Raw genomic sequence first — 57,671 nt, 5'->3', positions numbered from 1 at the left:
TGTGGAAGGCGATCTTCTCGGACGACGCGGTCGTCGACCGTACGCAGCAGTTCTTCGGGATCGACGTCGGCGGCTGGACCGGCGACCCGGACCTGATCATCTACAGCCTGGTGGCGCTGACCGTCTGGCAGTTCGGTGCTCCGATGGTCATCTTCCTGGCCGGCCTCAAGCAGGTGCCGCGCGAACTGTACGAGGCGGCCGACGTGGACGGCGCGAGCAAGCTGCGGCAGTTCTGGAACATCACGCTGCCGATGATCTCCCCGGTCCTCTTCTTCAACGTCCTGCTGGAGACCATCCACTCCTTCCAGATCTTCAGCTCCGCCTACATCGTCGGCGGTGGCGCCGGAGGCAACTCCTGCGGCCCGGCCGACGGAACCATGGTCTACACCTGTTATCTGTACGTCCAGGGCTTCGAGAACAGCCGCATGGGCCTGGCCTCCGCCATGGCGTGGATGCTGCTGGTCGCGGTCGCCATGGTCACCGCGGTGCTGTTCTGGTCGCAGAAGCGCTGGGTGCACTACGAGGAGGGCGGCCGATGAGCGCACAGGCCACCGACATCACGCCGGCCCCGCCCGCGAAGGGGGCCCTGAGGCGCAGGCTGCCGGGCTCGCTCGCCTGGCACATCGGGTCGCTGGCGATCCTGGCGGTCATCCTCTACCCGGTGATCTGGGTCATCGGCGGCTCGTTCAAGGAGAGCGGGGACATCGTCGGCAGCCTGGACCTGTTCCCGGCCGACCCGATCGTCTCGAACTACACCGGCCTCGCCGACGGCATCGCCGACATCTCGATCTCCACCTTCTTCGTCAACTCGCTCTTCCTCGCGGTGGGTTCGGTGATCGGGATCGTGGTGTCCTGCTCGCTGACCGCGTACGCCTTCGCGAAGATCCGGTTCGCCGGCCGCAACCTGCTCTTCACGCTGATGATCGGCACCCTCCTGCTGCCGTACCACGTGCTGCTGATCCCGCAGTACGTGCTCTTCCGCAACATGGACATGATCAACACGTACACCCCGCTGCTGCTGGGGAAGTACCTGGCGACGGAGGCGTTCTTCGTCTTCCTGATGGTGCAGTTCATGCGGAACCTGCCCAAGGAGCTGGACGAGGCGGCGCGCCTCGACGGCTGCGGACACTTCCGCATCTACTGGTCGATCGTGCTGCCGCTGTGCCGCCCGGCCCTGATCACCAGCGCGATCTTCACCTTCATCAACTCCTGGAACGACTTCATGGGCCCGCTGATCTACCTCAACGAGCCGAGCAAGTACACCGTCTCCCTCGGCCTGAAGATGTTCGTGGACCAGGAAGGGCTGGCCAACTACGGCGGCATGATCGCCATGTCGCTCGTCGCCCTGCTGCCCGTCCTCGCCTTCTTCCTGGCCTTCCAGCGCTATCTGATCGACGGCATGGCGACGTCGGGCCTGAAGGGCTGAGGTGAACCGATCATGACCGAGGTGCGTGCGAAGGCCCGTGCGGAGCGGGCGGGGGAGCGGGGCGAGTCGCGGTTCGCCGAGGGGTTCGCGCTGTTCGCCGAGTGCCTGCTCACCGGCGTGTGGATCGCGGTGGCCTCGCTGCCGCTGGTCACCTACCCGGCGGCGTTCGCGGCCGGGTCGCGGCACCTCGGGCGCCGGCTGGCCCATGAGCGCGGCGGCTGGCGGGAGTTCACCGCCGACTTCCGGTCGGCGGTGCGCCGCGGGTGGCTCGTCGGGGTCGCCGGGTGGGCCGCCCTGGCCGCGGTGTGGGTGGACGTGCAGGCCGTACGGAACGGGCTGCCGGGCGGCCCGTTCGTCGGGGCCGTCGGGGTGCTGGCCCTGATCGGTGCCGCCGTGGCCGGGCTGCGCGCGGCCGCGACCTGGCGGCCGGGCGACTCCTGGCGGTCGCTGCTCGCGCGGGCCGGGCGCCGCACCGTGCTGGACCCGGCCGGTTCCTTCCTGATCGTCGGCGGGCTGGCCGTGGTGGTCTGCTCCGCCTGGTTCAGCGCTCCGCTGGCGGTCGCCGTCCTGGGCGCCGTCGCGGCGGCGGCCGTCGCCGTGGAGGAGCGCTACCGGCGCCGCTGACGGCGGCGCCCCCCCGCACTCGGGCCGGGGGCCAAGCGCCCGGCCCGACGGCCGGGCGTCCCAGGAACCCCGCCCGCCATCAGGGCCGGCGCCCCGGCGCCACGCCTCGGTCTGTCATGCCCTTGACACTCCCCACCCCCCTGCATCCGCACGGAACGGAAAGGAAAGGCCATGTCCCCCATCCCCCGCAGGTCCCTCCTCAAGGCGGCCGCGGTCGCCGGAGCCGCCGCCCAGTTCAGCTGGGCCCTCGGCGCGAAGCCCGCCCAGGCCGCCCCCACCGCCGAGGCGGCCGACGACAGTCCCGTGACCCTGACCTGGCTGGAGGACGGCGGCCTCGGTGCCGCGCCCGGCTCCACCGTCGGCGTCCCCTGGCCCAAGGGCACCTACCAGGAGGACCAGTCCTTCGCCGTCACGGACGCGGACGGCAAGTCCGTACCCACCCAGTCCTGGCCCCTCGCCTATTGGCCGGACGGCTCCCTGAAGTGGACGGCCCACGCCGTCGGCTCCGGCAACGGGGAACTCACCCTCACCGCCGGCACCCCCGCCGCCCCCGCCGAGAAGGTCACCGTCCACCGGCGGGGCGGCACCATCGACGTATCGACCGGCGTCATCACCGCCAGAATCGGCACGTCCGGATCGACGCTGATCAAGTCGGTCACCAGAGGCGCCACCGAGATCGCCAAGAACGGCCGTCTCGTCCTGCTGCGCCAGCCCGAGATCGAGGACGGCGACCAGGGCGCGGTGAAGTACGAGCGCTTCGACGGCGCCGTCGACGAGGTGAAGGTCGAACAGGAGGGCCCGGTCCGCGCCGTCGTCCGCATCGACGGCAAGCACCGCAAGGGCAACCGCGGCTGGCTCCCCTTCTCCATCCGCCTCTACTTCTACGCGGGTGCCGACTCCTTCCGCATGGTGCACACCATCACCTTCGACGGGAAGCAGGAGCCCGGAAAGGCGAGCGGCGACTTCATCCGGGGCCTCGGCGTCCGCTTCACCGTCCCGATGCGCGACGAGTCCTACGACCGCCACGTCCGCATCGGCGGTGAGGGCACCGGCCTGCTCCGCGAGGCCGTCAAGGGCATCACCGGACTGCGCCGCGACCCCGGCGCGGCCGTACAGGCGGCGCAGTTCGCGGGGGAGAAACTGCCCGACCCGTCCACGTGGGACCAGCGCGTCACCACCCGCCTGCAGTACATCCCGGAGTGGGGCGACTACACCCTCTCCCAGCTCTCCGCCGACGGCTTCACCCTGCGCAAGCGCACCGAGAAGGGCCACGGCTGGATCGGCGCCGGCGGCGGACGCCGCGCCTCCGGCTTCGGCTACGTCGGCGGCGTGAGCGGCGGCCTCTCCTTCGGCCTGCGCGACTTCTGGGAGAAGTACCCCGCCCAGCTCGACATCCGCGACGCCCAGACCGACGAGGCCGAGGTCACCCTCTGGCTCTGGTCGCCCGAGGCCCAGCCCATGGACCTGCGCTTCTACCACGACGGCATGGGCCAGGACACCTTCCCCGAGCAGATCGAGGGCCTCAACATCACCTACGAGGACTACGAGCCCGGCTTCGGCACCCCCTACGGCATCGCGCGCACCTCCGAGCTGCTCTTCTGGGCCAACGCCGCGACCCCGAGCGCCGAAAGGCTCGCCGAACAGGTCGAGGCCGTACGCGTCCTGCCCCAGCTGGCCGCCCCGCCGAAGCAGCTCATCAAGGCCAAGGTCTTCGGCCCCGGCCTCTACTCCGAACCCGACCGCTCCACACCCGCCAAGGCGAGGATCGAGGACCACCTCGACTTCCTCTTCACCTACTACAAGGACCAGGTGGAGCAGCGCCGCTGGTACGGCTTCTGGGACTACGGCGACATCATGCACACCTACGACGCCGCCCGGCACCAGTGGCGCTACGACATCGGCGGCTACGCCTGGGACAACTCCGAACTCTCCCCGGACCTCTGGCTCTGGTACGCCTACCTGCGCTCCGGCCGCGCCGACATCTTCCGCTTCGCCGAGGCCATGACCCGGCACACCGGCGAGGTCGACGTCTACCACCTCGGCGAATGGGCCGGCCTCGGCACCCGCCACGGCGTCCAGCACTACGCCGACAGCGCCAAGCAGCAGCGCATCGCCAACACCACCTACCGGCGCTTCTACTACTTCCTCACCGCCGACGAACGCGTCGGCGACCTCATGCACGCCAACGTCGACTCCGACGAGACCTTCCTCGCCCTCGACCCGCTCCGCAAGATCCGCACCGAGCCGTACACCCCCGACCGCAACGCCCTGTCGGTCGGCTTCGGCACCGACTGGAGCGGCCTGGTCTCGGCGTGGCTGACCGAGTGGGAACGCAAGGGCCCCAAGTGGGAGAAGGCCAAGGCGCGCGTCCTGTCCACGATGGAGACCATCGCCGCCCAGCCCAACGGCTTCGTCCAGGGCAGCGGCCTGTACGACCTGGACACCGGCCGGTTCGCGATCGCCGGGACCCCGAAGGTCGAGGTCTCCCACCTGTCGGCCGTCTTCGGCCTGAACGAACTGTGCGCCGAACTCATCGACCTCGTCGACATGCCGCAGTTCAACGAGGCCTACTACGACTACTGCCGCTACTTCAACGCCACCAAGGCCGAACAAGCGGCGCGGTACGGCAGCAACTTCGGCAGCCTCATCCTCTTCCAGGGCCACTCGCGCCTCGACGCCTACGCCGCCGTACAGACCGGGGACGACAAGCTCGCCGCGCGTGCCTGGCAGAAGTTCTACGGATCCGACGGCTACAAGGAGTCGGCGCCGTGGAAGACGGAGAAGCTGAGCGGGCCCGTGGCCCTCGTGCCCGGCAGTGAGGCGACCTGGGTGTCCACCAACGACACCGCCCTCTACGGCCTCGCCGCCATCGAGAACCTGGCACTTCTGGGCGACCGGATGCCGTAGTCGGCCCCCGCGGGGAGCGGGTGCGGGCACACTCCACAGGGTGGACTGGAACCATTACCGATTCCTCAGCCTGTGGACCCTGCCCGCGCCCGTCCCGGCGGTCTACCGGGAACTGGAGCGGATCGAGGACTACCCCCGCTGGTGGCCCCAGGTGCGCGAGGCCACCCGGCTCGACGACACCAGCGTCGTGCTCCGCTTCCGCTCACTCCTCCCGTACGACCTGACCGCGACGCTGCGCGAGGGCCGGCGTGACCCGGCGGCGGGAGTACTGGAGGTCGCGATGAGCGGCGACCTGGAGGGCTGGGCGCGCTGGACGGTCACCGCACACGGCTCCGGCACCCTCGCCCGCTACGACCAGGAGGTCGTCGTACGCAAGCCGCTGCTGCGGCGGCTGGCCGTGCCGGGGCGCCCTCTCTTCCGGGCCAACCACCGGCTGATGATGCGGGCGGGGCGGCGCGGACTGGCCGCCCGCCTGGACGGCGGTCGGCAAGCGGTTTGAAGGAAGCGTGCCGGGACCTGTATTGTTCAGTGCGTTCCCGGGCGATTAGCTCAGTGGGAGAGCGCTTCGTTCACACCGAAGAGGTCACTGGTTCGAACCCAGTATCGCCCACCGGGAAGAGCCGGTCCGCCGCAAGCGGGCCGGCTTTCTCACGTGCTCACGCCGCCGCCGGCAGGTCCGGTCGCAGTGGCCAGGCCGGGTCCACCGCCTCCTCCGTCCCGTTGAGCGCGAACCACGCCTGCAATCCCCGCGCCTGCCCCGCGTGCCACACCGCCTGCAGCGTGTGCAGCTCCGCGGCGGACAGACGCTCGAGCCGAGACGGGAAGCGGCGCCCCACCGCCCGTACGACCTCCAGCGCGGCCAGCGCGTCCGCCGCCGCCTCGTGCGCCCCGGTCAACTCCACGCCGTAGTGCGCGCACAGGTCGGTGAGGGTACGGCGCCCCTTGCGGTAGCGGTCGAGGTGCTTGTCGAGCACGCGCGGGTCCAGCACGTGCAGCGACGTCCGCTCCAGCCAGCGGCCCAGCGACGAGGCGCGGTGCCGGCGCAACTCCCGGTCCAGCAGCGTCAGATCGAACGGCGCGTTCATCACCACCAGCGGTCGTCCGGCGCGCGCCTGTTCGCCCAGCGCCTCGGCTATCTCCCACATCACCGGCGCCGGCCACCGGCCGTGCCGCTGCAGATGCTCCTCGGTCAGCCCGTGCACCGCCGTCGCCGCCTCCGGCACCGGCACACCCGGGTTCACCAGCCACCGGGTGACCCGCGGGCGCAGGCCCGGGGCGTCCTGGACGACGAGCGCCGCCGACACGATCCGGTCGGTCTCGACGTCCACACCCGTCGTCTCCGTGTCGAAGGCGGCCAGCGGCCCCTCGAACCAGCACGTCATAGGGCACTCAACTCCTCGTCCAGGAACGGCAGCTGACGCGCCGTCTTCTGTCCCGGTTCGGTGATACCCGGGCTGTTTGCGCCGTACGCCGGAAGGACACAACAGGAGTGAGGGTCTTTGCAGTTCACGGGCCCGCAGCGGGGATACACCAGTTCTGGAAGGCTGTTGGTCATGGCCATAGCGCAGCCCGAACGGGGCGGGCTGCTGCCCGAGCGCACCGCGCCCACTCGCGGCTCCCTCGCCACCACCGCCTGCATGGAGACCTTGCAGGTCGGCTACCTCCACGCGGTCGCGGCGGCGGCGGGCTGCTCGCTCTCGCAGCCGTTCCCGGACAACGGCATCGACTGGCACGTCAGCCACAGCGCCCCCGGGCACACCGTCGACGACGAGGTCACCATCAAGGTGCAGCTCAAGGCGACGTACCAGATACCGCCGAGCCCGCCGGGCCGCTTCTTCTCCTTCACCCTCGACAACGACCACCTGGCGAAACTCGCCCGCACCCCGGTCTCGGTGCACAAGATCCTCGTCGTGATGATCGTCCCCCGGTCCCGGGACCAGTGGCTGCGCGCCGGCCACGACCGGCTCGACCTCAGGCACTGCTGCTACTGGACCAACCTCGCCGGCCACCCGGTCACCGGCCGGCGACGCACCACCGTGCGGATACCGACCGCGCGGATCTTCGACGACCGGGCGCTGTGCGAGATCATGACCCGGGTCGGGACGGGAGGGAAACCATGACGCACCGCCCGGCCGGAGAACCCCTGCGCGCCGTGCGGCCCCATCCCGTCGACGAAGCGGCCTGGGGTGACGGCCACCCGCCCGAGTCCGGCACCGTCGACCCGGCCGTGCTGACCGCCCTGCTCCACCGGCACGGCTGGCGTCGGCGCGGCGGCGCGCCGGGCCGCTACAGCCGCTGGACCCCGCCCGGACCGGGCGCGGGCGGCACCAGCCTGCTGGTGCCGGTCAGCCGCGCCTTCCCCGACAGCGACGACCTACTCGCCGAAGCCCTGCTCGCCCTGTCCCGCAGCGGCATCCCCGCCGCCCGCGAGATCCTGGTCTCCCTCGCCGTACCCAGCGACGAGATCCGTTGGGGGCGCGACGTCCCCGCCGGACCCGGCGACGCCGCGTCCTGGACCGCCGAGGAGCAGCTGCGCTCCGCCGCCCGCCGGATGCTGCTCGCCGGAGCGCTCGCCACGCGCGCGCGTGCGGGCTACTACGGTGCCCGGCACCGGCGTTCCGCCGCCGAGGCCCTGGAGAACGTCCTGGTCGGCGCGGCGCCCGGCGGCCGCCGGCTCACGGCGTTCGTGCCCGTCACCACCGGCCGCCCCCTCGCCGTACGCCTCCACCACGCGCTGTACGCCGCTCGCGAGGCCGTCGACTACCGGCGGGCCACCGGCGGCATGGAGGCCTTCGACACGGCCGTGGCGGCAGGCGTCAGCCAGGAACTCACCGACGCGCTCGTCGCCCTGGTCCGCGGCACCCAGGGCGCCCGCGTCGGCATCGACTGGGCGCCGGCCGCCGGCGTCCCCGAGGGCTGCGCCGATCTCGCCGAACCCGTCGAGTTCTCGCCCGGCGACCTGCCCGCCCTGCGTGAGGCCGCCGCCCGCTACCTGCGCGCCGAGCCCTCCGTGCCGGTGCGGCTCACCGGCACCGTCGTCCGCATGCGCCGGCCCGGGCCGCGCGGCGCGGGCACCGTACGGCTGCGGGTGCTGGCCGGAGCCGACGTGCCGCACGTGCGGATCACGCTGGACGAGGAGGCCTACCGGATCGCCGGGCACGCCCACCTCCTCGGGCTGCCCGTGCGGGTACTGGGCCGGCTGGAGAGCCGGGGCGGCTTCCGCCGGCTCACCGGGGCCTGCGAGCTGGCCCCCGTGCCGGTCGACGACGCGGAACGGGACCGGCTGCTGAAGGCGGTCCAGGAGCACGTGGAGGTGGCGGCCTTCTTCGAGGAGACCTGCGGAGGAGACGGCGAGGACGACGGCGACCGCGGGGACTGATTTCGCGGTGGGCGGTCCCCGGTCGGTACGATCGCCCTCATGCGTGCGCTCCGGTATGGCGCCGCAGCCCCACTTCAGTCAGGAGAGACCGGTGTCAGACGTCCGTGTGATCATCCAACGCGATTCGGAGCAGGAAGAACGCGTGGTGACGACGGGCACTACGGCCGCCGAGCTCTTCGCCGGCCAGCGCTCGATCATCGCGGCGCGCGTGGCCGGTGAGCTCAAGGACCTCGCCTACGAGGTCAAGGACGGCGAGACCGTCGAGGGCGTCGAGATCTCCTCCGAGGACGGCCTGGCCATCCTGCGCCACTCCACCGCGCACGTCATGGCCCAGGCCGTGCAGGAGCTGTTCCCCGAGGCCAAGCTGGGCATCGGCCCGCCCGTCAAGGACGGCTTCTACTACGACTTCGACGTCGAGAAGCCCTTCCACCCCGATGACCTCAAGGCCATCGAGAAGAAGATGCAGGAGATCCAGAAGCGCGGCCAGCGTTTCTCCCGCCGCGTCGTCACCGACGACGAGGCCCGCGAGGAGCTCGCCGACGAGCCGTACAAGCTGGAGCTGATCGGCCTCAAGGGCTCCGCGTCGCACGACGACGGCGCGGACGTCGAGGTCGGCGCCGGCGAGCTGACGATCTACGACAACCTGGACGCCAAGACCGGCGAGCTGTGCTGGAAGGACCTCTGCCGCGGTCCCCACCTGCCCACCACCCGCAACATCCCGGCGTTCAAGCTGATGCGCAACGCCGCCGCCTACTGGCGCGGCAGCGAGAAGAACCCGATGCTCCAGCGCATCTACGGCACCGCCTGGCCCACCAAGGACGAGCTGAAGGCGCACCTGGAGTTCCTCGCCGAGGCCGAGAAGCGCGACCACCGCAAGCTCGGCAGCGAGCTGGACCTGTTCTCCATCCCGGAGCAGATCGGCTCGGGCCTCGCCGTCTTCCACCCCAAGGGCGGCATCGTCCGCCGGGTCATGGAGGACTACTCGCGCCGCCGCCACGAGGAGGAGGGCTACGAGTTCGTCTACACCCCGCACGCGACGAAGGGGAAGCTCTTCGAGACCTCGGGCCACCTGGACTGGTACGCCGACGGCATGTACCCGCCCATGCAGCTCGACGAGGGCGTGGACTACTACCTCAAGCCCATGAACTGCCCGATGCACAACCTGATCTTCGACGCGCGCGGGCGGTCCTACCGTGAACTGCCGCTGCGCCTGTTCGAGTTCGGCACCGTGTACCGGTACGAGAAGTCGGGCGTCGTGCACGGCCTGACCCGGGCCCGCGGCTTCACCCAGGACGACGCGCACATCTACTGCACCCGCGAGCAGATGTCGGAGGAGCTCGACAAGACGCTCACCTTCGTCCTGAACCTGCTGCGCGACTACGGCCTGACCGACTTCTACCTGGAGCTGTCCACCAAGGACCCGGAGAAGTTCGTCGGCTCGGACGAGGCCTGGGAAGAGGCCACCGAGACGCTGCGCCAGGTCGCCGAGAAGCAGAACCTGGAGCTCGTGGCGGACCCGGGCGGCGCCGCGTTCTACGGCCCGAAGATCTCCGTCCAGGCCAAGGACGCCATCGGCCGCACCTGGCAGATGTCGACCATCCAGCTCGACTTCAACCTGCCCGAGCGGTTCGACCTGGAGTACACCGGCGCCGACGGCTCCAAGACCCGCCCGGTCATGATCCACCGCGCGCTGTTCGGCTCCATCGAGCGGTTCTTCGCGGTGCTCCTGGAGCACTACGCGGGCGCCTTCCCGGCGTGGCTGGCGCCGGTGCAGGCGGTGGGCATCCCGATCGGCGACGCGCACGTCGAGTACCTGGAGAAGTTCACGTCGGCGGCTCGCAAGCAGGGCCTGCGCGTCGAGGTGGACTCCTCCTCCGACCGCATGCAGAAGAAGATCCGCAACGCCCAGAAGCAGAAGGTGCCCTTCATGGTCATCGCGGGCGACGAGGACATGGCGAACGGCGCGGTCTCCTTCCGCTACCGCGACGGTTCCCAGGAGAACGGCATCCCCGTCGACGAGGCCATCGCGAAGATCGCGAAGGTCGTCGAGGAGCGGGCGCAGGTCTGACCGGCCACCGCGGAGGGCCCTCGGGAGTTCCCGGGGGCCTTTCCCTGTCAGCGCACGCGACGCCATATGCTGCACGCATGACGAGTGAGCCGGAGCAGCAGATCGGAGTCGGGACGCAGGACGCGTTCCAGCGCTTGTGGACGCCCCACCGGATGGCCTACATCCAGGGCGAGAACAAGCCGAGTGGCCCCGGAGCCGACGACGGCTGCCCCTTCTGCTCGATCCCGGCCAAGTCCGACGAGGACGGGCTGGTCGTCCGGCGCGGCGAGCACGTGTACGCGGTGCTCAACCTGTACCCGTACAACGGCGGCCACCTGATGACCGTGCCGTACCGCCACGTCGCCGACTACACCGAGCTGACCGAGGTGGAGACGGCGGAGCTCGCCGAGCTGACCAAGCAGGCGATGACGGCGCTGCGCACGGCCTCCGGCGCCCACGGCTTCAACATCGGCATGAACCAGGGCGCGGTGGCCGGCGCGGGCATCGCCGCCCACCTCCACCAGCACATCGTGCCCCGCTGGGGCGGCGACACGAACTTCATGCCGGTCGTCGGCCACACGAAGGTGCTGCCGCAGCTGCTGGGGGACACCCGCAAGATGCTGGCGGAGGCGTGGCCCTCCGCCTAGGGCCTGCCTGACGATTCCCGCCGTCGCCCGGAGGCGGGCGGGAATCGTCGGACTGGCCCTGGCCCCCGGGGCCCGGCGACGGGCCCTACGCGTTGTACAGGTCGGCCTTGCCAGGCGTCGGATCCTGCACAGCCGTGCTCAGGAACGCCGACCGCGTGCCGAACTTCTCGGTGTCCACGCCGTTCTCCTCCAGCACCCGGATCGCCGCCGAGTGCACCACCCGCAGCACCGGCGCCGCCGCCCGCAGCGCGTCGTCGGCCATGAAGCGGTGCCGCCACGGCTGGTCCGCCCACGCGTGCCGCAGCCCGAACGGCTCCGGCAGCGCGATCGTGCCGCCCAGCCAGTTCAGCAGCGGGGGATACCAGGTGAGCGGCGCGCGGACGGCGAGCCGTACCACCTCGTTGGCGGTGACCAGCGGGAGCATCACCTTGCGGGTCTCCCACGGCTTGAACGACTTGGCGACCTCCTTGGAGGGTGCCTCCGGCTTGGTGGTGAACAGCGGGTTCACCGGGCCGAGAGCGTGTCCGGTGACCTCAATGCGCAGCGTCTCGTGCAGCACGGTCACGGTGATCAGCATGGTGATCACCAACTGGCCGTCCCACAGCGTCCACTGGACGCCCAGGTAGTGCCGGTCACCGGCGCCGAACTGCTGCTTGTTGCAGATGTCCTGTATCGCGTGCGACTTGACCTGGTACGCCTCTACGTCGGTGCCCTCCGGACGGGACACCGCCTTGGCGTTCTCCCCGATCGGGGTGACGATCCAGTGCCGTATGGAGGGCTTGGTGAAACCGCCCGTGTTCAGCGGGCCGCGCTCCAGCATGCGCAGCTGGTCGTGGATGGACTTCACCACGTCCCAGCTGCGGAAGGGGTGGATCTCCCGGGTGGGGTCGGCGGGCACCAGGTTCTCGGCGAGCTGCCAGCTGCCCCAGCGGGTGCCCATCCCGAGTATGCCCTTGGGGCCGGCGTAGAAGACGGAGTTGGACTGCTGCTCGGCGCCGAGCTTGGCCAGGGACTGGCGCAGCTGCTCGGCCGCGGTCTCGCCCGGGTTGGTGGGCACGGCCTCCGGGACCTTGGCGCCCACGCCGCTGCCCGACAGCAGGCCGTCCCAGCGCTCCCGGAGGTCCTTCGCCGTGCTCTCGCAGATCCGCTTGGCCCAGAACCAGCCGACGACCGGCATCAAGACCGCCGCACGCGCGTACCAGGCCCAGAAGCCGGAGAAGGGCATCTTGACGAGGAACAGCACGGCCAGCGCGGCGATCGCCACCAGCACCGCGGTGCCCAGCGCGCCGGCCTGCTTGTTCTCCGTCCTGGCGACGGTGGTGCGGATCTGGAAGCCGAGCAGCCAGATCAGCATGCCCGGCAGGAACAGCAGTCCGCAGACCACGCTGATCATGGTCAGCCGGTTGTCGCGGGCCTTGCGGATGCCGTTGGCCGCGAGGCAGTGCTCGACGACGACCTGCGGCTCGGCGCCGAAGGACTGGATGAGGGGCTTGCGGCCGCTGCCCAGCATGCGGTCGGCCACCGCACGGGAGAACGCCTCGCCGAGGTTGGGCCGGAAGATCGTGGCCCAGGACCGGCCGGCGTTGACGGTCGTCTGGTGCCACTCGTTGTCGGCCTTCTTGATCTCCTCCACCGGATTGTCCCGGTAGGCGGCCGAGGCCAGCGCGAACGTGGCCGTCTGCCCGCCGTCGTCCGTACGCGGCACCTGCGGTCCGAAGAAGTCCGCGTAACCGCCGTCAACGGTCATTCCCGCCCCCGATCGCCACCACTGTCGCTCCTGCGGCCTTCCCGACTTCCCTGCCCCGCACACCTGTTGATCAGGTCATCAGCGTATCCGCAGCCACCGACATGCGTCACCGGACGGCCAAAGGCGCCCCCGCACGCGCGGGTCGGCCCCGGGACGCGCCCTCGTGCGCCGGGGGGAGCGCGTCCGCTGCGGGAGCCGGCGCCGGACTCCCGCGCCGACTCCCGCCGTTCCTCCCGGGGCGTCACGAAGCGGCCCGCAGCTCCTCCCTCAGGCGCTCCGCGACCTGCTGCGGCATCGGTTCGTGCCGGGCGTAGCGGCGGTCGAAGCGCGCGGTGCCGTGGGAGAGGGAGCGCAGGTCCACCGCGTACCGGCCGATCTCCATCTCGGGCACCTCGGCCCGGATCAGGGTCCGCCCGCCGCTGGTCTGCTCGGTGCCGAGCACCTTGCCGCGCCGGCCGGACAGGTCGCTCATCACCGCGCCCACGTAGTCGTCGCCGACCAGGACGCTCACCTCGGCGACCGGCTCCAGCAGGTGGATCCTCGCCTCGGCGGCGGCCTCCCGCAGCGCCAGCGCGCCGGCCGTCTGGAAGGCGGCGTCGGAGGAGTCCACGGAGTGCGCCTTGCCGTCCAGCAGCGTCACGCGCACGTCGATCAGCGGATGGCCCGCGGCGACGCCCTTGGCGGCCTGTGCGCGCACCCCCTTCTCGACGGACGGGATGAACTGCCGGGGCACCGCGCCGCCGACCACCTTGTCCACGAACTCGATGCCCGAGCCGCCCGGCAGCGGCTCCACCTCGATCTCGCAGATGGCGTACTGCCCGTGCCCGCCGGACTGCTTGACGTGCCGTCCGCGCCCGGCGGCCCTGGTCCCGAACGTCTCCCGCAGCGAGACCCGGTGGGGCACGACGTCGACCTGGACGCCGTAGCGGCTGCGCAGCCGTTCGAGGGCCACGTCGGCGTGGGCCTCGCCCAGGCACCACAGGACCACCTGGTGCGTGTCCTGGTTCTGCTCCAGGCGCATCGTCGGGTCCTCGGCGACCAGCCGCGCCAGGCCCTGGGAGAGCTTGTCCTCGTCCGGTTTGCTGTGCGCCTGGATGGCGAGCGGCAGCAGCGGGTCGGGCATCTCCCAGGGGGCCATCAAGAGCGGGTCGTCCTTGGACGACAGCGTGTCCCCGGTCTCCGCGCGGCTCAGCTTGGCCACGCACGCCAGGTCGCCCGCGATCACGTGCGACACCGGCCGCTGCTGCTTGCCGAACGGGGTCGACAGGGCACCGATGCGCTCGTCGACGTCGTGGTCCTCGTGGCCGCGGTCGGCCAGTCCGTGCCCGGAGACGTGCACCGTCTGGTCGGCGCGCAGGGTGCCGGAGAACACGCGGACCAGCGAGATCCGGCCGACGTAGGGGTCGGAGGACGTCTTGACGACCTCCGCGACCAGCGACTCGTCGGGGTCGCACATCCGCAGCTCGCGCGGCACACCGTCGGGAGTGGTGACCCGCGGCGCCTCGCGCTCCAGGGGCGTCGGGAAGCCCCGCGTGATCAACTCCAGCAGTTCCACCGTGCCGAGACCCTGCCGGGCGCCCTCGGCCGCGGGGGCGGCGGCCAGGACGGGGAAGAACACCCCGCGCGCCACGGCCCGCTCCAGGTCCTCGATGAGTGTCTTGACGTCGACCTGCTCGCCGCCGAGATAGCGCTCCATGAGGGTCTCGTCCTCGCTCTCCGAGATGATCCCCTCGATCAGCATGGAGCGCGCCTCGTCGAGCCGCGGCAGCTGGTCCCCGTCCGGTTCGGACTCCACGCGCTCGCCCGAGGCGTAGTCGAACAGCTTCCGCGACAGCAGCCCCACGAGCCCCGTCACGGGCGCGTGCCCGTCGGGCGCCGGCGGGCCGTGCAACGGCAGGTACAGCGGCAGCACGGCGTCGGGATCGTCCCCGCCGAAGGCCTCCGCGCAGATCCGCGTCATCTCCTCGAAGTCCGCGCGGGCGGCCTCCAGGTGCGTGATCACGATGGCGCGGGGCATGCCGACGGCGGCGCACTCCTCCCACAGCATCCGGGTCGATCCGTCCACCCCGTCGGCGGCCGAGACGACGAAGAGGGCCGCGTCCGCCGCGCGCAGACCGGCCCTCAGCTCGCCGACGAAGTCGGCGTACCCGGGGGTGTCCAGGAGGTTGACCTTGATGCCGTCCCATTCGACCGGCACCAGGGAGAGCTGCACGGAGCGCTGCTGCCGGTGCTCCATCTCGTCGTAGTCCGAGACGCAGCCGCCGTCCTCCACGCGGCCCGCCCGGTTCAGTGCCCCCGCCGTCAGCGCGAGAGCCTCCACCAGAGTCGTCTTGCCCGATCCGGAGTGGCCGACCAGCACCACATTCCGTACGGACGTGGGTCGGTCGGCCGCCGACGCCCTTCCGGCGGCTCCGGGGTGGGTGTGTGTCTTGTCGCCCATGTCCTTGCCTCCCGTGCACGGTGAGGTCACTGTGGGCGCGGACACGCGGGACCGCGTGCACTGGCGGCTCCGGCGACGCCCGCGGTTCTTCGAGCTTTCCACTCCCGCCACGCCGCGTCCATACGAACGACGGGACCCCGCCGCCCACCCGTCGCTCACGAGCGGGTACGGGTGCCCGTCCGCCGCCCACGCGCGCGCGTGACTACGATGGGCCAGCCGGTGGCCAGCAGGGGCCGCGCGGCCACACCGACCGTCGGGAAGGCCATGCTGAACAAGTACGCGCGTGCATTTTTTACGCGTGTCCTCACACCGTTCGCCGCGTTTCTCATCCGCCGGGGCGTCAGCCCGGACACGGTCACGCTGATCGGCACCGCGGGTGTGGTCGCGGGAGCGCTGGTCTTCTACCCCATGGGCGAGTTCTTCTGGGGCACGGTCGTGATCACGCTCTTCGTCTTCTCCGACCTGGTCGACGGCAACATGGCCCGCCAGCTGGGCCGCTCCAGCCGCTGGGGCGCGTTCCTGGACTCCACGCTGGACCGGGTCGCCGACGGCGCGATCTTCGGCGGCTTCGCCCTCTGGTACGCGGGCGCCGGCGACGACAACATCCTGTGCGCCGTGTCGATCTTCTGCCTGGCCAGCGGTCAGGTGGTGTCGTACACCAAGGCGCGCGGCGAGTCGATCGGACTGCCCGTCGCGGTCAACGGCCTGGTCGAGCGCGCCGAGCGCCTGGTCGTCTCGCTGGTCGCCGCCGGTCTGGCGGGCCTGCACACGTTCGGCGTGCCCGGCATCCAGTACCTGCTGCCGGTCGCCCTGTGGATCGTCGCCGTCGGCAGCCTGGTCACGCTGGTGCAGCGCGTCGTCACGGTCCGCCGCGAGGCCGCCGAGGCGGACGCCGCCGCGCAGGAGAACCACGGCACCGAGGCGGCCAAGTGAGCGCTCAGGAGCGACTGACCGACGCCCTGTACGGGGCCGGCTGGGGCACGGTGAAGAAGCTCCCCGAGCCGGTCGCGGCGCGCCTCGGCCGCACCGTCGCGGACGTCGCCTGGAAGCGGCGCGGTACGGGCGTGCGGCGGCTGGAGAGCAACTACGCGCGCGTGGTGCCCGGCGCGAGCCCCGAGCGGCTCGCCGCGCTCTCCCGCGCGGGCATGCGGTCCTACCTGCGCTACTGGATGGAGTCCTTCCGCCTCCCCGCGTGGAGCGCGGAGCGCGTGCGGGAGGGCTTCACCCCCAAGGACCTGCACCACCTCACCGACGGCATGGACGCGGGCAAGGGCGTCGTCCTCGCCCTCCCGCACCTGGCCAACTGGGACCTGGCCGGCGCCTGGGTCACCACCCAGCTCGGCATCCCCTTCACGACGGTCGCCGAGCGCCTCAAGCCGGAGACCCTCTACGACCGGTTCGTCGCCTACCGCGAAGGACTCGGCATGGAGGTCCTGCCGCACAGCGGCGGCTCGGCGTTCGGGACGCTGGCCCGGCGGCTGCGCGACGGCGGTCTCGTGTGCCTGGTGGCCGACCGCGACCTGTCCGCCTCCGGCGTGGAGGTCGACTTCTTCGGCGAGACGGCCCGCATGCCCGCCGGCCCCGCCCTCCTCGCCCAGCAGACCGGTGCCCGGCTGCTGCCGGTGACGCTCTGGTACGACGACTCGCCCGTGATGCGGGGCCGGGTGCATCCGCCGGTCGAGGTCCCCGAGTCAGGCACCCGGGCCGAGAAGACGTCTGCCATGACACAGGCGCTGGCCGACGCCTTCGCCACGGGAATCGCCGACCACCCGGAGGACTGGCACATGCTGCAGCGCTTGTGGCTCAAGGACCTCGACCCGGCCAAGGCCCCCGGGAACCGCGAGCGGGGCGCCTCGTGAGGATCGGCATCGTCTGCCCGTACTCCTGGGACGTACCCGGCGGCGTCCAGTTCCACATCCGGGACCTGGCCGAGTACTTCACCCGGCTCGGCCACGAGGTGTCCGTCCTCGCCCCCGCCGACGACGACACCCCCCTGCCCCCCTACGTCGTCTCGGCAGGCCGCGCGGTGCCGGTGCCGTACAACGGCTCGGTGGCCCGCCTGAACTTCGGTTTCCTGTCGGCGGCCCGGGTGCGCCGCTGGCTGCACGACGGCGCCTTCGACGTCATCCACATCCACGAACCGACCTCGCCCTCGCTCGGCCTGCTCACCTGCTGGGCGGCGCAGGGCCCGATCGTGGCCACCTTCCACACGTCCAATCCGCGCTCCCGCGCGATGATCGCCGCGTACTCGATCCTCCAGGCCGCCCTGGAGAAGATCAGCGCCCGGATCGCGGTGAGCGAGTACGCCCGCCGCACGCTCGTCGAGCACCTCGGCGGGGACGCGGTCGTCATCCCCAACGGCGTCGACGTCGGCTTCTTCGCCGACGCGGAGCCGAAGCCCGAGTGGCAGGGGGACACGATCGGCTTCATAGGGCGCATCGACGAGCCCCGCAAGGGTCTGCCGGTCCTGATGCGGGCCCTGCCGAAGATCCTCGCCGTCCGCCCGGAGGCCCGGCTGCTGGTCGCCGGACGCGGCGACGAGAAGGAGGCGGTGGCGTCCCTGCCCGCCGAGCTGCGCTCCCGGGTGGAGTTCCTCGGCATGGTCAGCGACGAGGACAAGGCCCGCTTCCTGCGCAGCGTCGACCTGTACGTGGCCCCCAACACCGGCGGCGAGAGCTTCGGGATCATCCTGGTCGAGGCCATGTCGGCAGGCGCTCCCGTGCTCGCCTCCGACCTCGACGCCTTCGCCCAGGTCCTCGACCAGGGGGCGGCCGGCGAGCTGTTCCCCAACGAGGACGCCGACGCGCTGGCCGACGCGGCCGTACGGCTGCTGGCGGACCCGGAACGCCGGGCGGCGCTGCGGGAGCGGGGCAGCGCACACGTACGGCGCTTCGACTGGTCCACCGTCGGCGCGGACATCCTCTCCGTCTACGAGACGGTGACGGCCGGCGCGGCGGCGGTGGCCACGGACGACCGGGCGACGGGCCTGCGGGCCCGCTTCGGGCTGGCGAGGGACTGAGCGCCGAGCCTCCCGACGGGCATCGGGGGACCGAGCGCCGATCCCCATGAGGGGCATCGGGGGACCGAGCGCCGAGCCCTCTGAGGGGCATCGGAATACTCGGCCCGCCCGGGGTTGACTAGGGTTGCGGCCCGTGACCGCAACTCTCATCTGGATCCTGGCCGTCCTCGTGGCCGTCGGCCTCTACCTCAGCTGGACGGCCGGCCGCCTGGACCGCCTGCACGCCCGGATCGACGCCGCCCGCGCGGCACTCGACGCGCAACTGCTGCGCAGGGCGTCCGTGGCCCAGGAACTGGCCACCTCGGGCGTACTCGACCCGGCCGCCTCCATCGTGCTGTACGAGGCCGCGCACGCCGCCCGGCAGGCGGAGGACGAACAGCGCGAGGTCGCCGAGAGCGAGCTGAGCCAGGCGCTGCGGGCGGTGTTCGCCGAGCCGCAGCAGGTGGACGCCCTACGCGAGGCCCCCGGGGGAGACGAAGCGGCCCACGAGCTGGCCGAGGCCGTGCGCCGGGTGCCGATGGCCCGGCGGTTCCACAACGACGCGGTGGGGGCCGCGCGCAGGCTGCGTGAGCACCGCAAGGTCCGCTGGTTCCGCCTCGCCGGGCACGCGCCCTTCCCGCTCGCCTTCGAGATGGACGACGAGTCGCCGGCCGCGCTGGTCGAGCGGGCCGCCTAGCGCACGGCGGGCCGCGGCAGCGGTCCCGGGCCGGAAAACGATCCACCGGCTTCCCATTGGCCCTTGCTGTGGCCTGGTCCCCTCACGTTTCCTCGTTGCTGCACAAACCCCTTCCCCTCAGCGAGGTACCCGTGTCCAGCACGCTCTCCGAAAACCAGGCCCCCGAGACCGGCACCGCGCGCGTGAAGCGCGGCATGGCCGAGCAGCTCAAGGGCGGCGTGATCATGGACGTCGTCACGCCCGAGCAGGCGAAGATCGCCGAGGACGCGGGCGCCGTCGCCGTCATGGCCCTGGAGCGCGTCCCCGCCGACATCCGCAAGGACGGCGGCGTGGCCCGGATGTCCGACCCGGACATGATCGAGGGCATCATCGGCGCCGTCTCCATCCCCGTGATGGCCAAGTCCCGCATCGGCCACTTCGTCGAGGCCCAGGTGCTGCAGTCCCTCGGCGTCGACTACATCGACGAGTCCGAGGTCCTCACCCCGGCCGACGAGGTCAACCACTCCGACAAGTGGGCCTTCACCACCCCCTTCGTCTGCGGTGCCACCAACCTCGGCGAGGCCCTGCGCCGCATCGCCGAGGGCGCCGCGATGATCCGCTCCAAGGGCGAGGCCGGCACCGGCAACGTCGTCGAGGCCGTCCGCCACCTGCGCCAGATCAAGAACGAGATCGCCCGCCTGCGCGGCTACGACAACAACGAGCTGTACGCCGCCGCCAAGGAGCTGCGCGCCCCGTACGAGCTGGTCAAGGAGGTCTCCGAGCTGGGCAAGCTGCCGGTGGTCCTCTTCTCCGCCGGCGGTGTCGCCACCCCGGCCGACGCCGCGCTGATGCGCCAGCTCGGCGCCGAGGGCGTCTTCGTGGGCTCCGGCATCTTCAAGTCCGGCGACCCGGCCAAGCGCGCCGCCGCCATCGTGAAGGCGACCACCTTCTACGACGACCCGAAGATCGTCGCGGACGCGTCCCGCAACCTCGGCGAGGCCATGGTCGGCATCAACTGCGACACCCTGCCCGAGACCGAGCGCTACGCCAACCGCGGCTGGTAAGGCACCGATCCCATGAGTGACACCCCCGTCATCGGCGTCCTGGCCCTCCAGGGCGACGTACGGGAGCACCTCGTCGCCCTGGCCGCGGCCGACGCCGTGGCCAGGCCGGTGAGGCGCCCCGAAGAACTCGCCGAGGTCGACGGCCTGGTCATCCCCGGCGGCGAGTCCACCACCATCTCGAAACTGGCCGTCCTCTTCGGAGTGATGGAGCCCCTCCGCGCGCGCGTGCGCGACGGCATGCCCGTGTACGGCACCTGCGCCGGCATGATCATGCTGGCCGACAAGATCCTCGACCCGCGCTCCGGGCAGGAGACGGTCGGCGGCATCGACATGATCGTGCGCCGCAACGCCTTCGGACGGCAGAACGAGTCCTTCGAGGCGGCCGTCGACGTCAAGGGCGTGGAGGGTGTCCCCGTGGAGGGCGTCTTCATCCGCGCCCCCTGGGTCGAGTCCGTGGGCGCCGCCGCCGAGGTGCTCGCCGAACACGACGGCCACATCGTCGCGGTCCGCCAGGGCAACGCGCTGGCCACGTCGTTCCACCCGGAGCTGACCGGCGACCACCGGGTGCACCGCCTCTTCGCCGACATGGTGCGCGCGAACGGGGCCGCGGAGTCCTTGTAGGATTCCTCCGTTCGTACAAAGACGGGTTACGCGAAGGAGACAGGCAGATGTCCGGCCACTCTAAATGGGCCACGACGAAGCACAAGAAGGCCGTCATCGATGCCAAGCGCGGCAAGCTCTTCGCGAAGCTGATCAAGAACATCGAGGTCGCGGCCCGCATGGGCGGTGCCGACATCGACGGCAACCCGACGCTGTACGACGCCATCCAGAAGGCGAAGAAGCAGTCGGTCCCGAACAAGAACATCGACTCCGCGGTCAAGCGCGGCGCCGGCCTGGAGGCCGGTGGCGCCGACTACGAGACGATCATGTACGAGGGCTACGGCCCGAACGGCGTCGCGGTGCTCATCGAGTGCCTCACCGACAACCGCAACCGCGCCGCCTCCGACGTCCGCGTCGCCATGACCCGCAACGGCGGCTCCATGGCCGACCCGGGCTCGGTGTCGTACCTGTTCAACCGCAAGGGCGTCGTGATCGTGCCCAAGGGCGAGCTGGGCGAGGACGACGTTCTCGGCGCCGTCCTCGACGCGGGCGCCGAGGAGGTCAACGACCTCGGCGAGTCCTTCGAGGTGCTCAGCGAGGCCACCGACCTGGTCGCCGTCCGCACGGCCCTGCAGGACGCCGGCATCGACTACGAGTCCGCCGACGCCAACTTCGTCCCGACCATGCAGGTCGAGCTGGACGAGGAGGGCGCCCGGAAGATCTTCAAGCTGATCGACGCCCTGGAGGACAGCGACGACGTGCAGAACGTCTTCGCCAACTTCGACGTGAGCGACGAGATCATGGAGAAGGTCGACGCGTAACGCGTCCACTGGCTCAGCGGGCCGACGGGACACAACCCGTCGGCCCGCCGCTTTGTCAGTGCCACCCGATAGCCTGCACAAACAGGTGATCGACGAGAGGGGGCCGGGTGCGCGTACTGGGGGTGGACCCCGGACTGACCCGCTGCGGCGTCGGGGTCGTCGAGGGAGTCGCGGGCAGACCGCTGACCATGGTCGGCGTGGGCGTCGTCCGCACGCCGGCGGACGCCGACCTCGGCCACCGCCTCGTCGCCGTCGAGCAGGGCATCGAACAGTGGCTCGACGAGCACCGACCGCAGTACGTCGCCGTGGAGCGCGTCTTCAGCCAGCACAACGTCCGCACGGTCATGGGCACCGCCCAGGCCAGCGCCGTGGCCATCCTGTGCGCCTCCCGCCGCGGCATCCCCGTAGCCCTGCACACCCCGAGCGAGGTCAAGGCCGCCGTCACCGGCAGCGGCCGCGCGGACAAAGCGCAGGTCGGCGCCATGGTCACCCGCCTGCTGCGGCTCGCCTCGCCCCCCAAGCCCGCCGACGCGGCGGACGCCCTCGCCCTCGCGATCTGCCACATCTGGCGCGCCCCCGCGCAGAACCGGCTCCAGCAGGCCGTGGCCCTGCACGCGTCCCGCGCCCCCCGCACCCCGCACGCCTCGAAAGGCCGTACGACATGATCGCCTTCGTCAGCGGCACCGTCGCCGCCCTCGCCCCCGACACCGCGGTGGTCGAGGTCGGCGGCGTCGGCATGGCCGTTCAGTGCACGCCGAACACGCTCTCCACACTCCGCCTCGGCAAGCCCGCCAAGCTCGCCACCTCCCTCGTCGTGCGCGAGGACTCGCTCACCCTGTACGGCTTCGCCGACGACGACGAGCGCCAGGTCTTCGAGCTCCTTCAGACCGCGAGCGGCGTGGGGCCCCGCCTGGCGCAGGCGATGCTGGCCGTGCACAGCCCGGACGCCCTGCGCAGGGCGGTGTCGACCGGTGACGAGAAGGCGCTGACCGCCGTCCCCGGCATCGGCAAGAAGGGCGCCCAGAAGCTGCTGCTGGAACTGAAGGACCGCCTCGGCGAACCGGTCGGCGCCCCCGCCGTGGGCGCCCCGGTCAGCACCGGCTGGCGCGACCAGCTGCACGCCGCCCTGATCGGCCTCGGGTACGCGACCCGCGAGGCCGACGAGGCCGTCACCGCCGTGACGCCCCAGGCGGAGGCCGCCGGGGGCACGCCCCAGGTGGGACAGCTGCTGAAGGCGGCCCTCCAGACGCTCAACCGCGCCCGATAGCCGGCTAGGAGACTCACACCGTGAACTGGGACGACGACACGACCGGCACCGAAGCCGCCGACCGGCTGGTGGGCCCGGCCGCCGACGGTGAGGACCAGGCCGTCGAGGCCGCCCTGCGCCCCAAGGACCTGGGCGAGTTCATCGGCCAGGAGAAGGTCCGCGAGCAGCTCGACCTCGTCCTGCGCGCCGCCCGCGCGCGCGGGGCGACCGCCGACCACGTCCTGCTCTCGGGAGCCCCGGGCCTCGGCAAGACCACCCTCTCGATGATCATCGCGGCCGAGATGGGCGCCCCCATCCGCATCACCTCCGGCCCCGCCATCCAGCACGCCGGCGACCTCGCGGCGATCCTCTCCTCCCTCCAGGAGGGCGAGGTGCTCTTCCTCGACGAGATCCACCGCATGTCGCGGCCCGCCGAGGAGATGCTCTACATGGCGATGGAGGACTTCCGCGTCGACGTCATCGTCGGCAAGGGACCCGGCGCCACCGCCATCCCCCTGGAACTGCCCCCCTTCACCCTCGTCGGCGCCACCACGCGCGCCGGGCTGCTGCCGCCCCCGCTGCGCGACCGCTTCGGCTTCACCGCGCACATGGAGTTCTACGGCCCGGCGGAACTGGAGCGCGTCGTCCACCGCTCCGCCGGCCTGCTCGACGTCGAGATCGACCCGGCCGGCGCCGCCGAGATCGCCGGCCGATCCCGCGGCACCCCCCGCATCGCCAACCGCCTGCTGCGCCGGGTCCGCGACTACGCCCAGGTCAAGGCCGACGGCCTGATCACCAAGGAGATCGCCGCCGCCGCCCTCGCGGTCTACGAGGTGGACGCCCGGGGCCTGGACCGGCTGGACCGGGGCGTGCTGGAGGCGCTGCTCAAGCTGTTCGGCGGCGGCCCGGTCGGCCTGTCCACGCTCGCCGTCGCCGTGGGGGAGGAGCGTGAGACAGTGGAAGAGGTCGCCGAACCGTTCCTCGTACGGGAGGGCCTGCTGGCCCGCACCCCGCGCGGACGGGTGGCGACCCCGGCAGCATGGGCGCATCTCGGCCTCACCCCGCCGCGTGCGCAGAGTTCCGGAAACGGACAACAGGACTTGTTCGGGACGTGACGGCACCGTCACGAAGAGGACATTCGCCGGAGCAGGAACCCCGGTGCCATGCTGAGCGTTGTTCCATGCGCGCGGACTCGCTTAGACTCCGCCGATGCCGCCCTTGTCGGCGGCGCACACACCCCCAACCATCAGGCCGCTCACCATCTGCGGTCGTGTGAAGGAAGTACCGACCCGTGAGTCTCGTGACCCTCCTCCCGTTCATCGTGCTCATCGGGGCCATGTTCCTGATGACCCGGTCGGCGAAGAAGAAGCAGCAGCAGGCCGTCGACATGCGGAACCAGATGCAGCCCGGTTCCGGTGTCCGCACCATCGGGGGCATGTACGCCACGGTCAAGGAGGTCAACGACGACACGGTCCTCCTTGACGCCGGCCCGGGTGTGGAACTGCTCTTCGCCAAGAACTCCATCGGTGCCGTCCTGACGGACGACGAGTACAACCGCATCGTCCACGGCATCGAGCACGACCTGAAGTCCGACTCCGACATCGTCCCGGACGATGCCTCCTCCCTCACCGGGACCGACGCCTCCGCCGACGACGCTGCCGCCTCCGGCGACAAGTCCGTCGACCTCGGCAAGAAGGACGCCGACGACACGCCGGCCGACGAGCCGACGGCCGACGCCGCGTCCGCCGAGGCCAAGACGGACGAGCAGGCGAAGAAGTCCGACGGCGGTTCCGAGGCGAAGTAAGCCGTGCTCCGGGGTGCGCGGACCGTTCCCGCGCACCCCGTGCGACGCGCGGCTCGCACGGATTCCGACACCATGTGATGGCCGCCGGTGACGCCTACCCGGCGCGACGCGGCCCGAGAGGGAGTACGCAAAGGTGGTAGCACCTAAAAAGGGAAAGAATGCGAGCGCTCAGAGTAAGCCCGGGCGCTCGCTGGCCCTGATTCTGATCGCCATCGTGGCGCTCACCGGAGGCATGTTCGCCACCGGACACACGACTCCGCGTCTCGGTATCGACCTGGCCGGCGGCACGAGCATCACGCTCCGCGCGGTTCCGGAGGCGGGCCAGGAGTCCGCGATCAACAAGACCAACATGGACACGGCCGTCGAGATCATGGAGCGCCGCGTCAACGGTCTGGGTGTTTCCGAAGCCGAGGTCCAGACCCAGGGCGACCGGAACATCATCGTCAACATCCCCAAGGGGACGAACTCGAAGGAAGCCCGGGAGCAGGTCGGCACCACCGCGAAGCTCTACTTCCGCCCGGTCGTGGCCACGGAGCTGTCCGGCGCCGGCGCGACCGGCAGCCCCTCGCCGAGCGCCACCGGCAACGCCTCCGGCGAGCCGACGGACAAGGCGACGGACGGCGCGGCCGACAAGGACAAGGCCACCGACGGCGACAAGGCGAGCGGCTCCCCGTCCGACTCCGCCTCGGCGAGCGCGACCACCCAGGGCCGTGCCGCGAGCGACGCCCTCAAGGCCGACCCCAGCCCCTCCGCCACGGCGTCCGACGGCGCCTCCCCGTCCCCGAGCGCCAGCGCCTCCGGTGACGAGGCGACCGCCAAGCTGCAGGAGCAGTACGCCGCCCTGGACTGTACCGACGAAGCGGCCCGCACCAAGGCCGGCGCCGGTTCCAAGCCCGGCGACTCGATGATCGCCTGCGGTCAGAACGCGCAGGGCCAGTGGCAGAAGTACATCCTCGGCCCCGCCGCGGTCGACGGCACGGACGTCGACCAGTCCGAGGCCGTCTTCAACACCCAGACCGCCGCCGGCTGGACCGTGACGATGAAGTTCACGGACGACGGCGCCAAGAAGTTCGCCGACATCACCGGCAAGCTGGCCCAGAACCAGTCCCCGCAGAACCAGTTCGCCATCGTCCTGGACAACGAGGTCGTCTCCGACCCCTACGTCAGCCAGGCACTCACCGGCGGCAGCGCGGAGATCTCCGGAAACTTCAACCAGGAAGAGGCCCAGGGCCTCGCCAACATGCTGTCCTACGGTGCCCTGCCGCTGACCTTCAAGGAGGACAGCGTCACCACCGTCACCGCCGCGCTCGGCGGTGAGCAGCTCAAGGCCGGTCTGATCGCCGGCGCGATCGGCCTCGCCCTGGTCGTCATCTACCTGCTGGTCTACTACCGCGGGCTGTCGTTCATCGCCGTCGCCTCGCTGCTGGTCTCCGCGGGTCTCACGTACGTGATCATGTCGCTGCTCGGCCCGACGATCGGCTTCGCGCTGAACCTGCCGGCCGTGTGCGGTGCCATCGTCGCGATCGGCATCACGGCGGACTCGTTCATCGTGTACTTCGAACGCGTCCGCGACGAGATCCGGGAGGGCCGCACGCTGCGCCCCGCCGTCGAGCGGGCCTGGCCGCGCGCCCGGCGCACCATCCTGGTCTCCGACTTCGTGTCCTTCCTCGCCGCCGCGGTGCTCTTCGTGGTCACCGTCGGCAAGGTGCAGGGCTTCGCGTTCACGCTCGGCCTGACCACCCTGCTCGACGTGGTGGTGGTGTTCCTCTTCACCAAGCCGCTGCTGACGCTGATGGCCCGCCGCAAGTTCTTCGCGAGCGGTCACAAGTGGTCCGGCCTCGACCCGAAGAGCCTGGGCGCCAAGCCGCCGCTGCGCCGCACCCGCCGTCCCGCGCGCCCCGTCGCCGGCCCCGTCGACCCGAAGGAGGCGTGAGATGGGAAAGCTCGGCAACCTCGGCGCCCGACTGCACCACGGCGAGATCGGCTACGACTTCGTCAAGAACCGCAAGCTCTGGTACGGCATCTCGATCCTGATCACCATCACGGCCATCGTCGGCCTGGCGGTGCGCGGCCTGCACATGGGCATCGAGTTCCAGGGCGGCGCGGTCTTCACCACTCCGAAGAACATGAGCGCCTCGGTCTCCCAGGCCGAGACGTACGCGGAGGAGGCGTCGGGCCACGACGCGATCGTCCAGAAGCTCGGTGACGGCAGCCTCCGCATCCAGATCTCGGGCACCGACACCGCGGCCTCGGACCAGATCAAGGAAGAACTCTCCAAGGACCTCGACGTCCCGGCGGAGAAGATCAACGCCGATCTGGTCGGCCCCAGTTGGGGCGACCAGATCGCGAACAAGGCGTGGCAGGGCCTCGGGATCTTCATGGTCCTCGTGGTCATCTACCTGGCCATCGCCTTCGAGTGGCGCATGGCGCTGGCCGCGTTCGTCGCGCTGGTCCACGACATCACCATCACCGTCGGCATCTACGCCCTCGTCGGCTTCGAGGTCACGCCCGGCACGGTGATCGGTCTGCTCACGATCCTCGGTTACTCGCTCTACGACACGGTCGTGGTCTTCGACAGTCTCAAGGAACAGACGAGAGACATCACCAAACAGACCCGCTGGACGTACGGCGAGATCGCCAACCGCTCGATCAACAGCACCCTGGTCCGCTCCGTCAACACCACGGTGGTCGCGCTGCTGCCGGTGGGCGGCCTGCTGTTCATCGGTGGCGGCGTCCTCGGCGCCGGCATGCTCAACGACATCTCCCTGTCGCTGTTCGTGGGCCTCGCGGCCGGAGCGTACTCGTCGATCTTCATCGCCACTCCGCTCGTCGCCGACCTCAAGGAGGCCGAGCCGCAGATGAAGTCCCTCAAGAAGCGCGTCCTCGCCAGGCGCGCCCAGGCCGCCGCCAAGGGAGAGCCGGTGGAGTCCGACGCCGACGAGCGGTACGCCGACGACGAGCCCGACGAGCCCGACGACGCGGCCCCCGCGGTCGTCGGTCCGCGCAACCAGCCCGCGTCCCGCACCCGCGGTCGCGGCCGACCCTCGGGGAAGCGCCGATGACCGAGACGACCGACATCACGGAGCTGCTGCTCAGCCGCATCCGGGATGTGGCCGACTACCCGGAGCCGGGTGTGATGTTCAAGGACATCACCCCGCTCCTGGCGGACCCGGCGGCCTTCGCCGCGCTCACCGACGCCCTCGCCGAGGTGGCGCGGGACACCGGTGCGACCAAGGTCGTGGGCCTGGAAGCCCGCGGGTTCATCCTGGGCGCCCCGGTGGCCCTGCGGGCCGGCCTCGGCTTCATCCCCGTACGCAAGGCCGGCAAGCTCCCCGGAGCCACCCTCAGCCAGTCGTACGACCTGGAGTACGGCTCCGCCGAGATCGAGGTGCACGCCGAGGACCTGAGCGCGGGCGACCGCGTCCTGGTCGTCGACGACGTCCTCGCCACCGGCGGCACCGCCGAGGCCTCGCTGGAGCTCATCCGCCGGGCCGGCGCCGAGGTCGCGGGCCTCGCCGTCCTGATGGAGCTGGGCTTCCTCGGCGGCCGGGCCCGACTGGAGCCCGCCCTGGCCGGGGCGCCGCTGAAGGCGCTGCTCACGGTCTGAGCGTCATGAACCGCACCCCTGGGGCGGGCCCGGAGGAATCCGGCGCCCGCCCCAGGCGTTTCACGGGCTGACGGCCCTCACATTGGCCTGAAGGCGGTCCTCGGGTGCAGGATCGCTACCATGGGGACTCCGGAGCCTGACCGGGGGACCCGGATCGCGCACGAGGAGTCCTCTTGCCAGACGAGGCCCAGCCACTGACCGCCGCAAAGCCCGAGTCCGCCTCGGCGCCCGCGGCGAAGCCCGCGCCGAGCGCGCCCCAGGCGAAGAACGACACCCGCGGGCCGATCCAGCACGCCCCGTCCGCGCCCGTCGACAAGCCGGCCGAGCAGCAGCCGCGTCCCAAGCCGATGCCGCCCGAGCGCGAGCGCAACGCGCCCGTGGTCCGCACCCCCGCCGGGCAGCCCGCCCGCTCCGGCTCCTCCAACCGTGTACGCGCCCGCCTCGCCCGCCTCGGCGTGCAGCGCGCCAACCCGTACAACCCGGTCCTGGAGCCCCTGCTGCGGATAGTGCGCAGCAACGACCCCAAGATCGAGACGGCGACGCTGCGCCAGATCGAGCGCGCCTATCAGGTCGCCGAACGCTGGCACCGCGGCCAGAAGCGCAAGAGCGGCGACCCGTACATCACGCACCCGCTCGCCGTCACCACCATCCTCGCCGAGCTGGGCATGGACCCGGCCACCCTCATGGCGGGCCTGCTGCACGACACCGTCGAGGACACCGAGTACGGCCTGGAGGACCTGCGCCGCGACTTCGGTGACGTGGTCACCCTCCTCGTCGACGGCGTCACCAAGCTCGACAAGGTCAAGTTCGGCGAGGCCGCGCAGGCCGAGACCGTGCGCAAGATGGTCGTCGCCATGGCGAAGGACCCGCGCGTCCTGGTCATCAAGCTCGCCGACCGCCTGCACAACATGCGGACCATGCGCTACCTCAAGCGCGAGAAGCAGGAGAAGAAGGCGCGCGAGACCCTCGAGATCTACGCGCCGCTGGCCCACCGCCTGGGCATGAACACCATCAAGTGGGAGCTGGAGGACCTCGCCTTCGCGATCCTCTACCCCAAGATGTACGACGAGATCGTCCGCCTGGTCGCCGAGCGCGCCCCCAAGCGCGACGAGTACCTCGCGATCGTCACCGACGAGGTCCAGCAGGACCTGCGCGCGGCCCGCATCAAGGCGACCGTCACCGGCCGCCCCAAGCACTACTACAGCGTCTACCAGAAGATGATCGTCCGCGGCCGTGACTTCGCGGAGATTTACGATCTGGTGGGCATCCGCGTCCTGGTGGACACCGTTCGCGACTGCTACGCGGCGCTCGGTACGGTCCACGCCCGCTGGAACCCGGTTCCCGGGCGGTTCAAGGACTACATCGCGATGCCCAAGTTCAACATGTACCAGTCGTTGCACACGACGGTCATCGGACCCAACGGCAAGCCGGTCGAGCTGCAGATCCGCACCTTCGACATGCACCGCCGCGCGGAGTACGGCATCGCCGCGCACTGGAAGTACAAGCAGGAGGCCGTCGCCGGCGCCTCCAAGGTCCGCTCCGACGCGCCCAAGTCGTCCGGCAAGGGCAAGGACGACCACCTCAACGACATGGCGTGGCTGCGCCAGCTCCTCGACTGGCAGAAGGAGACCGAGGACCCCGGCGAGTTCCTGGAGTCCCTGCGCTTCGACCTCTCCCGCAACGAGGTCTTCGTCTTCACGCCCAAGGGCGACGTCATAGCGCTCCCGGCCGGGGCCACGCCCGTGGACTTCGCCTACGCGGTCCACACCGAGGTCGGCCACCGGACCATAGGGGCACGGGTCAACGGGCGCCTGGTCCCGCTGGAGTCCACCCTGGACAACGGCGACCTGGTGGAGGTCTTCACCTCCAAGGCGGCCGGCGCGGGCCCGTCCCGCGACTGGCTGGGCTTCGTCAAGTCGCCGCGCGCCCGCAACAAGATCCGCGCCTGGTTCTCCAAGGAGCGCCGTGACGAGGCGATCGAGCAGGGCAAGGACTCCATCGTCCGCGCCATGCGCAAGCAGAACCTGCCGATCCAGCGGATCCTGACCGGCGACTCCCTGGTCACCCTCGCGCACGAGATGCGCTACTCGGACATCTCCGCGCTGTACGCGGCGATCGGCGAGGGCCACGTCTCCGCGCAGAACATCGTGCAGAAACTGGTCCAGGCGCTCGGTGGCGAGGAGGCGGCCACCGAGGAGATCGACGAATCGGTCCCGCCCGCCCGTGGTCGCGGCCGCAAACGCCGCACCAGTGCCGACCCGGGCGTCGTCGTCAAGGGCGTCGAGGACGTGTGGGTCAAGCTGGCCCGCTGCTGCACGCCTGTCCCCGGCGACCCGATCATCGGCTTCGTCACCCGGGGCAGCGGCGTCTCCGTCCACCGCAGCGACTGCGTGAACGTGGACTCGCTCTCCCGCGAACCGGAGCGCATCCTCGAGGTCGAGTGGGCGCCCACCCAGTCCTCCGTCTTCCTGGTCGCCATCCAGGTGGAGGCACTGGACCGCTCCCGGCTCCTCTCGGACGTCACCCGGGTACTGTCCGACCAGCACGTCAACATCCTCTCCGCGGCCGTCCAGACCTCCCGGGACCGCGTCGCCACCTCCCGCTTCACCTTCGAGATGGGCGACCCCAAGCACCTGGGCCACGTCCTGAAGGCCGTACGAGGTGTCGAGGGCGTGTACGACGTGTACCGCGTGACGTCCGCGCGCAGACCGTCGTAGCGCGGTCCGGGGAGCGGGGGAGCAGATGGAGGAGCACGTCGAACAGCCCGGCTTAGCCGACCCCTCGGCCGAGCCTCCCGCGCTCGTCGCGGGACGCTACCGCCCGGTGCGGCTGCTGGGGCGCGGCGGCATGGGAGTGGTCTACGAGGCGGAGGACACCCGGCTCGGCCGCCGCGTCGCGGTGAAGATGCTGACCGCCGTCGAGGGGCTGACGGCGCAGGACGCGGCCTGGGAGAGGTTCCAGCGGGAGGCCCGCGCGCTCGCGCGGATCGAGCATCCCGGTGTCGTCACGCTGTACGACAACGGCGTGCACGACGGCACTCCCTACCTCGTGATGCAGGTGCTCGACGGCACCAGTCTGGCCGAGCTGGTGCTGCACTCGGGACCGCTGCCGGTACCGGCCGCCTGCACCGTGGCCCTGGGGATCGCGGAAGCCCTGGAGGCCGGCCACCACAAGGGCGTGGTCCACCGCGACGTCAAGCCGTCCAACGTGGGCACCACCCGCGGCGGCCGGGTCGTGCTGCAGGACTTCGGACTGGCCCGGCTGGCGGGCGAGGCGGCGATCACTCGCACCGGCGCACTGATCGGCACCCCGCAGTTCATGGCGCCGGAGGCGATGCGGGGCGTCCTGCCCGGACCGGCGGCGGACTGGTACGGCCTCGGGGCCTGCGTGTTCCTCATGCTGACCGGTGAGCTGCCCTTCGGGCAGACCGCCGACGTCGGGGCCATCATGGAGCGGGCACTCGGCGACGGCATCCGGCCGCTGACCGGCACCGGCGACCTCCCCCAGCCGCTGGCCGGGCTCGTCGACGAACTGTGCCGGCAGGACCCCGAGCGGCGTCTCGGCGACCCCCGCGTGGTGCGCGACACCCTCGTCCCCCTGACGTACGGCGGTACCCAGATGCTCGCCGACCTGGTGAAGCGGCACGTCCGGGACGAAGCCGTGGACGCCGTCCACGAGGCGGCCGGGCCGCCCGCCGACTCGCCCGACGACGCCGACGATGAGGCGCCCGAGTACGTCTGGGCGGAGGCCCACCTGCCCGAGCAGCGCCACCACGACGCCCTGGACCCCGCCACGCTCAGCGACGCCACCCGGCGCATCGTCCTCGGCAGCATGACCCCCCGGGCCGCCCTGTCCCGGCAGCGCGAGGCGGTCGGCCTGGTACTGCGCGGACAGCTGCGGGAGGCGGCACAGACGCTGTCGGTGGTCGTACCGGTCTGTCTGTCCAAGCTCGGCCCCGACCACCCCACCACCCTCACCAGCCAGTACTGGCAGGCGGTCTGCCTGGCCCGGCTGGGCGCCGGGGGAGAGGCACTGGACCTGCTCTCCCGCGTGAACCGACGTGTCAGCCCACGACTGGACGGGACGAACGGAGACGATGACCGACTTCCGCGTTGAGATCTCGGGACCACAGGACGGCACGGACGCCGAGGACCACCTCCGCTCCCTGCTGAGCTGGCTGCGCGAGGACGGGACACCCACCCTCCGGGCCCGGGCCGCCGGCAGCGCGCCGGCCGCCCCCGGCAGCATGGGCACCGGCCTCGACATCCTCCAACTGGCCATCGGCAGCGGGCTGTCCGCGGCCTCCCTCGTCTTCTCCGTCCTCCAGTGGCAGACATCCCGGCGCCGGGCCCCGGACGTCATCCTGCGCCGCGGCGACGTGGAGGTCGTGCTCACGGCGCAGGCGGCGGGGGACGAGGAGACCGTCCGCGGCATCATCGACCTGCTCGACCGGCGGGTGCCGCCCGCGCCCGCACACAGCGAGGAGAGCGGAGGAGATGACAGGACTGCCTGACCCCACGCGCTCCCGGGCCGTCCTCGTGGGCACCGCCTCCTACCGGCACCTGCCCCAGCTGTCCGCCGTCGAGGCCAACGTGGTCGACCTGGCCGCCGAACTGTGCGACGCGACCGTCTGGGGGCTTCCGGTACGGCACTGCACCGTCGTCACCGACCCGCTCACCACCCCGGCGATCCTGGACCCGGTGTACCAGGCCGCCGAGGAGGCCACCGACACCCTCCTGGTGTACTTCGCGGGGCACGGCATGCGGGACGCCGACTCGGCCGACCTGTACCTGGCCCTCGGCGACTCCCGCGAACACCTCGGCTACACGGCCGTCGCCTATCAGCACCTGCGCGCCGCGCTGCGTACCGCCCGCGCCCGGCGCAAGATCGTGGTCCTCGACTGCTGCTTCAGCGGACGCGCCGCCCGCGCCCTGTCCGGCGGGGACCAGCTGGCCGCCCAGGCCGCGGTGGACGGGGCGTACGTCCTGGCCGCCTCACCGCGGGACCGCATTGCGCTGGCGCCGGACGGCGAACGGTACACGGCGTTCACCGGCGAACTGCTCGGCGTCCTGCGGGACGGCGTCGAGGACGGCCCCGAACTGCTCGACCTGGACACCCTCCACCGGGTCCTGGAGGAACGCCTGCGCGCCAAGAACCGGCCGCTGCCGCAGCGCTCCCAGGAGAACGGCGTCGGACGCCTCCCCCTGGCCCGCAACAAGGCGAGGACCGGCCGCCGCCGCGGCCCCGCCGGCCCGGTGCTGGCCGCCGACGTCCGCGCCGCCCTGGTCGCCACCGGGCTCTCCCTGGCCAGGGTGCTGCGCGCCGAGGGCAACACCCGTGACGCGCTGCCCGTACTGCGCCTGGCGTTGCAGGAGCAGCGCACCGGCGACCCGCACGGCGACCTGGTCGAGGTACAGCTGGAGCTGTCGGAGCTGCTCGCCGAGACCGGGCAGGTGCGGGAGGCGATCGAGGTCCTCGAGCTCGCCTTCCAGCGGGTGCACGAGGTGTACGGGCCCGAGGCCGTGCTGGTCTGCCGCCGCCTGGCCGACCTGCTGCAGGAGTCCGGCAACCACCTCCAGGCCTGTGAGGTGCTCAAGCACGCCCTCGACATCAGCGAGCACGCCGGACGGCGCTGAAACGGCGCAGCGGCCCGGCGGTGACTCGCACCGCCGGGCCGCCGCACACCCTGTGACCGAGGTCAACCGCCGAACTCGTGCAGCCCCTTCAGCGCCTGGTCCAGCAGCGCCTGCCGGCCCTCCAGCTCACGCTCCAGCTTGTCGGCCTTCGCGTTGTTGCCCTGGGCGCGGGCCTGCTCGATCTGGCCCTTGAGCTTGTCGACGGCCGCCTGGAGCTGGCCGGTCAGACCCTCGGCACGCGCGCGTGCCTCCGGGTTCGTCCGGCGCCACTCGGCCTCCTCGGCCTCCTGGAGCGCCCGCTCCACGGCGTGCATCCGGCCCTCGACCTTGGGCCGGGCGTCGCGCGGCACGTGGCCGATGGCCTCCCAGCGCTCGTTCACCGAGCGGAACGCGGCGCGGGCCGCCTTCAGGTCGGTGACCGGCAGGAGCTTCTCGGCCTCCTCGGCCAGCTCCTCCTTGAGCTTGAGGTTCTCCGCCTGCTCGGCGTCCCGCTCGGCGAAGACCGAGCTGCGGGCCGCGAAGAACACGTCCTGGGCGCCGCGGAAGCGGTTCCACAGGTCGTCCTCGTGCTCGCGCTGGGCGCGGCCCGCGGCCTTCCACTCGGACATCAGGTCGCGGTAGCGCGCGGCCGTCGGTCCCCAGTCCGTCGAGTTCGACAGCGCCTCGGCCTCGGCGACCAGCCGTTCCTTGGTCCGGCGGGCCTCCTCGCGCTGGGCGTCCAGCTGGGCGAAGTGCTGCTTGCGCCGCTTGGAGAACGCCGACCGCGCGTGCGAGAAGCGGTGCCACAGCTCGTCGTCGGACTTGCGGTCCAGCCGCGGCAGACCCTTCCAGGTGTCCACCAGGGACCGCAGCCGCTCACCGGCCGACCGCCACTGGTCGGACTGCGCCAGCTCCTCGGCCTCGGCGACCAGCGCCTCCTTGGCGGCGCGCGCCTCGTCGGACTGCTTGGCCCGCTGGACCTTGCGCTCCTCGCGGCGCTTCTCCACCAGCGACACGAGCTTGTCCAACCGGGCCCGCAGGGCGTCCAGGTCGCCCACCGCGTGGTGCGCGTCGACCTGCTCCCGCAGGTGGTCGATGGCGGTCTGGGCGTCCTTCGCCGACAGGTCGGTCGTCTTCACGCGCTTCTCGAGGAGGCCGATCTCGACAACCAGGCCTTCGTACTTGCGCTCGAAATAGGCCAGCGCCTCCTCGGGGGAGCCCGCCTGCCAGGAACCGACGACCTTCTCGCCGTCGGCCGTACGCACGTACACGGTCCCCGTCTCGTCGACGCGGCCCCACGGGTCGCTGCTCACAGCGCCTCCTCCACATGATGCCTGCGGAGGGCTTCGCTACCCCCGGGCATCGTCCACAGTTTCGTCACGGCCAACATAGGCGACCGGCGGGGGGCCTGTCCGCATCCCGCACGACCGAAATTTCGCTGATGAGGGTCAGGATTTCGTGACGGTGGCCTTGTCGATCACGACCGTCGCGTTGGGCGCGGTGTTGCCGGTCGCGGGGTCCGCGGGCTGGGATCCCGCGGAGGCGATCTTCTTCAGCACCGTCATGCCCTCTTCCGAGACGGTGCCGAACGGGGTGTAGCTGGGCGGCAGCGGGCTGTTCTGGTACACGAGGAAGAACTGGCTGCCGCCGGAGTCCGGCTGGCCGGTGTTCGCCATCGCCACGGTGCCCGCCGGGTACATGTTGTCCTTCAGGCTCTTGTCCTTCAGGTTCTCGTCCGGGATGTTGTAGCCGGGGCCGCCGTTGCCCTGCGCCGTGGGGTCGCCGCACTGGAGCACGAAGATGCCCTCAGTGGTGAGCCGGTGGCACTTGGTGTGGTCGAAGTAGCCCTTTCCGGCCAGGAAGTCGAACGAGTTGACGGTGTGCGGCGCGGCATCCGCCTTCAGTGCGATGTCGATGTCGCCGCAGGTCGTCTCCAGCTTCATCGAGTACTTCGCCGACTTGTCGATGGTCATCGCAGGTTCCTTCTTCCAGGTCTGCGTCTTGACCTTGCCCTCGGCCGGCTTGTCGCACGGGTCCGGCGCCTTGCTGGACGCCGAGGCGCTCGGCGTGACCTCCGCGCTCGCGTTCGTCTTGCTGTCGTCGTCCCCCAGGACCACGCCGGTCGTGTACAGCGCGAGGCTGCCGATCAGGATCACGCCGAGCACCGACGCGATCGCAGCGTTGCGCATGCGCGCCTTGCGTCGCGCGGACGTACGTCGCTGCTGCTGCCGCAAGAACTTCTCCCGGGCGAGCTGACGCCGCCGCTGCTCCTGGCTGACCACCGGGTTCTCTCCTCATGCGTCTTCGTGTGCCGACCGGTACGCGTGGGTGCGATGAGCCGACCGTGGGCGTGTAGCCCCGTACCGTATATGGGTTCGCTGAGGAATCGGCACCGCCGGTAGGCTCTGACCATGGGCGCGGCCGGTCCGCAAGCCCACCCGAACCGACACAAACGAAGGACGATCGTGCTCATTGCCGGGTTCCCCGCCGGAGCCTGGGGGACGAACTGTTATCTCGTCGCCCCGGCCGCCGGTGAGGAGTGCGTGATCATCGACCCGGGCCACCAGGCGGCCCCCGGAGTCGAGGAAGCGATCCAGAAGCATCGGCTCAAGCCCGTCGCCGTCGTCCTCACCCACGGCCACATCGACCACGTGGCCTCGGTCGTCCCGGTGTGCGGCGCGCACGACGTGCCCGCCTGGATCCACCCCGAGGACCGTTTCATGATGAGCGACCCCGAGAAGGGGATCGGCCGCACCATCGGCATGCCCCTCATGGGCGAGCTGACCGTCGGGGAGCCGGACGACGTCAAGGAGCTGACCGACGGCGCGAAGCTGGAGCTGGCCGGCCTGAACCTGTCGGTCGCCCACGCGCCGGGCCATACCAAGGGGTCGGTGACCTTCGGCCTGCCCGAGGCGGCGGACATCCCGCCGATCATGTTCTCGGGCGACCTGCTGTTCGCCGGCTCCATCGGACGCACCGACTTCCCCGGTGGCTCCATGGACGACATGCTCGAGTCCCTGGCACGCGTGTGCCTGCCGCTCGACGACTCGACCGTGGTGCTGTCCGGACACGGCCCCCAGACGACCATCGGCCAGGAACGCGCCACCAACCCCTACCTGCGGCAGGTGGCGGCCGGCCAGGGAGCCCCCGGGGCTCCCCGACGAGGAATGTGACGAGAGACCTTCCGTGAGCACCTTCAAGGCCCCCAAGGGCACGTACGACCTGCTGCCGCCCGACTCCGCCAAGTTCCTGGCGGTCCGCGAGGCGATCGCCGCCCCGCTGCGCAACTCCGGCTACGGCTACATCGAGACGCCCGGCTTCGAGAACGTCGAGCTGTTCGCGCGCGGTGTCGGTGAGTCGACCGACATCGTGACCAAGGAGATGTACGTCTTCGAGACCAAGGGCGGCGACCGCCTCGCCCTGCGCCCGGAGACCACGGCCCCCGTGCTGCGCGCGGTCCTGGAGGCCAACCTGCACAAGGCGGGCAACCTGCCGGTCAAGGTCTGGTACTCCGGCTCGCAGTACCGCTACGAGCGCCCCCAGAAGGGCCGTTACCGCCACTTCTCCCAGGTCGGCGCCGAGGCGATCGGCGCGGAGGACCCGGCGCTGGACGCCGAACTGATCATCCTCGCCGACCAGTCGTACCGCGCGCTCGGCCTGCGGAACTTCCGCATCCTCCTCAACTCCCTGGGCGACAAGGAGTGCCGTCCGGTCTACCGCGCCGCGCTCCAGGACTTCCTGCGCGGCCTGGACCTGGACGAGGAGACGCTGCGCCGGGCGGAGATCAACCCGCTGCGCGTCCTGGACGACAAGCGCCCCGAGGTGCAGAAGCAGCTCACCGACGCCCCGCTGCTGCGCGACTACCTGTGCGACGCCTGCAAGACGTACCACGAGGAGGTCCGCGAGCTGATCACGGCGGCCGGCGTCGTCTTCGAGGACGACCCGAAGCTGGTGCGCGGCCTGGACTACTACACCCGCACGACCTTCGAGTTCGTCCACGACGGCCTCGGCTCCCAGTCCGCGGTGGGCGGCGGCGGCCGCTACGACGGACTGTCCGAGATGATCGGCGGCCCCTCCCTCCCGTCCGTCGGCTGGGCCCTCGGCGTCGACCGCACCGTCCTCGCCCTGGAGGCCGAGGGCATCGAACTGGACATCCCCTCCGCCACCTCCGTCTTCGCGGTGCCGCTCGGCGAAGAGGCCCGCCGGGTCCTCTTCTCGAAGGTCACCGAGCTGCGCAAGAACGGCGTCGCCGCCGACTTCTCCTACGGCGGCAAGGGCCTGAAGGCGGCGATGAAGGCCGCCAACCGCTCCGGCGCCCGCTACGCCCTGGTGCTCGGGGAGCGCGACCTCGCGGAGGGCGTCGTCCAGCTCAAGGACATGGAGTCCGGCGAGCAGACCGCGATCGGGGTCAACGAGATCGTCGCGGAGCTGGAGTCGCGGCTCGGCTAGCAAGTCTGTGCGTCCTGTCGCCCTCGGGGGTGCGCGCGTTCGCTCGCGCGTGCCCCCGGGGAACGGGAATCGGCCGGAAGGCAACTCTCCGGTGCGATCACCGGTGCGTTCTTATGTTCATCGAACGGTTGCCACACAGGACGGTGCGGCACAATGGCCCTGCCCGAAGCAGGTCCGACTCTCGAGTGACGGAATCGGCGTGATGAGCAAGACGACAGTGAAGGACGTCTCCACCGTGGCGGAGCCCGCGCCGGACCCCAGCACCCGCACCCCGCGCACCGAGGGCGGCAGTCGCGCTCTCGCGCTGCTGCTGGTGATCACGGGCGCGGCCGGTCTGCTCGCCGCCTGGGTCATCACGATCGACAAGCAGAAGATCCTCGAGGCCAAGGTCGCCGGCACCACGTTCACGCCCGGCTGCAGCCTCAACCCGGTCGTCTCCTGCGGCAACATCATGGAGAGCGACCAGGCATCCGTCTTCGGCTTCCCCAACCCGATGCTCGGCCTCGTCGCCTACGGCATGGTCATCTGCGTCGGCATGAGCCTGCTCGGCCGCGCCCGCTTCCCGCGCTGGTACTGGCTCACCTTCAACGCCGGCACCCTCTTCGGTGTGGGCTTCTGCACATGGCTGCAGTTCCAGTCCCTGTACCGGATCAACTCGCTGTGCCTGTGGTGCTGCCTGGCCTGGGTCGCGACCATCATCATGTTCTGGTACGTGACGTCCTTCAACGTCCGCAAGGGCTTCCTGCCCGCGCCGGGCTGGCTCAAGAGCTTCTTCGGCGAGTTCACCTGGGTCCTGCCGGTGCTGCACATCGGCATCATCGGCATGATGGTCCTGACCCGCTGGTGGGACTTCTGGATCAGCTGACCGCTCCGGTGAGCCGGGTCCACCGGGCGCGTCGGGTTGTCAGTGCGGTGATTTAGGGTTCAGAACGTGGAGCCCGACCTGTTCACCGCCGCAGCAGAAGAACGCCAGGAGAAGGACCCGACCGGCAGCCCCCTCGCCGTGCGGATGCGTCCGCGCACCCTCGACGAGGTCGTCGGTCAGCAGCACCTGCTCAAGCCGGGGTCCCCCCTGCGCCGACTGGTGGGCGAGGGCGGCTCCGGCCCCGCCGGGCCCTCCTCGGTCATCCTCTGGGGGCCGCCCGGCACCGGCAAGACCACGCTGGCGTACGTCGTCTCCAAGGCCACCAACAAGCGCTTCGTGGAGCTGTCGGCGATCACCGCGGGCGTCAAGGAGGTCCGCGCGGTCATCGACGGCGCCCGCCGCGCGGTCGGCGGGTACGGCAAGGAGACCGTCCTCTTCCTCGACGAGATCCACCGCTTCAGCAAGGCCCAGCAGGACAGCCTCCTCCCGGCCGTGGAGAACCGCTGGGTCACCCTCATCGCCGCCACCACGGAGAACCCGTACTTCTCGGTCATCTCCCCGCTGCTCTCCCGCTCCCTCCTCCTCACGCTCGAACCGCTCACCGACGACGACGTCCGCGGCCTTCTCCGCCGCGCCCTCACCGACGAGCGGGGCCTGGGGGAAGCCGTCACGCTCCCCGAGGACACCGAGGACCACCTGCTGCGCATCGCCGGCGGCGACGCCCGCCGCGCGCTGACCGCGCTGGAGGCCGCCGCCGGGGCCGCGCTCGACAAGGGCGAGGCCGAGGTCACCCTGGCGACGCTGGAGGAGACGGTCGACCGGGCCGCGGTGAAGTACGACCGCGACGGCGACCAGCACTACGACGTCGCCAGCGCCCTGATCAAGTCCATCCGCGGCTCCGACGTGGACGCCGCCCTGCACTACCTGGCCCGGATGATCGAGGCCGGCGAGGACCCCCGGTTCATCGCCCGCCGCCTGATGATCTCCGCCAGCGAGGACATCGGCCTCGCCGACCCGAACGCCCTGCCGATCGCCGTCGCCGCCGCCCAGGCCGTCGCCATGATCGGCTTCCCCGAGGCCGCCCTCACCCTCAGCCACGCCACCATCGCCCTGGCCCTCGCCCCCAAGTCCAACGCCGCGACCACGGCCATCGGCGCCGCCCTGGACGACGTGCGCAAGGGGCACACGGGGCCGGTCCCGGCTCACCTGCGCGACAGCCACTACAAGGGCGCCGGAAAGCTCGGACACGGGCAGGGGTACGTGTACCCGCACGACCTGCCGGAGGGCATCGCCGCCCAGCAGTACGCCCCGGACGAGCTGAAGGACCGCACCTACTACACACCGACCCGGCACGGCGCCGAGGCCAGATACGCGGACGCGGTGGAGTGGACCCGCGGGCACCTCGGTCGCAAGCGGTCCTGAGCAGCCTGTAGACTCGGTCGGAGTGCCGAGTCCCGTGCAGTCAGAACGGGACAACCGGCCGGAGCCCCTCGGGGTTCCAGGAGCGTCGCGCACCGTCGATGGTGTCGCGGGCAGCCCACCACCACCCGGAGCTCCGGGAGAGGTCGGTGGGCCACTCGCGTGCTGCACGTATGTGCCCAGACCAGGGGAGCGGCTGCCCGGCGGGTCCCACGCGGACCAGGCGGGTTTCCCCGGCTGCGGATTGCGACCTCCCACAACCCTGACAAGCCGGAAACCAGGAAAGAGACACAGACAGTGGCGAACCAGTCCCGCCCCAAGGTCAAGAAGTCGCGTGCCCTCGGCATCGCGCTGACGCCGAAGGCCGTCAAGTACTTCGAGGCCCGCCCCTACCCGCCGGGTGAGCACGGCCGCGGCCGCAAGCAGAACTCGGACTACAAGGTCCGTCTGCTCGAGAAGCAGCGTCTGCGCGCGCAGTACGACCTCAGCGAGCGCCAGCTCGTCCGCGCCTACGAGCGTGCCTCCAAGACCAACATGAAGACCGGCGAGGCCCTGGTCATCGAGCTCGAGCGCCGTCTCGACGCGCTGGTCCTGCGTTCGGGCATCGCCCGCACGATCTACCAGGCCCGCCAGATGGTCGTCCACGGCCACATCCAGGTCAACGGCCAGAAGGTCGACAAGCCGTCCTTCCGCGTCCGCCCGGACGACGTCGTGCAGGTGCGCGAGCGCTCCAAGGAGAAGACGCTCTTCACGATCGCCCGTGAGGGTGGCTTCGCCCCCGACGGCGAGACCCCGCGCTACCTCCAGGTGAACCTCAAGGCCCTGGCGTTCCGCCTGGACCGTGAGCCGAACCGCAAGGAGATCCCGGTGATCTGCGACGAGCAGCTCGTCGTCGAGTACTACGCCCGCTGATACCGGCCCCGGCGCAGTACACCCGCGGTACCTCAGCCCGCCGTCTCCCCGCCCTTCCGGGTGGGTGAGGCGGCGGGCTTCGCCGTCCGCGCCCCCGCCGTGGCACGCCGCCCGGCTCCGCGCGGCAGGGGCAGCGTGGCCGGCGGGCCGGGCCGCCGCAGCGCCCGCGTCATCACCTCCCGGCGGCCGAGCAGCGCACCGTGCCGCACGAACTCCTCGTAGCGCTCGTCGCCCAACTGCTCGCGCGCGGCCGCCTCGCACAGCTCGTGCGGCATGTTGTAGTGCGCCGAGCCGAACAGCCGCAGACCCACCGATGGCCACATCCGCCCCGCGGCGCCCTGCAGCACCGCCGCCTCCGCCGCGTCGCCCTCCGCCACCGTGACCAGGGCAAGCAGCTCAACGGCCAGCACCGAGCCCAGCTGGTCCCGGAAGCGGTGCGCACCGCGCAGACAGTCGGCGAGCAGCTCGCGCGCCCGCCGCGGCTCGCCGTCGCTCCAGGCCGCGTAGGCCAGCACGTACAGGGCGTACCCCCGGGCCCAGCGCTCGCCGTGGTCCTCGCACACCTGGCGTACGTCCTCGCACAGGCGCACCGCGTCCGGCAGGTCGCCCTGGAACGCCCGGGCCATCGCCAGCTCCACCTGACCCATCAGGACGTTGCTGTTGAGCTCACCGATCTCCCGGTAGCGGAGCAGCGCCGAGCGCAACAGCGTCTCCGCGCGCGGCATGTCGTCCGTGACCAGTGCCAGACAGCCGGTGCGGTGCTCCGCGTACGCCACCGCCGTCGGGTTGGCCGACCGCTCGGCCTCCTCCCGGCACTCCTGGAGCGCCGCCAGCGCCTGCACGGTGTCGCCCTGCAGGATCGCCACGTAGCCGAGCACCCACAGCGCCTTCAGCCGGGACTGCTCGCCCGCCGTCCCCTCCGCGTCCAGCCGCACCGCCTGCTCCAGCCACCGCCGCCCCTCCGACAGCCGTCCGCAGCCGACCCAGTGGAACCACAGGGCGCCGGCCAGGTACTGCCCCAGGTGCGCCTCGTCCGGCTCGGTCAGGGAGTGCTCCAGGGCGGCGCGCAGATTCGGCAGCTCCGCGTCCACGCGCGTGGCGACCTCCCGCTGGCGCGGCGAGAACCACTCCAGCTCGCACCAGGTCGCCAGGCCCAGGTACCAGTCCCGGTGCCGGCGCCGCAGCCGCGCCGTGTCCCCGGTCGCCTCCAGCCAGTCGGCGCCGTAGGCCCGGACCGTGTCGAGCATCCGGTAGCGCACCCCGGCCGGTGTCTCCTCGCGGGTCAGTACGGACTGGGCGAGCAGCGCGGACAGCACGTCCAGCACCTCTTCGGCGGGCAGTCCGTCGCCGCTGCACACGTACTCGGCCGCCTCGAGGTCGAACGAGCCCGCGAACACCGACAGCCGTGCCCACAGGAGCCGCTCCCCGGGCGTGCACAGCTCGTGACTCCAGCCGATCGCCGTGCGCAGCGCCCGGTGCCGCGGCAGCGCGGTGCGGTCGCCGCCGGTCAGCAGGCGGAACCGGTCGTCCAGCCGTTGCAGCATCTGCCGCGGGGAGAGGGCACCCAGCCGGCCCGCCGCCAGCTCGATCGCCAGCGGAATCCCGTCCAGGCGCCGGCACAGCTCGCGCATCTCCCCGTAGCCCTCGTCCGGGGAGGCGTCGTACCCGTGGCCCGCGTGCCGCTGCCCCGCGCGGACCGTCAGCAGCTCCACGGACTCCTCCGGACTCAGCGGTGCCAGCGGGACGACCCGTTCCCCCGCCACGGCCAGCGGCCTGCGGCCCACCGCCAGCACCCGCAGCCCGGGGGCGCGGCCCAGCAGGTCGGCCGCCAGCGAGGCGCACGCGTCCACCAGGTGCTCGACCCCGTCGAGGACCAGCAGCAGCTCCCGGTCGGCGAGGTGCGCGAGCAGCGTCTCGCGCGGCAGCCGGGTGGTGTGGTCGACCAGGCCCAGGGCCTCCACGACCGCGTAGTCGACGAACTCCTCGTCGCGCACCGGCGCCAGCTCCACGCGCCACACCCCGTCCCGGGGCGTGCACCGCGCGGCCGTCCGCACCGCCAGACGAGACTTCCCGACCCCGCCCGCCCCGGTCACCGTCACCAGCCGCTCCGACTCCAGCGTCCGGACCAGCTCCGCGAGTTCCGCGGCTCTGCCCACGAAGGTGTCCAGTTCCAGCGGGAGGTTGCCGTGCGGGATGCGGTCGCGCCGAAGGTCTCGCATGAAACACGGAGCGTACTGAACCGTATTCACTCCGTACAATCGCTTCGCCCGACTCCGTCGTACTCCACGGGAACGCGGACGCGAATCCGGTACGGAGCCCCGCGCCCGGCGCGATAGGCTCGGTGCACGACTTTTTTGATGTTCAGGCACGTCTTTCAGGGAGCGGGTGCGACAGTGTCCGGTGGCGAGGTGGCCGGAATCCTGGTGGCCGTCTTCTGGGCGATCCTGGTCTCCTTCCTCGCCGTGGCACTGGCGAGGCTGGCCCAGACGCTCAGGGCGACCACCAAGCTGGTGGCGGACGTGACCGACCAGGCCGTCCCGCTGCTGGCCGACGCCTCGTCGGCGGTGCGTTCCGCGCAGACCCAGATCGACCGCGTCGACGCCATCGCCTCCGACGTCCAGGAGGTCACGTCCAACGCCTCCGCGCTGTCCACCACCGTGGCCTCCACCTTCGGTGGCCCGCTGGTCAAGGTCGCCGCGTTCGGGTACGGCGTGCGCCGGGCACTCGGCGGTCGCAAGGAGGACGTGCCCGCGGGCGCGGCCAAGCAGCCGCGGCGCACCGTGATCGTCGGCCGTACGATCCCGGCCGCGCGGCGGACGAAGCGGAAGAAGGACTGATCCAGCGATGTTCCGCCGTACGTTCTGGTTCGGCACCGGCGTCGCCGCCGGTGTGTGGGCCACCACCAAGGTCAACCGGAAGCTCAAGCAGCTGACCCCGGAGAGCCTCGCCGCGACCGCGGCCAACAAGGCGCTGGACGCGGGCACCCGGCTCAAGGACCGCGCGGTGGGCTTCGCCCTCGACGTCCGCGAGAACATGGCCCAGCGGGAGGCCGAACTGGACGACGCGCTCGGGCTGAACGCCCCCGTCGACCGCGACGAACTCCCCGCACTGCGGCACCACGCCGCCATCGAGAACCACAACACCGAACACCGCAGCAACCCGAAGTCCGTCGTCGACGTCAGGACGACGTACTCGTACAACCGGAATGAGGACCACTGATGGAGTCGGCCGAGATTCGTCGCCGCTGGTTGAGCTTCTTCGAGGAGCGCGGGCACACCGTCGTCCCTTCGGCGTCGCTCATCGCGGACGACCCGACTCTGCTGCTGGTCCCGGCCGGCATGGTGCCGTTCAAGCCCTACTTCCTGGGTGAGGTCAAGCCGCCCTTCGACCGCGCCACCAGCGTGCAGAAGTGCGTGCGCACGCCGGACATCGAAGAGGTCGGCAAGACTACGCGCCACGGCACGTTCTTCCAGATGTGCGGCAACTTCTCCTTCGGCGACTACTTCAAGGAAGGCGCCATCAAGCTCGCCTGGGAGCTGCTCACCAGCCCCCAGGACAAGGGCGGTTACGGCCTCGACCCCGAGCGCCTGTGGATCACCGTCTACAAGGACGACGACGAGGCCGAGCGCATCTGGCACGACGTCGTGGGTGTCCCGTCCGAGCGCATCCAGCGGCTCGGCAAGAAGGACAACTACTGGTCCATGGGCGTCCCCGGCCCCTGCGGCCCCTGCTCCGAGATCAACTACGACCGCGGCCCCGAGTTCGGCGCCGAGGGCGGCCCCGCCGTCAACGACGAGCGGTACGTGGAGATCTGGAACCTCGTCTTCATGCAGTACGAGCGGGGCGAGGGCATCGGCAAGGAGGAGTTCGAGATCCTCGGCGAGCTGCCGAGCAAGAACATCGACACCGGGCTCGGCCTGGAGCGGCTCGCCATGATTCTGCAGGGCGTGCAGAACATGTACGAGATCGACACCTCCATGGCCGTGATCAAGAAGGCCACCGAGCTGACCGGCGTGGCCTACGGCGACGCCCAGGCCTCGGACGTCTCCCTGCGCGTGGTCACCGACCACATGCGCACCTCCGTGATGCTCATCGGTGACGGCGTCACCCCGGGCAACGAGGGCCGCGGCTACGTGCTGCGCCGCATCATGCGCCGCGCCATCCGCAACATGCGCCTGCTCGGCGCCACCGGTCCGGTCGTCAAGGACCTGATCGACGTCGTGATCGGCATGATGGGGCAGCAGTACCCCGAGCTGATCACCGACCGCGAGCGGATCGAGAAGGTCGCCCTCGCCGAGGAGAACGCCTTCCTCAAGACGCTGAAGGCCGGCACCAACATCCTCGACACCGCCGTGAGCGACACCAAGGCCGCCGGCGGCAGCGTCCTCTCCGGCGACAAGGCGTTCCTGCTCCACGACACCTGGGGCTTCCCGATCGACCTCACCCTGGAGATGGCCGCCGAGCAGGGGCTCTCCGTGGACGAGGACGGCTTCCGCCGCCTGATGAAGGAGCAGCGGGAGCGCGCCAAGGCCGACGCCCAGGCCAAGAAGACCGGTCACGCCGGCGCCGGCGCGTACCGCGAGATCGCCGACCAGGCCGGTGCCACCGACTTCGTCGGCTACACGGACACCGAGAGCGAGTCCACGATCGTCGGCATCCTCGTCGACGGCGTCTCCTCGCCGGCCGCCACCGAGGGCGACGAGGTCGAGATCGTCCTCGACCGCACCCCGTTCTACGCCGAGGGCGGCGGCCAGATCGGCGACACCGGCCGGATCAAGGTCGACACCGGCGCCGTCATCGAGGTCCGCGACTGCCAGAAGCCCGTCCCGGGGGTGTACGTCCACAAGGGCGTCGTCCAGGTCGGCGAGATCACCGTCGGCGCCAAGGCCCACGCCGCCATCGACGACCGGCGCCGCAAGGCCATCGCCCGCGCCCACTCGGCCACCCACCTCACCCACCAGGCCCTGCGCGACGCCCTCGGCCCGACGGCCGCCCAGGCCGGTTCCGAGAACCAGCCCGGCCGCTTCCGCTTCGACTTCGGTTCGCCGTCCGCCGTGCCGACGGCCGTGATGACCGACGTCGAGCAGAAGATCAACGAGGTGCTCGCCCGCGACCTCGACGTGCGTGCCGACGTCATGGGCATCGACGAGGCCAAGAAGCAGGGCGCCATCGCCGAGTTCGGCGAGAAGTACGGCGAGCGCGTGCGCGTCGTGACCATCGGCGACTTCTCCAAGGAGCTGTGCGGCGGCACCCACGTGCACAACACCGCCCAGCTGGGTCTGGTCAAGCTGCTCGGCGAGTCCTCCATCGGCTCGGGCGTCCGTCGTATCGAGGCCCTGGTCGGCGTGGACGCCTACAACTTCCTCGCCCGCGAGCACACGGTCGTCGCCCAGCTCCAGGAGCTGATCAAGGGCCGCCCGGAGGAGCTCCCGGAGAAGGTCTCCGCCATGCTCGGCAAGCTGAAGGATGCCGAGAAGGAGATCGAGAAGTTCCGCGCCGAGAAGGTCCTCCAGGCCGCCGGCTCGCTCGCCGACTCCGCCAAGGACGTACGCGGCGTCGCCCTGGTCACGGGCCAGGTCCCGGACGGCACCACCGCCGACGACCTGCGCAAGCTGGTCCTCGACGTGCGCGGCCGCATCCAGGGCGGACGGGCCGCCGTGGTCGCCCTGTTCACCACCGTCAACGGCAAGCCCCTGACGGTCATCGCCACCAACGACGCCGCCCGCGAGCGTGGTCTCAAGGCCGGTGACCTGGTGCGAGCCGCCGCCAAGACCCTCGGCGGCGGCGGTGGCGGCAAGCCGGACGTCGCCCAGGGCGGCGGCCAGAACCCGGCCGCCATCGGTGACGCCGTGGACGCCGTCGAGCGCCTCGTGGCGGACACCGCCAAGTGAGCGCCGACCAGCGGGACACCCCGGCGCTGCGCCGGGGCCGCCGCCTCGCCGTCGACGTCGGGGACGCACGCATCGGGGTCGCTTCGTGCGATCCCGACGGGATCCTCGCCACCCCGGTGGAGACGGTCCCCGGCCGGGACGTCCCGGCGGCGCACCGCCGTCTGAGGCAGCTCGTCGAGGAGTACGAGCCGATCGAGGTCGTCGTCGGCCTCCCTCGCTCCCTCAAGGGGGGCGAGGGCCCGGCGGCGGTCAAGGTCCGTGGTTTCGCGCAGGAACTGGCGAGGGGCATCGCGCCCGTCCCGGTGCGTCTCGTCGACGAGCGGATGACGACGGTGACCGCGAGTCAGGGACTGCGTGCCTCCGGAGTGAAGTCCAAGAAGGGCCGGTCCGTCATCGACCAGGCCGCGGCGGTGATCATCCTCCAGCAGGCGCTGGAATCCGAACGGGTGTCAGGCAAGCCACCCGGCGAGGGCGTCGAAGTGGTCATCTGATCGCGATACGGTAACGTTCCGCGCGATGCGGAGGCATTCGAACAGCCACCGCACAGCAAGAGGCGGAACGGAAGCCGGCCCCCCATGACAGGCCGCGCGTATCGCCCGTCTCGCGGCTCTAGGGGATCGATGACTGAGTATGGCCGGGGCCAAGGCTCCGAACCGTGGCATCCGGAGGACCCGTTGTACGGGGACGGCGGATGGGGCGGGCAGCAGACCCACACGGGTCAGCAGCCCCCCTACGGCGGCCAGCCGCAGCAGTATCCGGAGCAGCCGCAGTCGCAGCAGCAGTACGGCGACTGGGGCGACGGCGGCCCGGCCGCGTACGGTCACCAGTCGCAGTACGACCAGTACGGGCAGCAGCACCCCGAGCCGCAGTACGACCAGTACGGCAGGCCCCAGTACGACCAGCAGCAGTACGACCAGCAGTACGGCGGCCAGCCGCAGCCCCAGCACCAGCAGGGCTACGACAACGGCGGCTGGGGCTCCGGCGCCGATCCCCAGGCGCAGTACCCCGCCGACCCGTCGGACCCCTACGGCCGGCAGGCCGCCTACGGCACGGACCAGCCGGACTACTACGGCACCCCGGAGGCATACCCGCCGCCGGAACCTCCCACGCGCCGGCGCGCCGAGCCCGAACCGCAGCGCACCGACTGGGACCCGGGCCCCGATGAGGGCGAACACGCCTTCTTCGCGGGCGGGGGCCCTGAGGGCGACGATGAGGCCGCCGACGAAGGCCGGGGCGAGCGCAGGCCCCGGGGCGGAAAGCCCAAGAAGCGACGCAACGGATGCGCGTGCCTGGTGGTCTGCCTGGTGCTGGGCGGCGGCGTCGCGGGCATCGGGTACTTCGGCTACCAGTTCTACCAGGAACGTTTCGGCGCGGCCCCGAACTACGCGGGCGACGGCAACGGCGAGCAGGTCACCGTCACCATCCCCAAGGGCGCCGGCGGCTCGACGATCGGCCAGGAACTCAAACGCCAGGGCGTGGTGAAGAGCGTCGACGCCTTCATCGCCGCCCAGCAGAGCAACCCCCGCGGCAAGAGCATCCAGGACGGCGTGTACACGCTGCAGAAGGAGATGTCGGCCGAGAGCGCCGTCGAACTCCTGCTCAACCCCAAGAGCCGCAGCAACCTGATCGTCGCCGAGGGCAGGCGCAACGTCGACGTCTACAAGTCGATCGACAAGCAGCTCGGCGTGGACGAGGGCACCACCGCCAAGGTCGCCGAGACCGAGTGGAAGAACCTCGGTCTGCCCGAGTGGGCGATGAACCACAAGGACGTGAAGGACCCGCTGGAAGGGTTCCTCTACCCGTCGAGCTACTCGGCGGCCAAGGGCCAGAAGCCCGAGGACGTTTTGAAGCAGATGGTGGCGCGGGCCAACGAGCAGTACGAGGAGATCGGGCTCGAGGAGAAGGCGGAGGGCCTGGGCCTCAAGAGCCCCTGGGAGCTGCTCACCGTGGCGAGCCTCGTGCAGGCCGAGGGCAAGACCCACGAGGACTTCCGCAAGATGTCCGAGGTCATCTACAACCGCCTCAAGCCCACCAACACCGAGACCAACCAGGAGCTCCAGTTCGACTCGACCTTCAACTATCTGAAGGGCCAGAGCGAGATCCGTATCAGCGAGTCCGAGATCAACAGCAACCCGGACCCGTACAACACCTACACCAACAAGGGCCTGCCGCCCGGCCCCATCGGCAACCCCGGCGAAGAGGCGCTGAAGGCGGCGCTCTCCCCGACGAGCGACGGCTGGATGTACTTCGTGGCCACCGACGGCGTGAGCAAGACCGAGTTCGCCAAGACACACGACGACTTCCTGAAGCTGAAGGACAAGTTCGATGCCGTCTCCGGCAACTGACCGCCGCAGGGCCGCCGTCCTCGGCTCCCCGATCGCGCACTCGCTCTCCCGGTGCTGCACCGCGCCGCCTATGCGGAGCTGGGCCTGGAGGGCTGGACGTACGACCGCTTCGACATCGACGAGGCGGCGCTGCCGGGCTTCTTCGCCGAGCTCGGTCCCGAGTGGGCGGGGTTGTCGCTGACCATGCCGCTCAAGCGGGCGGTCATCCCGCTGCTCGACGAGATCAGCGAGACCGCCGCATCCGTGGACGCGGTGAACACCGTCGTCCTCACCGAAGACGGCCGCAAGACCGGCGACAACACGGACATCCCCGGCATGGTCGCCGCCCTGCGCGAGCACGGCATCGAGAAGACCGAGACCGCCGCGATCCTCGGCGCCGGCGCCACCGCCTCCTCCGCCCTGGCCGCCCTGGCCCGGATCTGCACCGGCGAGATCGCCGTCTACGTCCGCAGCGAGGCGCGCGCCGCCGAGATGCGGGGCTGGGCCGAGCGGCTGGACGCCGACGTGCGCATCGCCGACTGGGCGGACGCCGAGGAGGCGCTGCGCGCCCCGCTGGTCGTGGCCACCACCCCGGCCGGCACCACCGACGCCCTCGCCGCCGCCGTCCCGGAGATGCCCGCGACCCTCTTCGACGTGCTCTACGACCCCTGGCCCACCGCGCTCGCCGCCCGCTGGTCGGCGCACGGCGGCGCCGTCGTCGGCGGCCTCGACCTGCTGCTGCACCAGGCGGTGCTCCAGGTGGAGCAGATGACCGGCCGGTCGCCCGCCCCGCTGGCGGCGATGCGGGCCGCGGGGGAGCGAGCGCTGGCCGGCTGACCCGCCGTGCGGTGCTCCGGGCCCGCTCCCGCCCTGTCCGTCCAGCGGACCGATTCCGGTCCGTACCCGTGGACGTGGGAGGATCGGAGGTGGCGGGCCGGGGCCGCGCACCCGGTCGGGCCGTTGCCGTACGCGGTCAGGACGCGTACGCAAGGCATAACCGGGGCGCGAGCACTGAGGAGCACCGTTGAGCAGGTTGCGCTGGCTGACCGCGGGGGAGTCCCACGGTCCCGCACTCGTCGCGACGCTGGAGGGTCTGCCCGCCGGCGTGCCGATCACCACGGACATGGTGGCGGACCACCTGGCGAGGCGGCGGCTCGGCTATGGTCGCGGCGCGCGGATGAAGTTCGAGCGTGACGAGGTCACCTTCCTCGGCGGTGTCCGGCACGGGCTCACCCTCGGTTCCCCGGTCGCGGTCATGGTGGGCAACACCGAGTGGCCCAAGTGGGAGCAGGTCATGGCGGCCGACCCGGTCGACCCGGAGGTCCTGGCCGGTCTCGCCCGCAACGCGCCGCTGACCCGGCCGCGTCCCGGTCACGCGGACCTCGCGGGCATGCAGAAGTACGGCTTCGACGAGGCCCGGCCGATCCTGGAGCGCGCCTCCGCGCGGGAGACGGCCGCCCGGGTGGCGCTGGGGGCGGTGGCGCGGTCGTACCTCAAGGAGACGACCGGCGTCGAGATCGTCAGCCACGTGGTCGAACTGGCCTCGGCGAAGGCGCCCCAGGGCGTGTACCCGACGCCGGCCGACGTCGAGAAGCTGGACGCCGACCCCGTGCGCTGCCTGGACGCCGACGCCTCGAAGGCGATGGTCGCCGAGATCGACCAGGCCCACAAGGACGGCGACACCCTCGGCGGCGTCGTCGAGATCCTCGCCTACGGCGTGCCGGTGGGCCTCGGCTCGCACGTCCACTGGGACCGCAAGCTCGACGCACGGCTCGCGGGCGCCCTCATGGGGATCCAGGCGATCAAGGGCGTCGAGATCGGCGACGGCTTCGAGCTGGCCCGCGTGCCCGGTTCCCAGGCCCACGACGAGATCGTGAACACGCCCGAGGGCATCCGCCGGGTCTCCGGCCGTTCCGGCGGCACCGAGGGCGGCCTCACCACCGGTGAGCTGCTGCGGGTGCGTGCCGCGATGAAGCCGATCGCCACCGTCCCGCGCGCCCTGAAGACCGTGGACGTCACCACCGGCGAGGCCACACAGGCCCACCACCAGCGCTCCGACGTGTCCGCCGTGCCGGCCGCCGGCATCGTCGCCGAGGCGATGGTCGCGCTGGTCCTGGCGGACGCGGTGGCGGAGAAGTTCGGCGGCGACAGCGTGCCGGAGACCCGCCGCAACGTCGCTTCGTACCTCGACAGCCTGGCCATCCGATGAGCGCTCCCCTCATCGTGCTGGTCGGCCCGATGGGCGTCGGCAAGTCCACGGTCGGGCAGCTGCTGGCCGAGCGCCTGGGCGCCGGCTACCGGGACACGGACGCGGACATCGTCTCCGCGCAGGGCCGGGCCATCGCCGAGATCTTCGTGGACGAGGGCGAGGCCGCCTTCCGGGCACTGGAGAAGGAGGCCGTGCGGACCGCGCTCGCCGAGCACGACGGCGTCCTCGCCCTCGGCGGCGGCGCGATCCTGGACGCCGACACCCGCGCGCTCCTCGCCGGGCAGCGCGTCGTCTACCTCTCGATGGACGTCGAGGAGGCCGTCAAGCGCACCGGCCTGAACGCCGCGCGTCCGCTGCTCGCGGTCAACCCGCGCAAACAGTGGCGCGAGCTGATGGAGGCCCGTCGGCACCTCTACGAGGAGGTGGCGACGGTCGTCGTGGCCACCGACGGCCGCACGCCGGAAGAAGTCACCCGAGCCGCCCTGGACGCACTGGAGTTGAAAGAAGCATGAGCGAGGCAGTCACCCGGATCCAGATCGGCGGCACTGCGGGATCCGACCCCTACGAGGTCCTGGTGGGCCGTCAGCTCCTGGGCGAGCTCGGCGGCCTGATCGGCACCAAGGCCAAGCGGGTCGCGGTGATCCACCCCGAGGCCCTCGCCGAGACCGGTGACGCCCTGCGCGCCGACCTCGCCGAGCAGGGATACGAGGCGATCGCCATCCAGGTGCCCAACGCCGAGGAGGCCAAGACCGCCGAGGTCGCCGCCTACTGCTGGAAGGCGCTCGGCCAGTCCGGCTTCACCCGCACCGACGTCATCGTCGGTGTCGGCGGCGGCGCCAGCACCGACCTGGCCGGGTTCGTGGCCGCGACCTGGCTGCGCGGCGTGCGCTGGATCGCCGTCCCCACCACCGTGCTGGCCATGGTGGACGCGGCCGTCGGCGGCAAGACCGGCATCAACACCGCCGAGGGCAAGAACCTCGTCGGCTCCTTCCACCCGCCCGCCGGTGTCCTGTGCGACCTGGCCGCGCTGGACTCGCTGCCGGTCAACGACTACGTCTCGGGCCTCGCCGAGGTCATCAAGGCCGGCTTCATCGCCGACCCGGTGATCCTGGACCTGATCGAGTCCGACCCGCAGGCCGCGCGCACCCCGGCCGGATTGCACACCGCCGAGCTGATCGTGCGCTCCATCGAGGTCAAGGCTCAGGTCGTCTCCTCCGACCTGAAGGAGGCGGGCCTCAGGGAGATCCTCAACTACGGTCACACGCTCGGCCACGCCATCGAGAAGAACGAGCGCTACAAGTGGCGTCACGGCGCCGCCGTGGCGGTGGGCATGCACTTCGCCGCCGAGCTGGGCCGCCTCGCGGGCCGCCTGGACGACGCCACCGCCGACCGGCATCGCACCATCCTCGAAGCGGTCGGCCTGCCGCTGCACTACCGCTACGACCAGTGGCCCAAGCTCGTCGAGAACATGAAGGTCGACAAGAAGTCCCGCGGCGACCTGCTGCGCTTCATCGTCCTGGACGGCCTCGCCAAGCCCACCGTGCTGGAGGGACCCGACCCGGCCGTGCTCCTCGCCGCCTACGGCGAGGTGGGCGAGTAGTACCCCGGCGCACCTTCCGCCCGATTCGCCCTGCGCGACGGGCACTTCGGACCGCCCCCGGCCGTTCACCAAACGACGGCCGGGGGCGGTACCGTTCGGTAGCAGCGGGCGGTCACCCCCCCGCTGTCAGCGCCCATCGCCTGTACGAGACGGAGTGGCACCGGATGCAGCACGCAGTGGGTTCTCCGCTGCCGCCGCCCCCTCAGCCGGGGCACGGACCGGCCGTCGGCTGGTCCCCGGCCGCACACCACCCGGGCCCGCACCAGGGGCCTGTCCCGGTATCGCCGCGCGTGGCGCCGGGGCGCCCCGTGCAGGTGCCGCCCCCGCCCCCCGTGGCCCCTCAGCACGCCCAGGGCCCGCAGCAAGTTCCGGGCCCCCAGCAAGTTCCGGGCCCGCAGCACGCTCCAGGCCCCCAGCACGCTCCGGGTCCGCACCAGGCGCAAGGGCCGCACGCCTCCACCGCCCCCGTACCGCCCCCTGCGGACACCACCGGCCACGTTCCGCTGCCGCCCGGGGCTCCCGTGGCCGTGCCCAGCGTGCCGCCGGCCGCGACGGCCCTGCCCGACCCCACCACGGCCACCCTCGCGGTACTGCTCATCGGCCCCGCGGGCGCGGGCAAGACCAGCGTCGCCAAGTACTGGGCGGACCACCGGCGGGTGCCCACCGCGCACATCAGCCTCGACGACGTACGCGAATGGGTCCGCTCCGGCTTCGCCGACCCGCAGACCGGGTGGAACGAAAACAGCGAGGCGCAGTACCGCCTCGCCCGCCGCACCTGCGGCTTCTCCGCACGCAACTTCCTCGCCAACGGCATCTCCTGCATCCTCGACGACGCGGTCTTCCCGGACCGCCCGGTCGTCGGCCTCGGCGGCTGGAAGCGGCACGTCGGACCCGGCCTGCTCCCGGTGGTCCTCCTGCCGGGCCTGGACATCGTCCTGGAGCGCAACGCCGAACGCAGCGGCAACCGGCGCCTCACCGACGAGGAGGTCGCCCGCATCCACGGCCGCATGGCGGGCTGGTACGGATCCGGCCTCCCGATCATCGACAACTCCCAGCTCGACGTACCGGAAACGGCCAGGGTCCTGGACGAGGTCCTGTCCCGCTCGATAGCCAGCCCGCCTGCCTGGTAAGCGCGGGAAGGCATCCGGGCCAGGGGGCGCGGGGCAGTTTCGGTCCGCGGATCCGCCGCGGGGCGCGAGACGCCCCACCGGCGGCCGGACGCCACTCGGCACCGGCCCCAACCCGGTTGGCGCACCGGGCGTGCTCACTCGGCCCTCCCGAGCGGCGCCCCCCGAGCGCAGCTCATACGCTCGGTTCATGTCACAGGTGTACGCGGCCCGCCGGACGCGCCTACGAGAACGCTGCAACGCGGGCGGCAGCGCGGCGGCGCTCGTCTCCCGGCCCGCCAACGTGCGCTATCTCGCGGGGGCCGCCCCGCACGGCGCGGTACTGCTCCTGGGCAAGACCGAGGACCTGCTGGTCTGCTCCGCCCCGCCGGACGACCGGCCGACTGAGGGAAGGCCCGACGACTCGCTGCCGGTGCGCGCCTTGCCCGGTCCCGGCGGCGACCCGGCCGTCGCGGCCACCGGGCTCGCGGCCGCCCAGGGCGCCGAGTCCCTCGCCACCGAGGACCACCACCTCACCGTGGTCCGGCACCGCGCCATGCGCTCGGTCGCCCCACGACTGCGGCTGACCGACCTCGGCCAGGCGGTCGAACAGCTCCGGGTGGTCAAGGACGAGGAGGAGATCTCCTGCCTGCGCATCGGCGCCGAGATCGCCGACCAGGCCCTCGGTGAGCTGCTGGAGTCCATCCTGGTGGGCCGCACCGAGCGGCACCTCGCCCTGGAGCTGGAGCGCCGCCTGGTGGACCACGGCGCCGACGGCCCCGCCTTCCCCACGTCCGTCGGCACCGGCCCGAACTCGGGGCGCCGCGGCCACCGTCCCACCGACCGGCGCGTGGAGGAGGGCGACTTCCTCTCCGTCTGCCTGGGCGCCACCTACCGCGGCTACCGCTGCGAGATCGGCCGCACGTTCGTCATCGGGACCTCGCCGGCCGACTGGCAGATCGAGCTGTACGACCTCGTCTTCTCCGCCCAGCGGGCCGGTCGGGAGGCCCTCGCACCCGGTGCGGCCTGCCGGGACGTGGACCGCGCCGCCCGCCAGGCACTGGACTCGGCCGGGTACGCTGAGCACCTTCCCGCCCTCACCGGTCACGGGGTCGGACTCGAAATCGACGAGGACCCGCAGTTGGCCCCCGCGGCCATGGGTAAACTGGACGCTTGTGTGCCGGTCACCGTCGAACCGGGGGTCCACCTCCCGGGCCGGGGCGGGGTCCGGATCGATGACACGCTCGTCGTGCGCCCCGAGGCGGACGGCGGACCCGAGCTACTCACCATCACGACCAAGGAGCTGCTCGCGCTCTAGCCTTCGCGCTGGGCGCATGCCTGCACCGGGGTCGTCCACGTCAGTCCAGTCCAGGAGATTCCGCAACCGTGGCTTCCACGAACGACCTCAAGAACGGCATGGTGCTCAAGCTCGAAGGCGGCCAGCTCTGGTCCGTCGTCGAGTTCCAGCACGTCAAGCCCGGCAAGGGCCCGGCCTTCGTGCGCACCAAGCTCAAGAACGTGCTTTCCGGCAAGGTCGTCGACAAGACCTTCAACGCCGGCGTCAAGGTCGAGACGGCCACTGTCGACAAGCGTGACATGCAGTTCTCGTACATGGACGGCGACTACTTCGTCTTCATGGACATGGAGACCTACGACCAGCTGCACATCGACCGCAAGGTCGTCGGCGACGCCGCCAACTTCCTGATCGAGGGCTTCGAGGCCACCGTCGCGCAGCACGAGGGCGAGGTGCTCTTCGTCGAGCTGCCCGCCGCCGTCGAACTGACCATCCAGGAGACCGAGCCGGGCGTCCAGGGCGACCGCTCCACCGGCGGCACCAAGCCCGCCATCCTGGAGACCGGTCACCAGATCAACGTCCCGCTCTTCATCACCACCGGTGAGAAGATCAAGGTCGACACCCGCACGAGCGACTACCTCGGCCGGGTGAACAGCTAACCGTGGCTGCCCGCAACACGGCCCGCAAGCGCGCCTTCCAGATCCTCTTCGAGGGCGATCAGCGCGGCGCCGACGTCCTGACGGTCCTCGCCGACTGGGTCCGGCACTCCCGGTCCGACACCCGGCAGCCGCCGGTGAGCGAGTACACGATGGAGCTGGTCGAGGGCTACGCCGAGCGCGCCGAGCGCGTCGACGAGCTCATCGCCCAGTACTCGGTCGGCTGGACGCTCGACCGGATGCCGGTCGTCGACCGCAACATCCTGCGCCTGGGCGCGTACGAGCTGATCTGGGTCGACGAGACCCCGGACGCCGTCGTCCTGGACGAGATGGTGCAGCTGGCGAAGGAGTTCTCCACGGACGAGTCGCCCGCCTTCGTCAACGGTCTGCTCGGCCGGCTCAAGGAGCTCAAGCCTTCGCTGCGCCGCGACTAGCTCCGCAAGCGCCGCAGGACGCGGCGCCCCAGGGGTGCGGTGGGGGAGCGGCCGCGGCTTGTCCGCGGCCGGTCGCGCCCGAGCGGCGGCAGCCGCGGAGCCGACCGAGCCCCGCGCCCCTGGCGGCGCTGAGCCCCACGACGTGACAAAACCGCCGGGGGGGGGAACCGATCGGTTCCCACCACCCCGGCGGCACGTTTCTGCTGAGACTCCTGCGGCTCAGATGTCCTCGTGGGACGCCACCGCGCGGCGCGCGTCCGCGTCCAGGACGCCCCAGCTGATCAGCTGCTCGGTCAGGACCGAGGGCGACTGGTCGTAGATGACGGCGAGTGTGCGCAGGTCGTCCTGGCGGATCGAGAGCACCTTGCCGTTGTAGTCACCGCGCTGCGACTGGATCGTGGCCGCGTAGCGCTGGAGCGGGCCCGCCTTCTCGGCCGGCACCGTGGCCAGCCGCTCCAGGTCCAGGACCAGCTTCGGCGGCGGCTCGGCGGCACCGCCCGGGGTGGTGCCCGGGAGCAGCTCCTGCACGGGAACGCCGTAGAAATCCGCCAGCTCGGCGAGGCGCTGCACGGTCACGGCGCGGTCGCCGCGCTCGTACGAACCGACCACGACGGCCTTCCAGCGGCCCTGGGACTTCTCCTCGACACCGTGGAGGGAAAGGCCCTGCTGGGTGCGGATGGCCCGGAGCTTGGCCCCGAGCTGTTTGGCGTATTCGCTGGACATATGGCTCCCCGGACAAGGTGTCGACGCGGTCTGCACAGGTGCGCACCCGCGCGGCTGGTAACTCACTGTGAGGTTACGCAGCGTTACTCTCCTGCGTCAAGCCGAATGGTCCGCACCGACTCTTCCGTGGTATTCGCCTTC

At 71.3% G+C, this 57,671-nt stretch carries 51 protein-coding genes, 1 tRNA gene and 1 pseudogene (1 of these 53 running past the window's edge); 46 read left to right on the top strand and 7 right to left on the bottom strand.

Features of this window, described 5'->3' with window-relative positions; translation table 11 throughout:
• From ACLIN4_RS06550 to ACLIN4_RS06525, 6 genes are all read left to right on the top strand, one after another.
• On the top strand, window positions 1–539 hold the 3' portion of the coding sequence (locus ACLIN4_RS06550; protein WP_411575572.1) for a carbohydrate ABC transporter permease. It extends 463 nt beyond the left edge of the window; only the last 539 of its 1,002 coding nucleotides appear in the window; its start codon lies off the left edge, out of view; its stop codon occupies window positions 537–539.
• Entirely contained in the window at window positions 536–1,426 is an 891-nt protein-coding gene (locus tag ACLIN4_RS06545) for a carbohydrate ABC transporter permease (protein ID WP_107479802.1), read from the top strand. The genes ACLIN4_RS06550 and ACLIN4_RS06545 overlap by 4 nt, the downstream gene beginning before the upstream one ends.
• 12 nt (window positions 1,427–1,438) lie before the next feature.
• Window positions 1,439–2,050 (top strand): hypothetical protein, encoded by a 612-nt coding sequence (locus tag ACLIN4_RS06540; RefSeq protein WP_289909184.1) that lies wholly within the window; start codon window positions 1,439–1,441, stop codon window positions 2,048–2,050.
• A 171-nt stretch (window positions 2,051–2,221) separates the two neighbouring features.
• Complete coding sequence (locus ACLIN4_RS06535; protein ID WP_307653079.1) at window positions 2,222–4,957, top strand: Tat pathway signal sequence domain protein; 2,736 nt, start codon at window positions 2,222–2,224, stop codon at window positions 4,955–4,957.
• 40 nt (window positions 4,958–4,997) lie between these two features.
• A complete protein-coding gene (locus ACLIN4_RS06530) occupies window positions 4,998–5,456 on the top strand; it encodes an SRPBCC family protein (protein ID WP_411575571.1) in 459 nt (152 codons plus the stop codon).
• Window positions 5,457–5,495: 39 nt separating this feature from the next.
• Window positions 5,496–5,567: transfer RNA gene (locus tag ACLIN4_RS06525), tRNA-Val, on the top strand.
• Window positions 5,568–5,613: 46 nt separating this feature from the next.
• Here the strand turns inward: ACLIN4_RS06525 and ACLIN4_RS06520 are convergent.
• Complete coding sequence (locus ACLIN4_RS06520) at window positions 5,614–6,339, bottom strand: 3'-5' exonuclease (RefSeq protein WP_100047127.1); 726 nt, start codon at window positions 6,337–6,339, stop codon at window positions 5,614–5,616.
• 171 nt (window positions 6,340–6,510) lie between these two features.
• On the opposite strand from ACLIN4_RS06520, the gene ACLIN4_RS06515 reads away from it, so the two are divergent.
• The 4 genes from ACLIN4_RS06515 (at window position 6,511) to ACLIN4_RS06500 (ending at window position 11,030) form a co-directional block, all read left to right on the top strand.
• Window positions 6,511–7,077 (top strand): DUF4365 domain-containing protein, encoded by a 567-nt coding sequence (locus tag ACLIN4_RS06515; protein ID WP_073730840.1) that lies wholly within the window; start codon window positions 6,511–6,513, stop codon window positions 7,075–7,077.
• Window positions 7,074–8,336, top strand: coding sequence for a hypothetical protein (locus tag ACLIN4_RS06510; RefSeq protein WP_411575570.1), 1,263 nt, complete (start codon window positions 7,074–7,076; stop codon window positions 8,334–8,336). Before ACLIN4_RS06515 ends, ACLIN4_RS06510 begins: the two co-directional genes overlap by 4 nt.
• 91 nt (window positions 8,337–8,427) lie before the next feature.
• On the top strand, window positions 8,428–10,404 hold the full coding sequence (gene thrS / locus ACLIN4_RS06505; RefSeq protein ID WP_411575569.1) for a threonine--tRNA ligase: 1,977 nt from the start codon (window positions 8,428–8,430) through the stop codon (window positions 10,402–10,404).
• Window positions 10,405–10,481: 77 nt separating this feature from the next.
• Window positions 10,482–11,030: an HIT family protein gene (locus ACLIN4_RS06500; RefSeq protein ID WP_100047124.1), complete on the top strand. Its 549-nt coding sequence runs from the start codon at window positions 10,482–10,484 to the stop codon at window positions 11,028–11,030.
• An 85-nt stretch (window positions 11,031–11,115) separates the two neighbouring features.
• Here the strand turns inward: ACLIN4_RS06500 and ACLIN4_RS06495 are convergent, their stop codons facing one another.
• Together ACLIN4_RS06495 and ACLIN4_RS06490 are read right to left on the bottom strand one after the other, a co-directional pair.
• On the bottom strand, window positions 11,116–12,777 hold the full coding sequence (locus ACLIN4_RS06495; protein WP_411575568.1) for a hypothetical protein: 1,662 nt from the start codon (window positions 12,775–12,777) through the stop codon (window positions 11,116–11,118).
• A gap of 241 nt (window positions 12,778–13,018) precedes the next feature.
• The gene (locus ACLIN4_RS06490; protein ID WP_290014117.1) at window positions 13,019–15,217 is read right to left on the bottom strand and encodes an elongation factor G-like protein EF-G2; all 2,199 of its coding nucleotides are present in this window, start codon (window positions 15,215–15,217) and stop codon (window positions 13,019–13,021) included.
• Window positions 15,218–15,424: 207 nt separating this feature from the next.
• Between ACLIN4_RS06490 and pgsA the strand changes: the two genes are divergently transcribed.
• From pgsA to ACLIN4_RS06400, 18 genes are all read left to right on the top strand, one after another.
• The gene (pgsA, locus tag ACLIN4_RS06485; RefSeq protein ID WP_107477195.1) at window positions 15,425–16,150 is read left to right on the top strand and encodes a phosphatidylinositol phosphate synthase; all 726 of its coding nucleotides are present in this window, start codon (window positions 15,425–15,427) and stop codon (window positions 16,148–16,150) included.
• Window positions 16,147–17,076, top strand: a complete 930-nt coding sequence (locus ACLIN4_RS06480; protein WP_107477194.1) for a phosphatidylinositol mannoside acyltransferase — start codon at window positions 16,147–16,149, stop codon at window positions 17,074–17,076. Before pgsA ends, ACLIN4_RS06480 begins: the two co-directional genes overlap by 4 nt.
• Window positions 17,073–18,236 carry a glycosyltransferase family 4 protein gene (locus ACLIN4_RS06475; RefSeq protein ID WP_107477193.1) on the top strand — a complete coding sequence of 388 codons (1,164 nt, stop codon included), beginning with the start codon at window positions 17,073–17,075 and terminating at the stop codon, window positions 18,234–18,236. Before ACLIN4_RS06480 ends, ACLIN4_RS06475 begins: the two co-directional genes overlap by 4 nt.
• Before the next feature lie 133 nt (window positions 18,237–18,369).
• Window positions 18,370–18,912, top strand: coding sequence for a hypothetical protein (locus tag ACLIN4_RS06470; RefSeq protein WP_107477192.1), 543 nt, complete (start codon window positions 18,370–18,372; stop codon window positions 18,910–18,912).
• Between the two features lie 131 nt (window positions 18,913–19,043).
• The gene (gene pdxS / locus ACLIN4_RS06465) at window positions 19,044–19,955 is read left to right on the top strand and encodes a pyridoxal 5'-phosphate synthase lyase subunit PdxS (RefSeq protein ID WP_100047118.1); all 912 of its coding nucleotides are present in this window, start codon (window positions 19,044–19,046) and stop codon (window positions 19,953–19,955) included.
• A 12-nt stretch (window positions 19,956–19,967) separates the two neighbouring features.
• A complete protein-coding gene (gene pdxT / locus ACLIN4_RS06460) occupies window positions 19,968–20,576 on the top strand; it encodes a pyridoxal 5'-phosphate synthase glutaminase subunit PdxT (protein WP_100047117.1) in 609 nt (202 codons plus the stop codon).
• Between the two features lie 47 nt (window positions 20,577–20,623).
• Complete coding sequence (locus ACLIN4_RS06455; protein ID WP_043375078.1) at window positions 20,624–21,376, top strand: YebC/PmpR family DNA-binding transcriptional regulator; 753 nt, start codon at window positions 20,624–20,626, stop codon at window positions 21,374–21,376.
• A 107-nt stretch (window positions 21,377–21,483) separates the two neighbouring features.
• Window positions 21,484–22,041, top strand: a complete 558-nt coding sequence (gene ruvC, locus ACLIN4_RS06450; protein WP_289909178.1) for a crossover junction endodeoxyribonuclease RuvC — start codon at window positions 21,484–21,486, stop codon at window positions 22,039–22,041.
• The gene (gene ruvA / locus ACLIN4_RS06445; RefSeq protein WP_100047115.1) at window positions 22,038–22,643 is read left to right on the top strand and encodes a Holliday junction branch migration protein RuvA; all 606 of its coding nucleotides are present in this window, start codon (window positions 22,038–22,040) and stop codon (window positions 22,641–22,643) included. Before ruvC ends, ruvA begins: the two co-directional genes overlap by 4 nt.
• 20 nt (window positions 22,644–22,663) lie before the next feature.
• The gene (gene ruvB / locus ACLIN4_RS06440) at window positions 22,664–23,737 is read left to right on the top strand and encodes a Holliday junction branch migration DNA helicase RuvB (protein WP_289909177.1); all 1,074 of its coding nucleotides are present in this window, start codon (window positions 22,664–22,666) and stop codon (window positions 23,735–23,737) included.
• Between the two features lie 176 nt (window positions 23,738–23,913).
• A complete protein-coding gene (gene yajC, locus ACLIN4_RS06435; protein WP_100047113.1) occupies window positions 23,914–24,426 on the top strand; it encodes a preprotein translocase subunit YajC in 513 nt (170 codons plus the stop codon).
• 133 nt (window positions 24,427–24,559) lie between these two features.
• On the top strand, window positions 24,560–26,359 hold the full coding sequence (secD, locus tag ACLIN4_RS06430; RefSeq protein ID WP_411575567.1) for a protein translocase subunit SecD: 1,800 nt from the start codon (window positions 24,560–24,562) through the stop codon (window positions 26,357–26,359).
• Between the two features lies 1 nt (window position 26,360).
• Window positions 26,361–27,488 carry a protein translocase subunit SecF gene (gene secF, locus ACLIN4_RS06425; protein WP_107477190.1) on the top strand — a complete coding sequence of 376 codons (1,128 nt, stop codon included), beginning with the start codon at window positions 26,361–26,363 and terminating at the stop codon, window positions 27,486–27,488.
• Complete coding sequence (locus ACLIN4_RS06420) at window positions 27,485–28,033, top strand: adenine phosphoribosyltransferase (protein ID WP_100047573.1); 549 nt, start codon at window positions 27,485–27,487, stop codon at window positions 28,031–28,033. Before secF ends, ACLIN4_RS06420 begins: the two co-directional genes overlap by 4 nt.
• Before the next feature lie 173 nt (window positions 28,034–28,206).
• Window positions 28,207–30,750 (top strand): GTP pyrophosphokinase, encoded by a 2,544-nt coding sequence (gene relA / locus ACLIN4_RS06415; protein WP_100047574.1) that lies wholly within the window; start codon window positions 28,207–28,209, stop codon window positions 30,748–30,750.
• A gap of 25 nt (window positions 30,751–30,775) precedes the next feature.
• The gene (locus ACLIN4_RS06410; protein ID WP_107477189.1) at window positions 30,776–32,149 is read left to right on the top strand and encodes a serine/threonine-protein kinase; all 1,374 of its coding nucleotides are present in this window, start codon (window positions 30,776–30,778) and stop codon (window positions 32,147–32,149) included.
• Window positions 32,130–32,546: an effector-associated constant component EACC1 gene (locus tag ACLIN4_RS06405; protein ID WP_107477188.1), complete on the top strand. Its 417-nt coding sequence runs from the start codon at window positions 32,130–32,132 to the stop codon at window positions 32,544–32,546. The genes ACLIN4_RS06410 and ACLIN4_RS06405 overlap by 20 nt, the downstream gene beginning before the upstream one ends.
• Window positions 32,530–33,669, top strand: a complete 1,140-nt coding sequence (locus ACLIN4_RS06400; RefSeq protein WP_107477187.1) for a caspase, EACC1-associated type — start codon at window positions 32,530–32,532, stop codon at window positions 33,667–33,669. Before ACLIN4_RS06405 ends, ACLIN4_RS06400 begins: the two co-directional genes overlap by 17 nt.
• Before the next feature lie 62 nt (window positions 33,670–33,731).
• Here ACLIN4_RS06400 and ACLIN4_RS06395 read toward each other — a convergent pair whose 3' ends face one another.
• Entirely contained in the window at window positions 33,732–34,961 is a 1,230-nt protein-coding gene (locus ACLIN4_RS06395; protein WP_043375098.1) for a DUF349 domain-containing protein, read from the bottom strand.
• A gap of 135 nt (window positions 34,962–35,096) precedes the next feature.
• A complete protein-coding gene (locus ACLIN4_RS06390; protein WP_269958585.1) occupies window positions 35,097–35,930 on the bottom strand; it encodes a peptidylprolyl isomerase in 834 nt (277 codons plus the stop codon).
• 183 nt (window positions 35,931–36,113) lie between these two features.
• Between ACLIN4_RS06390 and ACLIN4_RS06385 the strand changes: the two genes are divergently transcribed.
• The 5 genes from ACLIN4_RS06385 to rpsD all read left to right on the top strand — a co-directional run bounded on the left by ACLIN4_RS06385 (window position 36,114) and on the right by rpsD (window position 41,293).
• The gene (locus tag ACLIN4_RS06385; RefSeq protein WP_100047579.1) at window positions 36,114–36,821 is read left to right on the top strand and encodes an MBL fold metallo-hydrolase; all 708 of its coding nucleotides are present in this window, start codon (window positions 36,114–36,116) and stop codon (window positions 36,819–36,821) included.
• 13 nt (window positions 36,822–36,834) lie between these two features.
• A complete protein-coding gene (hisS, locus tag ACLIN4_RS06380; protein ID WP_107477184.1) occupies window positions 36,835–38,097 on the top strand; it encodes a histidine--tRNA ligase in 1,263 nt (420 codons plus the stop codon).
• Between the two features lie 202 nt (window positions 38,098–38,299).
• The gene (locus ACLIN4_RS06375) at window positions 38,300–38,962 is read left to right on the top strand and encodes a vitamin K epoxide reductase family protein (RefSeq protein WP_107477183.1); all 663 of its coding nucleotides are present in this window, start codon (window positions 38,300–38,302) and stop codon (window positions 38,960–38,962) included.
• Between the two features lie 66 nt (window positions 38,963–39,028).
• On the top strand, window positions 39,029–40,384 hold the full coding sequence (locus ACLIN4_RS06370; RefSeq protein WP_107477182.1) for a replication-associated recombination protein A: 1,356 nt from the start codon (window positions 39,029–39,031) through the stop codon (window positions 40,382–40,384).
• Window positions 40,385–40,678: 294 nt separating this feature from the next.
• Window positions 40,679–41,293 carry a 30S ribosomal protein S4 gene (gene rpsD / locus ACLIN4_RS06365; protein ID WP_030185023.1) on the top strand — a complete coding sequence of 205 codons (615 nt, stop codon included), beginning with the start codon at window positions 40,679–40,681 and terminating at the stop codon, window positions 41,291–41,293.
• 32 nt (window positions 41,294–41,325) lie between these two features.
• Here the strand turns inward: rpsD and ACLIN4_RS06360 are convergent, their stop codons facing one another.
• Entirely contained in the window at window positions 41,326–43,512 is a 2,187-nt protein-coding gene (locus tag ACLIN4_RS06360; RefSeq protein ID WP_289909174.1) for an ATP-binding protein, read from the bottom strand.
• A 174-nt stretch (window positions 43,513–43,686) separates the two neighbouring features.
• Here ACLIN4_RS06360 and ACLIN4_RS06355 point away from each other — a divergent pair, with 174 nt between their 5' ends.
• The 13 genes and pseudogenes from ACLIN4_RS06355 (at window position 43,687) to nusB (ending at window position 56,807) form a co-directional block, all read left to right on the top strand.
• Complete coding sequence (locus tag ACLIN4_RS06355; protein WP_179342368.1) at window positions 43,687–44,130, top strand: DUF948 domain-containing protein; 444 nt, start codon at window positions 43,687–43,689, stop codon at window positions 44,128–44,130.
• Between the two features lie 7 nt (window positions 44,131–44,137).
• The gene (locus ACLIN4_RS06350) at window positions 44,138–44,512 is read left to right on the top strand and encodes a hypothetical protein (protein WP_107477180.1); all 375 of its coding nucleotides are present in this window, start codon (window positions 44,138–44,140) and stop codon (window positions 44,510–44,512) included.
• Entirely contained in the window at window positions 44,512–47,184 is a 2,673-nt protein-coding gene (gene alaS, locus ACLIN4_RS06345) for an alanine--tRNA ligase (protein ID WP_100047584.1), read from the top strand. Before ACLIN4_RS06350 ends, alaS begins: the two co-directional genes overlap by 1 nt.
• Window positions 47,181–47,675 (top strand): Holliday junction resolvase RuvX, encoded by a 495-nt coding sequence (gene ruvX, locus ACLIN4_RS06340; RefSeq protein WP_411575566.1) that lies wholly within the window; start codon window positions 47,181–47,183, stop codon window positions 47,673–47,675. Before alaS ends, ruvX begins: the two co-directional genes overlap by 4 nt.
• Before the next feature lie 129 nt (window positions 47,676–47,804).
• On the top strand, window positions 47,805–49,529 hold the full coding sequence (mltG, locus tag ACLIN4_RS06335) for an endolytic transglycosylase MltG (RefSeq protein WP_411575565.1): 1,725 nt from the start codon (window positions 47,805–47,807) through the stop codon (window positions 49,527–49,529).
• Window positions 49,510–50,345: pseudogene (locus tag ACLIN4_RS06330) on the top strand (shikimate dehydrogenase). The gene mltG and the pseudogene ACLIN4_RS06330 overlap by 20 nt, the downstream one beginning before the upstream one ends.
• A gap of 187 nt (window positions 50,346–50,532) precedes the next feature.
• The gene (aroC, locus tag ACLIN4_RS06325) at window positions 50,533–51,717 is read left to right on the top strand and encodes a chorismate synthase (RefSeq protein WP_100047588.1); all 1,185 of its coding nucleotides are present in this window, start codon (window positions 50,533–50,535) and stop codon (window positions 51,715–51,717) included.
• Window positions 51,714–52,229: a shikimate kinase gene (locus tag ACLIN4_RS06320; protein ID WP_289909170.1), complete on the top strand. Its 516-nt coding sequence runs from the start codon at window positions 51,714–51,716 to the stop codon at window positions 52,227–52,229. The genes aroC and ACLIN4_RS06320 overlap by 4 nt, the downstream gene beginning before the upstream one ends.
• Window positions 52,226–53,317, top strand: a complete 1,092-nt coding sequence (gene aroB / locus ACLIN4_RS06315) for a 3-dehydroquinate synthase (RefSeq protein WP_411575564.1) — start codon at window positions 52,226–52,228, stop codon at window positions 53,315–53,317. The genes ACLIN4_RS06320 and aroB overlap by 4 nt, the downstream gene beginning before the upstream one ends.
• A 164-nt stretch (window positions 53,318–53,481) precedes the next feature.
• Window positions 53,482–54,447 (top strand): Pro-rich N-terminal domain-containing protein, encoded by a 966-nt coding sequence (locus tag ACLIN4_RS06310; RefSeq protein ID WP_107480245.1) that lies wholly within the window; start codon window positions 53,482–53,484, stop codon window positions 54,445–54,447.
• Between the two features lie 187 nt (window positions 54,448–54,634).
• A complete protein-coding gene (locus tag ACLIN4_RS06305; protein WP_100049752.1) occupies window positions 54,635–55,741 on the top strand; it encodes an aminopeptidase P family protein in 1,107 nt (368 codons plus the stop codon).
• Window positions 55,742–55,809: 68 nt separating this feature from the next.
• Window positions 55,810–56,376 (top strand): elongation factor P, encoded by a 567-nt coding sequence (gene efp, locus ACLIN4_RS06300; protein WP_019325077.1) that lies wholly within the window; start codon window positions 55,810–55,812, stop codon window positions 56,374–56,376.
• Window positions 56,377–56,378: 2 nt separating this feature from the next.
• The gene (nusB, locus tag ACLIN4_RS06295; protein ID WP_019325076.1) at window positions 56,379–56,807 is read left to right on the top strand and encodes a transcription antitermination factor NusB; all 429 of its coding nucleotides are present in this window, start codon (window positions 56,379–56,381) and stop codon (window positions 56,805–56,807) included.
• Between the two features lie 219 nt (window positions 56,808–57,026).
• Here the strand turns inward: nusB and bldD are convergent, their stop codons facing one another.
• On the bottom strand, window positions 57,027–57,530 hold the full coding sequence (gene bldD, locus ACLIN4_RS06290; RefSeq protein WP_019325075.1) for a transcriptional regulator BldD: 504 nt from the start codon (window positions 57,528–57,530) through the stop codon (window positions 57,027–57,029).
• Between the last annotated feature and the right edge of the window lie 141 nt (window positions 57,531–57,671).

This window comes from Streptomyces mutabilis (assembly GCF_046628145.1).
In the GTDB taxonomy this organism is placed as follows: Bacteria; Actinomycetota; Actinomycetes; order Streptomycetales; family Streptomycetaceae; genus Streptomyces; species Streptomyces mutabilis.
The sequence above is the reverse complement of the archived record's forward strand: the minus strand, read 5'-3'. Positions and strand labels throughout refer to the sequence as shown.

What these genes read in the sequence shown, in the direction of transcription:
- ACLIN4_RS06360 (WP_289909174.1), bottom strand. Translation starts at nt 43,512, where the DNA reads ATGCGAGACCTTCGGCGCGACCGCATCCCGCACGGCAACCTCCCGCTG.
- ACLIN4_RS06400 (WP_107477187.1), top strand. Translation starts at nt 32,530, where the DNA reads ATGACAGGACTGCCTGACCCCACGCGCTCCCGGGCCGTCCTCGTGGGC.
- ACLIN4_RS06420 (WP_100047573.1), top strand. Translation starts at nt 27,485, where the DNA reads ATGACCGAGACGACCGACATCACGGAGCTGCTGCTCAGCCGCATCCGG.
- ACLIN4_RS06500 (WP_100047124.1), top strand. Translation starts at nt 10,482, where the DNA reads ATGACGAGTGAGCCGGAGCAGCAGATCGGAGTCGGGACGCAGGACGCG.
- mltG (WP_411575565.1), top strand. Translation starts at nt 47,805, where the DNA reads ATGACTGAGTATGGCCGGGGCCAAGGCTCCGAACCGTGGCATCCGGAG.
- aroB (WP_411575564.1), top strand. Translation starts at nt 52,226, where the DNA reads ATGAGCGAGGCAGTCACCCGGATCCAGATCGGCGGCACTGCGGGATCC.
- pdxT (WP_100047117.1), top strand. Translation starts at nt 19,968, where the DNA reads ATGAGTGACACCCCCGTCATCGGCGTCCTGGCCCTCCAGGGCGACGTA.
- ACLIN4_RS06490 (WP_290014117.1), bottom strand. Translation starts at nt 15,217, where the DNA reads ATGGGCGACAAGACACACACCCACCCCGGAGCCGCCGGAAGGGCGTCG.
- alaS (WP_100047584.1), top strand. Translation starts at nt 44,512, where the DNA reads ATGGAGTCGGCCGAGATTCGTCGCCGCTGGTTGAGCTTCTTCGAGGAG.
- ACLIN4_RS06375 (WP_107477183.1), top strand. Translation starts at nt 38,300, where the DNA reads ATGAGCAAGACGACAGTGAAGGACGTCTCCACCGTGGCGGAGCCCGCG.
- ACLIN4_RS06495 (WP_411575568.1), bottom strand. Translation starts at nt 12,777, where the DNA reads ATGACCGTTGACGGCGGTTACGCGGACTTCTTCGGACCGCAGGTGCCG.
- ACLIN4_RS06510 (WP_411575570.1), top strand. Translation starts at nt 7,074, where the DNA reads ATGACGCACCGCCCGGCCGGAGAACCCCTGCGCGCCGTGCGGCCCCAT.
- ACLIN4_RS06405 (WP_107477188.1), top strand. Translation starts at nt 32,130, where the DNA reads ATGACCGACTTCCGCGTTGAGATCTCGGGACCACAGGACGGCACGGAC.
- ACLIN4_RS06545 (WP_107479802.1), top strand. Translation starts at nt 536, where the DNA reads ATGAGCGCACAGGCCACCGACATCACGCCGGCCCCGCCCGCGAAGGGG.
- ruvA (WP_100047115.1), top strand. Translation starts at nt 22,038, where the DNA reads ATGATCGCCTTCGTCAGCGGCACCGTCGCCGCCCTCGCCCCCGACACC.
- bldD (WP_019325075.1), bottom strand. Translation starts at nt 57,530, where the DNA reads ATGTCCAGCGAATACGCCAAACAGCTCGGGGCCAAGCTCCGGGCCATC.
- ACLIN4_RS06305 (WP_100049752.1), top strand. Translation starts at nt 54,635, where the DNA reads ATGTCACAGGTGTACGCGGCCCGCCGGACGCGCCTACGAGAACGCTGC.
- ACLIN4_RS06520 (WP_100047127.1), bottom strand. Translation starts at nt 6,339, where the DNA reads ATGACGTGCTGGTTCGAGGGGCCGCTGGCCGCCTTCGACACGGAGACG.
- ACLIN4_RS06310 (WP_107480245.1), top strand. Translation starts at nt 53,482, where the DNA reads ATGCAGCACGCAGTGGGTTCTCCGCTGCCGCCGCCCCCTCAGCCGGGG.
- ACLIN4_RS06350 (WP_107477180.1), top strand. Translation starts at nt 44,138, where the DNA reads ATGTTCCGCCGTACGTTCTGGTTCGGCACCGGCGTCGCCGCCGGTGTG.
- ACLIN4_RS06515 (WP_073730840.1), top strand. Translation starts at nt 6,511, where the DNA reads ATGGCCATAGCGCAGCCCGAACGGGGCGGGCTGCTGCCCGAGCGCACC.
- ACLIN4_RS06410 (WP_107477189.1), top strand. Translation starts at nt 30,776, where the DNA reads ATGGAGGAGCACGTCGAACAGCCCGGCTTAGCCGACCCCTCGGCCGAG.
- ACLIN4_RS06540 (WP_289909184.1), top strand. Translation starts at nt 1,439, where the DNA reads ATGACCGAGGTGCGTGCGAAGGCCCGTGCGGAGCGGGCGGGGGAGCGG.
- ACLIN4_RS06535 (WP_307653079.1), top strand. Translation starts at nt 2,222, where the DNA reads ATGTCCCCCATCCCCCGCAGGTCCCTCCTCAAGGCGGCCGCGGTCGCC.
- ACLIN4_RS06320 (WP_289909170.1), top strand. Translation starts at nt 51,714, where the DNA reads ATGAGCGCTCCCCTCATCGTGCTGGTCGGCCCGATGGGCGTCGGCAAG.
- pgsA (WP_107477195.1), top strand. Translation starts at nt 15,425, where the DNA reads ATGGGCCAGCCGGTGGCCAGCAGGGGCCGCGCGGCCACACCGACCGTC.
- ACLIN4_RS06455 (WP_043375078.1), top strand. Translation starts at nt 20,624, where the DNA reads ATGTCCGGCCACTCTAAATGGGCCACGACGAAGCACAAGAAGGCCGTC.
- secF (WP_107477190.1), top strand. Translation starts at nt 26,361, where the DNA reads ATGGGAAAGCTCGGCAACCTCGGCGCCCGACTGCACCACGGCGAGATC.